Source organism: Streptomyces sp. ISL-43, assembly GCF_018614195.1.
Classification (GTDB): domain Bacteria; phylum Actinomycetota; class Actinomycetes; order Streptomycetales; family Streptomycetaceae; genus Streptomyces.
In genome coordinates, this window is sequence record NZ_JAGGOT010000071.1 from 1 (window position 1) to 57671 (window position 57671).

The following is a 57671-nucleotide window of genomic DNA, read 5'->3' on the forward strand; positions in this document are numbered from 1 at the left end:
CTAACGCGGCGCAGCACTAGCACGGCGACTTCGTCTGGGGCGGCCTGCACATCGCCACGACGCTGCACCAGCAGATGCCGTGGCACTACACGGCCGACGACTACCGTGCGGCGGTAGCCGCTGCCAGTCCTGCTCCCCCACCTCTGACCGGGATGGCGGCCCTGCGGGGAGCATGACCTCTGACCTGGCCAGTTGTCAGGTGGCCCTTACATGGACACCTTCTCGATGACGCACCACGTGGAGTGCGTCGCGGTCCTGGAGCCGGTGCCGCGACGGCGCCTGATCCGGTGTTCGCGGGTCTGTGTCCCGGTTCCGGGACGCGGACCCGAAGGCGGTCCTTCGCCGTTCCGGCGAGGTGTCAGCATCCCGGCAGCGTGCGGTAGTTGCTCGCGTAGGCTTGTCCTCTTTACGCGGGAGGGGCATTGAGCACTGTCGTCTTTGTGCACGGGGTGGGCAAGCAGTATCTGAGCGAGGACTCGCTCGCACGGGACGTCGTGCCCGAACTGCTCGGTGGTGTGCGGCTCGCGGGCGGTCCGGTCCCGGCGGCCGACGACGTCGGTGTGGCGTTCTACGGCGACCTGTTCCGGCCCTCCGGCGCGCGGTCCGGGCAGGACCCGCCGTACGACGCGGGCGACGTCGAGACGGAGGAGGAGTTCCGGCTCCTCATGGCCTGGTGGGCCGAAGCGGCCCGGACCGACCCGGGGGTGCCGGATCCGGCGGAGGCGGGGACCCGCGGTGCGGGAGGCTGGATGGTCTCGCAGGCGCTGCGGGTGAACGCGGTGCGGGCGGCGCTCGACGCGCTCACCGGCGCGGTGTTCCTGCGGGGAGTCCTCGACCGGGCGCTGATCGGGAGCCTCAAGCAGATGGCCGCGTACTTCTCGGACGACGACGTCCGGCGCGAGGCCCGGGCCAGAGTGGCGGCGCGGATCACACCCGAGACGCGGGTCGTCGTCGCCCACTCCCTCGGCTCGGTCGTCGCCTACGAGACGCTCTGCGACGAGGCGCACCACGGCGATTGGGATGTGCGCGCACTGGTCACTCTCGGCTCCCCGCTGGGCATGCGCGCGCTGGTCCTCGACCGCCTCGAGCCCGCTCCGAGCGAGGGGCGCGCGGTGTGGCCGAAGCCGCTGCGGGGCTGGACCAACATCGCGGACTCCACGGACATCGTGTCCGTCGTACGGGAGCTGCGCCCCGCGTACGGCGCGGGCGTGGTCGACGAGGCCGTTCACAACGGCAGCCACATGCACGACGCGACGCGCTATCTGACGGCCGTCGAGACGGGCCGGGCCATCGCGGCGGGGCTCGCGAGGGAGCCCCGGGCGGACTGATGCGCTATCTCATCGCGGCCGGCACGCGTCACTACCGGGAGGATCCCGAACTGCCCTTGGTGCCCGGTGACGTCGAGGACGTGGTCGAGCTCTTCCGGTCGATGGGGTACGAGAGGGTGCTGGCCTCCGTGTCGGAGGATCCCGACTCCGCCGACTTCGAGGACGCGCTGTCCGACTGGTGCGGCGCCCCGGGTCTCGCCGCCGACGACGTGGTCGTCGTGTACTACGCCGGGCACGGGAACCGGGCACCGTCGGGGCACTATCGGCTCGCCTGCGCGGACACCACGTACCAACGCCCGCGATCCTGGCTGTCCCTGCCCAGCCTGGCCGAGGTGCTCGCCACCTCCCCCGTGCGGAACGTGCTGTTCGTCGTGGACGCCTGTCACGCGGCGGCCGCCGGCGCCGAGATCGGCGCCGTGACCGACACCATCGTGGCCGGCCGGGGACGTGGTGAAGCGCTCGGCTCGGGCACCTGGCTGCTCGCCTCCGCCCGCCATCGGGACGCCGCGGTCGACGGGGCCTTCGTCGCCGAACTCGAGAAGGCATGCGGGCAAGGTGAGGGCCCGTCGCAGCGCTACTTGGCGCCCGGGACCATCGCGGACCGTGTCAACCGGTCGTTCACGGCATCCGGGCTGCGACAGCGGGCAGCGTGCTCCTCCGTGGACCAGTCGGAACCGCCGCCTTTCTTCCCGAACCCCTTGTTCGACCCCGGAGCCGAGGTCACCGCCGTCGGGCGTGTCTGCGGCGACGCCTCTGACCTCTCCTCCCATTTCGAGCCGCGGGGGCGCGGGGTGGAGCAGGTGTACGACCCCGGCTCGTACTTCACGGGCCGGGAGCGGGCCCTTCGCGAGGCGCGTGCGCATCTCGCGGGAGAGGGCGACGCGGGTGTCCTCGTCGTCACCGCGGACCCTGGTTCGGGGAAGTCCGCCGTACTGGGCCGCTTGGTCCTGGACGGCTGCACCGACGCGTCCGTCAACGCCCACCACCAGACCCTGGACGCACTGGTGGCGCGGCTCGCGGCCGCGGCGGACGTACGGGCCGCGGGTCCAGCTGCCTTGTTCGCGGCCCTGGCCGACCGCCGGACGCCGTTCCGCGTCGTCGTCGACTCGCTCGACGAGGCCGGCCCGGGCGGTGACAAGGCGGAGGCACGCCGCATCGCCTGGGAACTGCTGCGCCCGCTCGCCGGAATCGCCTGCGTCCGGCTCGTGGTCGGCTCGCGGCGCGAGCTGCTGCCCCACACCGGGGACCGGGTTCCGGTCATCGACCTCGACGACAGCACGTACGCCGACGACACGGACACGGCCGAGTACGTCGCCCGGATCATCTGCGACACGGGCGCGCCGTACCGGGACCAACCCGACATCGGACGCCAGGTCGCGGAAGAGGTGGCCCGGCGGGCCGGACGCTGCTTCCTCGTCGCCCGCATGACCGCGAGCGCGCTGCTGCGCGGCCGGCCCGTCGACACCACCGTGCCGGGCTGGGCGGAGCAGCTCCCCTCCGACGTGGGCGGGGCCTTCGAGACGTATCTCCAGAGGCTGCCGGCGGAGCGTTACGGCTCGACGATGGCGCTGCTCACGGCTCTCGCCTTCGGGGAAGGCAACGGTCTGCCGCGCAAGATCTGGGTGCGGGTGGCGGCGCGGCTGTCCGGCCTTCCGCTCACGGAGGCGCACGTGGACGTGCTGCTGGACGAGGACGGCTCGTACCTGGCGCACGCCTCGGTGGACGGGACCCGGTATTTCCGGCTGTACCACCAGGAACTGACGGACCACATGAAGGGCCGGGTGCTCAAGCACCGAGATCTCGGGGACGTCCAGGAGTGCTTCGTCGAAACCCTGCTGGGCCTGGTCCCCGACCGGGACTGGCCTCGGGCCCACCCTTATGTGCGGGCCCACCTGGCGACCCACGCGGCGGGTTCGGGAGCCCTGGACGATCTGATCGAGGACGCGTCGTTCGTCGTCAGCGCGGAGCGCTCGACGCTGGTGCCGGCGGTGCGGCACGCGCAGCGGACCCCGCTGCTGTCGATGGCGGTCGAACGCTACGGCTACCTCCTCGCGGACAGGGATCCCGAGACCGCCGACCCGGCCGGCCTGCTGGCGTTCGTGGCCGGGACGTACGGGCAGCACGGGCTGGCTCGCCAGGCCGAGGGGCTTTCGACGTCGTTGGAGCACGTTCGTGTCGAGCCTCGCGGGATCACCCCGCATCGGGTGGTCGGGCGCCACGAGGGCGGTGCGTACGCCATCAGGTCGGTCAACCCGAACTGGAAGATCGAGGATCTCGTCCTCCGGAAGGGCGGCCGGGTGGTGTTGGCGGCTCCTCCGCATTCACCCCACGTGCATGTCTGGCTGCTCGACGATCCGTCCCAGTCGACGATCCTTCCGCACCCGGAGGACGTGGTCGGACTGGCCGTGCTCACCGACCGGGTAGGGCGTTCGGAGGTGGTCACCCTCGATGCCGTGGGCACGCTGCGGATGTGGGACGTGGAGCACCAAACGCTTTCCCGGACGCTCTCGGACACCGGGTACGACCAGCTCTTCGACGCCGGGTTCCTCACCGACGGGACCGCTGTCGTCGTCTGCGGGAACGCCGATAGCGTGGTGGCTTTCTCGATCCTCGCGTCGGAGCCGCTCGTCGAAGTGGACTGCCCTACTCCCCGGAACCGCAGTTGGAACGACGAGTTCAGGGCGTCTGCCTGTCTCGGCCAGGACACGGAGGGACACGTCGGTCTGCTCACCTGTGACGGCCTACGAGGCCGGGTCGTTCTGCATCCGCTCGAAGGGGACCGGAGAACGACGGTGTTGCTGGAGGGCCTGAAGAGCCCGGTGTTGGTGGATCACATCCGGGGGCCGAGCGGAACCCTTGCCGCCGTAGCGGTGGCCCGGGTCGAGATGCACCTCGTCGACCTGGGTTCGAGGAAGATCAAAACCATGCCTTTCGGCGGCTTCTCATGGCAGGAGAGCGGCTTCGCGTACGGCAGCGGCGAGGATCCCGTGTTCGTGGCACAGGACCACGAGAGGTTGCTGACCACGCGCCTCAATAGTCCTCCCGGCTGGATCGCGGTGAAGGACAAGGACGTCTCGCACGCGATGCTCATGGCCCCGGTGCTGCACGATGGGCGGCTCTACGCGCTGGTAGACGGGTTCGGCGTCCACCTGTCCGTGGTCGACTGCGCCACCGGTGACTCGATCGGCCTACCCCTCCTCGGGCACGAAGGCGCTGTTTGCGGCTTGCGTCTCATCGCCGCGGGGGGAGCTGTTGGTCCCGACATCCTGGCCATCGGCAACGACGGCACCGCCAGGCTCTGGTCGTGGGGAGTGCATGAGGCAAGGACCGCGGGGGCGCGACCCGTATCCACTGAAGGGAGGTTCTCCGCGCCCGAGATCGAGGGTCTGCTCTCCTGGACCCGGGATCCAGCCGCGGTCGTAGGCGTATCCGGTCGGCGTTTCAGGCGGGTCGAGTCGGCTTTGCGTACCGATCCGGCGAACGGCGACCACCGCTCGTACGCCCGGAGCGTGGCTCTCGGGAACTGCCCGCGGGAGGAGGACTGCGTCGAGGATCCGGACGGTACGCTCCACACCCTCTCCTGGAAGTACACGGGGCACGTGAAACTGGAGAGGACATCGGGCCTCAGCGGATGGCCGGATTCCTCGCCGGTGTCCCACTGCGTCTGGCATCGCGTTCGACCTGGTGACGTCGTCGAGAACGTCTCTTTCGACTGGCTGCACGGCCACCGGGAAGGGGTCAGAGGGCAACTCCTCCCGTCGACGCGCATGCAGCCCCGGACCCGCTTCGTCGGGTTCGACGTGGTCCGCGCCCGCGTCCGTCTCTTGGATGGTCCCGAAGAGAAACCGGATTGGGTGGACCTCCCGTGGACGCCCGACCCGGGGAACGACTACGTGTGCTCGACCGCGTTCACCATGACCTCGGGGGACGCGGTGCTGATGACGGGGTCCAGGACGATGCGGGAATGGGAGTCCAGCGTGGGCGGGCGCTCTGCCCGTCGTCCTGACTCCGGTGGAGTCGCGGGTACGCACGCCCGGCAGGCGGAAAGTCCGACGGCCGGCCGTATGTGGAATATCGCCACGGGAGCTCCGTACCAGAGCGAAATCGAGCTCGCTCACGACGTGCATCTCCTGCTGCCCGACCACGGTGCGGCCGGGACCCGCTGGGTCGCACAACACGGCCGGGACGGCGCGACGTCGGTTGTCGACCTCAAGACGAACCGTCGTCATGCGGTCAACCCGCCGCGCGGCACAACGACCGAATCCGGTGGGGGACACCGGACCCCGGGATTCCGGACCCTGACCTCCGGGCATTCCTACTTCCTTCGCTGGGCGGACATGTCGACTGGCGGACCGGTCCTGCTCTACCTCGACCAGACCTTGTCGAACGATGCGGACCCAGCCCCCGTTGCCGTCTGGGACCCCGCGACCCCCGATGAACCCCGGAGCCTTCCCGTCCCGGCGTCTCGTCTGCTGTGGACCGGGTCGGCCCCGAGTGGCGAGGCCCTCGTCGCGGTCAGTGACGGGCGGGGCGTGACACTGTGCCATCTGCCGAGCTGCGAGAAGGTGTGGTCCGCGCCCGTGCCCGCTCTGGTGACCTCGCTCCGGGCGCTCCCCGGGAACCCGTTCCTCGACCTCGCCGTCGGGACCCAGCAGGGAGTCGTGTTCCTGCGTCCCCGGCTCTCCGCCGGCTGGCGCGAGCGCCTCGGCGTGCTCAGGAGCCGACCGGGAGGCCCGTCGGTTCCTTGATGCGCTTCATGATGATCTGGGAGTTGACCTCCGTGACGCCCGAGAGGGCCGTGAGCTTTTCGATCCAGAGGCGTTCGTAGGCGCGCAGGTCTGCGACCGCGATGCGCAGGAGGCAGCCGGGGCTGCCGAAGAGGCGGTAGGCCTCGATGATGTCGGGAATGTCCTGGAGGGCCGCTTCGAAGGCTTCGACGGCCTCACGGTCGCGGCGGACCTCCACGGAGACCAGGACCTCGAAGCCGCGGCCCACCGCCTCGGGGGAGATCACCGCGCGGTAGCCCTGGATGATCCCGTCCTCTTCGAGCTGGCGGACCCGGCGCATGCAGGGGGAGGGGGTCAGGCCCACGCGCTGGGCCAGCTCCTGGTTGCTGAGCCGGCCGTCGGCCTGGAGCTCGCGCAAGATTTCTCGATCGATCGCGTCCATGGCGCAATTATCCTCTATGAGTGGTGGGGGTGTGGGGTGAATTCGCAATCGCGTTGCGCGTAGGTCGGCCTACTATTGCCGTTTGTAGAAAATATGTGCGGAGTGTGTGAAAGGGAGGGCGGCAGTCATGGGACGCATCGTCGTCATCAGCACCGGCGGGACCATAGCCAGTCGCTGGCAGGGTTCCGGTTTCGCGGCCGACGCCGACGGGGCCGAGGTCATGGCGACCGCGCCGCTGCCCGAAGGCGTCACCGTCGAGGTTGTCGATCTTTTTAGTGTGAACAGTCCTCGGTTGACCACCGCCCACCAGCTGACTTTGCTGCGGACCGTGCACGAGGTGCTCGCCGACCCCGGGGTGGAAGGTGTCGTCGTCACGCACGGCACCGACACGCTGGAGGAGTCGGCGTTCTTCGTCGACCTGCACCACCACGACGAGCGGTCGGTCGTCTTCACCGGTTCGCAGCGGCCCATGGGGGCGGCGGACGGGGACGGTCCCGGCAATCTCTACGATGCCCTGCTGACCGCGGCGACCACGCGCGGGCTCGGTGTCCTGATCGCCTTCGCGGGGCGTGTGCACGCGGCGCGCGGGACGGTCAAGGCGCAGGCGGTGGCGTTGGACGCCTTCGCCGACCCGTCGAAGGAGCTGTTGGGGAAGGTCGGTTTCGGGAAGGTCACCGTGCTGCGCACGCCGGTGCGTCCGGAGCCGCTGCCGCTGCCCGCGATGCCGGAGGTTCCGCCGCGGGTGGACGTCGTGATGCACCACGCCAGCGGGGACCCGGTGCTGCTGAACGCCGCCGTGGCGGCGGGCGCGCGGGGCATCGTGCTGGTCGGCACGGGCGCGGGGAACGCGACGCCGGAGATCGTGGACGCGGTGAAGGCCGCGATCGCGGAGGGCGTGCTGGTGGCGCTGACCACGCGGGTTGCCGCCGGGCCGGTGACGGAGATCTACACGCACGGCGGGGCGGTGGACCTGGTCGCGGCCGGGGCGGTGCCGACGGGGACGCTGCGTGCGCCTCAGGCGAGGATCGCGGTGCTCGCGGCGCTGCTGGCCGCGGGGGACGGGGTGGACCGCGCGCGGGTGCTGCGGCAGGCGTTGGCCGCGGGTGGGCCGGTGTTGGTCGCCGCCTGACCCTTGGCGGGTGGCCGCTGCGCGGGCTTGCTCCCCGCCCCGCCCTTCCTCCGTTCCCCGGGGCTGCGCCCCGGACCCGCCTCGGGGCTCCGCCCCCGGCCCCGCGCCTCAAACGCCGGCGGGGCTGGAGAGGCCGGGGCTGGATTGGCGGGTCAGGATTGGCGGGTCAGGAGTCCGTGAAAGCCGTCAGGAGGCGGTGTGCCGCGAGGGTGGGGGTGAGGGTGCCCGCTCGGACGGCTGATTCCAGGGTGGGGGCCAGGTCTCGTACGGCGGGGCTGGAGCGCAGGCGCTCCAGGAGTTCGTCGCGGACCATCGACCAGGTCCACTCCACCTGTTGGGCCGCGCGCTTGGTCTTCAGGCGGCCGTCCACGTCCAACAGCTTGCGGTGCTGTTCCAGGCGGTTCCACACCTCGTCCAGGGCCGTCGACTCCCGGGCGCTGCACGTCAGGACCGGCGGGGTCCACGCGGCGTCGGCCGGGTGCATCAGGCGCAGGGCGCCGGACAGTTCGCGCGCCGCCGACTTCGCGTCGCGCTCGTGCGGGCCGTCCGCCTTGTTCACCGCCAGGACGTCGGCCAGTTCCAGGACGCCCTTCTTGATGCCCTGGAGCTGGTCGCCGGTGCGGGCGAGGGAGAGGAGCAGGAAGGAGTCGACCATGCCGGCGACCGTGGTCTCCGACTGGCCCACGCCGACCGTTTCGACGAGGACCACGTCGTAGCCGGCCGCCTCCATCACGATCATCGACTCGCGGGTGGCCTTCGCGACCCCGCCCAGCGTGCCCGCCGAGGGCGAGGGGCGGACGAAGGCCGCCGGGTCGACGGCGAGGCGCTCCATCCGGGTCTTGTCGCCCAGGATGGAGCCGCCCGTGCGGGTGGACGAGGGGTCGACCGCGAGGACCGCCACCCGGTGGCCGAGCCCCGTCAGCATCGTGCCGAACGCGTCGATGAACGTGGACTTGCCCACGCCCGGCACGCCGCTGATGCCGATCCGGCGCGCCCGCCCCGAGTGGGGGAGGAGCTCCGTCAACAGGCTCTGGGCCAGGGCCCGGTGCGCGGGCAGGGTGGACTCGACGAGGGTGATCGCGCGCGCGATGAACGCGCGCTTCCCGTCGAGTACGCCCTTCGTGTAAACGGAAACGTCGATCTTCGGCACCCGCGGCCGCCTACAGCTCGTGGCCCAGGTTCGCGGCCAGCCGCGTCACCAGGTCGTGCGCCGCGTCCGGGATGACCGTGCCGGGCGGGAACACCGCCGTCGCCCCCATCTCCAGGAGCGTGGGAACGTCCGCCGGCGGGATGACCCCGCCCACGACGATCATGATGTCCTCGCGGCCCTCCGCCGCCAGCTGCTCGCGCAGCGCCGGTACGAGGGTCAGGTGGCCGGCGGCGAGGGATGAGACGCCTACGACGTGCACGTCGGCCTCGACGGCCTGGCGGGCCACCTCCGCCGGGGTCTGGAACAGCGGGCCGACGTCCACGTCGAAGCCCAGGTCGGCGAAGGCGGTCGCGATCACCTTCTGGCCTCGGTCGTGCCCGTCCTGGCCCATCTTGCAGACCAGGATGCGCGGACGGCGGCCCTCCGCCTCCTCGAACCGGTCGAGGAGCGCGCGGGTGCGCTCCAGGGACGGGGACTCGCCTGCCTCGGTTCGGTACACACCCGAGATCGTACGGATCTGGCTCGCGTGCCGCCCGTACACCTTCTCGAGGGCGTCCGAGATCTCACCGACCGTCGCCTTCGCGCGCGCCGCGTCCACCGCGAGCGCCAGGAGGTTGCCGTCGCCGCGCTCCGCCGCGTTCGTCAGCGCCCGCAGGGTGTCCTGGGTGACCGCCTCGTCGCGCTCCTCGCGCAGCCGCCGCAGCTTGGCGATCTGCTGGGTGCGCACCGAGGAGTTGTCGACCTTGAGGACGTCGATCTGCTCGTCGGTGGCCACCCGGTACTTGTTGACGCCGATCACCGGCTGGCAGCCCGAGTCGATACGGGCCTGCGTGCGCGCGGCGGCCTCCTCCACCCGGAGCTTGGGGATGCCCGCGTCGATGGCCTGTGCCATGCCGCCGGCCGCCTCGACCTCCTGGATGTGCTGCCAGGCCCGGCGCGCCAGGTCGTACGTCAGCTTCTCGACGTAGGCGCTGCCGCCCCAGGGGTCGATGGAGCGGCAGGTCCCCGACTCCTGCTGGAGCAGCAGCTGGGTGTTGCGGGCGATGCGCGCGGAGAAGTCCGTCGGCAGCGCGAGCGCCTCGTCGAGGGCGTTGGTGTGCAGCGACTGGGTGTGGCCCTGGGTGGCCGCCATCGCCTCGATGCAGGTGCGCGTCACGTTGTTGAAGACGTCCTGGGCGGTCAGCGACCAGCCCGAGGTCTGCGAATGGGTGCGCAGGGAGAGGGACTTGGCGTTCTGCGGGTCGAACTGCTTGACCAGGCGCGCCCACAGCAGACGGGCCGCGCGCAGCTTCGCGACCTCCATGAAGAAGTTCATGCCGATCGCCCAGAAGAACGACAGGCGCGGCGCGAACGCGTCCACGTTCAGCCCGACGGCCTGGCCGGCCCGTAGGTACTCCACGCCGTCGGCGAGGGTGTACGCGAGCTCCAGGTCGGCCGTGGCCCCGGCCTCCTGGATGTGGTAGCCGGAGATCGAGATGGAGTTGTACCGGGGCATCTTCTGCGAGGTGAAGGAGAAGATGTCCGAGATGATCCGCATCGAGGGCTTCGGCGGATAGATGTAGGTGTTGCGGACCATGAACTCTTTGAGGATGTCGTTCTGGATGGTCCCGGCGAGCTTGTCGGGGGAGACGCCCTGCTCCTCCGCCGCCACGATGTAGAGGGCGAGGACCGGCAGCACCGCGCCGTTCATCGTCATCGACACCGACATCTTGTCCAGCGGGATCCCGTCGAACAGCTGGCGCATGTCGTAGATCGAGTCGATCGCCACGCCCGCCATGCCGACGTCGCCCGTCACGCGCGGGTGGTCGCTGTCGTAGCCGCGGTGCGTCGGCAGGTCGAAGGCCACCGACAGCCCCTTCTGGCCGGACGCGAGGTTGCGCCGGTAGAAGGCGTTGGACTCCTCGGCCGTGGAGAAGCCCGCGTACTGCCGGATCGTCCAGGGCTGGTTGACGTACATCGTCGGGTACGGGCCGCGCAGGTACGGGGCCACGCCCGGGTACGTCTGCAGGAAGTCCAGGCCCTCCAGGTCCCGGCCCGTGTACAGCGGCTGGACGCCGATGCCCTCGGGCGTCTCCCACAGCAGTTCGGCGGCGCCGGAGCCGGTGGACTCCTTGAGCGCCGTGCGCCACTGGTCCTCGGACGCCGCGCCACCCCCGGCCGCGCCGTTCAGCGCGAGTTCGGAGAAATCGGGGATCCCGGTGCTGCTCAAGACGGCACTCCCATCCGGTCGAGTACGGAGGACAGCACGGCGACCGCGTCGCAGCCGGCGAAGACGTACTCGTCCACGGCCGCCGCGGCGGTGCCGGGCTTGCCCGCGAGGAACACGGTCGTCGCGCCCGCCGCGCGCAGGGCCGCGGCCACGGCCTCGGCCTGCTCCTCGTACAGCGCGTCGCTGGAGCACAGCACGGCCATGCCGTCCGCGCCGCTCGCCGTGTACGCCGCCGCCGCCGTTTGCGGGGTCACCGACACCGGGTCGTGCACCGGGGTGACACCGCCCGCCTGGAACAGGTTGGAGGCGAAGGTGGCGCGGCCGGTGTGCGCGGCCGCCGGGCCCAGGGCCGCCAGGAAGATGGTGGGCCGGGCGCCCGTCGCCGCCAGGTGCGCGTCGCTGCGGGCGCGCAGGGCCTCGTACGCCTCGTCGCGCCGGACGCGGGGCAGTCCGCCGGTGAGCGGGGCCGGCGCGGGTTCGCGTACGACCGGCTTCTCGGAGAGCAGCGGGAACTCGCTGACCCCGGTGATCGGTTCGCGGCGCTTGGCCAGCTTCTTGGACCGCTCCGCCCAGGTGGCGGCGAGGCGGTCGGCGACCAGGCCGGAGCGCAGGGCGGCGGCCTGGCCGCCCGCCTTCTCGACGGTCTGGAAGAACTCCCAGGCGGCGTGCGCGATCTCGTCCGTGAGCTGCTCGACGTAGTACGAGCCGCCGGCCGGGTCGATCACGCGGGCCAGGTGGGACTCCTCCAGCAGGATGGTGGAGGTGTTGCGGGCGACGCGGCGCGCGAAGGCGTCGGGCAGGCCCAGCTCCTGGTCGAACGGGAGCACGCTGACCGCGTCCGCGCCGCCCACGCCCGCCGCCATGCAGGCGACGGTGGTGCGCAGCATATTCACCCACGGGTCGCGGCGGGTCATCATCACCGGCGAGGTGACGGCGTGCTGGCGCTGGGCGCCGGCCGCGGGGGTCCCGCAGGCCTCGGCGATCCGGGCCCACAGGCGCCGGGCGGCGCGCAGCTTGGCGATGGTGAGGAACTGGTCGGCGGTCGCGGCGTAGCGGAACTCCAGCTGCCCGAAGGCCGCCTCCGTGGTGAGGCCGGCCTCCGTCAGGGCGCGGAGGTACGCGACACCGGTGGCCAGGGAGAGCCCCAGCTCCTCGGCGGTGCTGCCACCCGCCTCGTGGTAGGGCAGGGCGTCGACGGTCAGGGCGCGTACGTGGGGCCAGGCGGCCGTCTCCCGGGCGAGGGCGGCGGCCTCGGCGAGGTCCAGGGCCTCTCCCGTACGGGCCTCGTGGCCCAGCGGGTCGGCGCCGAGCGAGGCGTGGGCGGCCTCGGGGGCCACCGCGCGCTCGGTGTACAGCGCGAGCAACGCCCGGGCGGCGTCGTTGAATTGGGCCCCGGGTTCGAGGGAGACGGGCGCGAGGTCGAGGTAGACCCCCTCCAGCGCGCGGGCCAGGCCCTCGGCCGGGATGCCGTTGTCGCCGACGGCCAGCCACAGCGAGGTGGTGCCGTTCTCCAGGTCGGCCAGAGCCGCCTCGTTCACCCGCACGGGGTCGGTGCCGGCGATCCGCTGGCGGACGTCCCAGCCCGAGGCGGCGTTGCCCTCGGCCCGTCCGCCCCGCACGAAGGGTGCGAATCCGGGGAAACCGGTGTCGGGCGCGGTTTCGGGCGCGGTGTACAGCGGGCGGGTGGTGAGCCCGTCCTCTAGCTTCGTGGACAACGCGTCTTCCGCTGCCTCGCCGGAAACTTCCTTGCCCGACTTGCGCAGCACGCCTTCTACCAGGCGCTGCCACTGCTCATGCGTCGCGTCAGGGAACTCGGCGGCCAAGGAGAGCCCGTCATCAGGCAGGACCGTCATGGCTCGAATGTTAGGGGGGTCCTCTGGGAGCGCCTATAACCACCGGATGTGATCTCCCCCTCTCATGTGAGACGGGAGGGGTCACGAAAGAGCGGGGTTGCGGGGGCTACCGGGAGTACGGGGGGCCCGCGTGCGGGGGGTGGTCCGCTGTCCTGCGGGGCCGGTCCCCTACCCACGCCACGGGTTTCGGCCGCGGGCTGGATGGCTCCGTGGGAGGAAGACGCAGGTCAGTGCGGGTGTGGGCAGGATCGTTCGGGTGGCCGGACGGGGCATGGAGCGGGGTTGACCGGGGGTGGGGGCGCTGGCAGTCTCCGGGACATGTCCGCGAACGAGCTCCTCGCCCCGCGGCTCCACACCCCCGGCTCCTGTACCGCGCCGGGCGAGTGTCAGGGCCGCTGTCCGGCCCGCCGCCGCGCCTGAGAGGCGCCGCCCGCCCCGACCGGGGTTCCGTCGGCCTTTGATCTCCCGTTCGCCCTCCCCTTGGTCTCCCGAGTGCACTCGTGCACGAGCGCACGAGGTGACGGCTGCCCGGTTCGCGCGCCGTGCGGGAGTGCCCCGGGCCGGTCGCGGTCCCTCGTGAGCGGGCCGCGACCTCCTCTTCGCCGGCCTGTGGCCCCCCTCTTTCCGGCTTCGCCGCCTCGCGCCCGTACCTCCGTTCTCCGTGCTGCCTTTCTTCGCCACCTCCATTTCCTCCGCCGCGGAAATACACAAGGAGCCACCATGACCACCGCCACCCGCACCACCGCCACCCGCACCACCGCCACCCGCACCACCGCCACCCGTACCGACATCACCGTCACCAAGATCGGCGGCCGGATAGGCGCCGAGATCGCCGGAGTCCGTCTCGGCGGTGAGCTCGGGGGCGAGGCCGTCGCCGGGATCAGGGCCGCGCTGCTCGCCCACAAGGTCGTCTTCCTCCGCGGGCAGGACCACCTCGACGAAGCCGGCCACGAGGCCTTCGCCCAGCTCCTCGGCGCGCCCGTCGCGCACCCCACCGTCCCGTCCGCCGACGGGCGTTACGCGCTCGGCATCGACTCCCGCCACGGAGCCCGCGCCAACCAGTGGCACACGGACGTCACCTTCGTCCCCGCCTACCCCGCCTACCCCGCCTTCTCCGTCCTGCGCGCCGTCACCATCCCGCCGTACGGGGGCGACACCCTGTGGGCCAACACGGCCGCCGCGTACGCCGCCCTCCCCGAGCCGCTGCGCGCCCTGGCCGACAGCCTGCGCGCCGTGCACTCCAACGAGTACGACTACGCGGCGCTGAAGCCCGACGCGCTGCCCGAGGCGCTCGCCCAGTACCGCGAGGTGTTCACCTCCACCACGTTCCTCACCGAGCACCCGGTGGTCCGCGTCCACCCCGAGACCGGCGGACGCACCCTGCTGCTCGGCAACTTCGTCCAGCGGATCAGCGGCCTCGCCGGTCGGGACTCGCGCCTGCTCCAGGACCTCTTCCAGGCCCACATCGAGAGCCCCGAGAACACCGTCCGCTGGCAGTGGCAGGCCGGTGACGTCGCGATCTGGGACAACCGCGCCACCCAGCACTACGGCGTCGACGACTCCGACGACCACGAGCGCACGCTGCGCCGCGTGACGGTCGACGGGGACGTCCCGCTACGACCGCGCCCGCGAGTTCCTCGACGTCGCCGCCAAGCTCTGGGACAGCTGGGAGGACGACGCGGTCGTCCTCGACAAGGAGCGCGGCATCTACGCCGACACCGACAAGCTCCACCCCGCCGCCCACCGGGGCGAGTACTTCGGCGTGGCCGGCCCGCTCAACGTCCCCCGTTCCCCGCAGGGGCACCCGCTCCTGGTCCAGGCCGGCTCCTCCGAGGACGGCAAGGAGTTCGCCGCCCAGTACGCCGAGGCCGTCTTCACCGCCCAGCCGACCCTGGCCGACGGCCAGACCTTCTACAAGGACCTCACGTCGCGGCTCGCCAAGTACGGCCGCGCCGAGGGTGACCTCCTCGTCCTGCCGGGCATCGCACCCGTCATCGGCTCCACCGAGGCCGAGGCCAAGGCCCTGGAACAGGAGCTCACCGACCTGCAGGTTCCGGAGTACGGGCTCGCCCAGCTCTCCGGGATGCTCGGCACCGACCTCACCGGGCTGCCGCTCGACGGCCCGCTGCCCGAGCTCCCCGAGGAGCGGGACATCAACGGCAACAAGAGCCGTTTCACGCTCGTCGCCGAGCTCGCCCGCCGCGACGGCCTCACCCTGCGCGAGCTGATAGCCCGCCTCGGCGCCGGCCGGGGCCACCGCGTCTTCGCCGGGACGCCCGAGCAGATCGCCGACCAGCTGGAGGAGTGGTTCACCCGGGGCGCCGCCGACGGCTTCAACATCATGGCGCCCGTCCTGCCCACCGGCCTCACCGACTTCGTCGACCAGGTCGTGCCGATCCTCCAGCGCCGCGGCCTCTTCCGCACCGAGTACGCCGGCCGGACCTTGCGCGAGAACCACGGGCTGGCGCGCCCCGCCAACCGCTACGCCGGGGCCACCGCGTGAGCGATCACGTCACCGACGTGCTCGTCGGCGGCGGCGGGCCGGCCGCGTCACCCCTTCCCGGCCGGCCCTCGCCTGCCGCCGTCCTCAGACCGTCAGGACGATCTTGCCGCGGGTGCGGCCGGCGGCGCTGAGCTCCCAGGCCTTCGCCGCCTCGGCGAGCGGCAGCGCGTGCTCCACGTTGACCGTGAGCGCGCCCTCGTCCGCGAGCTTGGCGAGGAAGGTCAGGTCGGCGGTGTCCGGGCGGACCCACAGCTGGTGCGCGCCCTGGGCGGCCGCCGTGTAGTCGGCGATGGAGACCACCCGGTGCCGCTCCTTGACCAGCGACTGGAGGGTGGCGATGACGTCGTCCCCGAAGAAGTCGAGGGCCGCGTGCACGCCTTCGGGGGCCAGCGCGCGGACCCGGTCGGCGAGGCCCTCGCCGTACAGGACCGGCTCGGCGCCCAGCGAGCGCAGGTAGTCGTGGTTGTGCTCGCCCGCCGTGCCGATGACGCGCAGGCCGAGCGCGACGGCGATCTGCACGCCGAAGGAGCCGGTGCCGCCGGCAGCGGAGTGGATGAGCACGGTCTCGCCGGCCACCAGGCCCGCGCGGGTGAGCGACTGGTAGGCGGTGAGCCCGGCCAGCGGGATGCCCGCGGCCTGCTCGAAGGTCAGCTCGCGCGGCTTGCGGGCGAGGGTGCGGACGGGGGCGGCGACCAGCTCGGCGTAAGTGCCGAGCTCCACCCACTCCTTGCGGACGTAGCCGTACACCTCGTCGCCGACGGCGTAGTCGAAGGTGTCCGGGCCGACCGCCTCGACGACGCCGGCCACGTCCCAGCCGGGTATGACCGGGTAGCGGACTTCGAGGACCGAGTCGAGGTAACCGGCGGCGAGCTTCCAGTCCACCGGGTTCACGCCGGCCGCCTTGACGCGGACGAGGACGTCGCCCGGGCCGACCTTGGGCTCCGGGGCGTCAACGAGCCCCAGGGTGTCGGAGGTTCCGTATGCGGTGTACGTGATTGCCTTCATGATCGTCCCCAACGGGCGGCCCAAGGGGGGTATTCCGGGCCGGGACGACCTTTCTTCCGGAATCTCCCGTTCCTGGAAGGGGTGCCGGGGCGGGCTCAGGCGGGGAGGGTGTTGCGGTGCGAGCGGCGGCGGGCCGCGCTGAACAGGGCCTGGATCTGCGCCCCGGACTGCTCCACGTCGTCGAGCGGGGAGGGGAAGGCGATCCGTACGTCGCGGTGGCCGCGTCGTTCCTCCAGCCGCAGGGTGATCCCGTACCGGTCCATGGCGACCGGCAGGGCGCGCAGGAGGGCGGACTGCTCGGACTGCTCGGCCGGCCTCGGCCGGACCAGGCGCAGGAGGAGGGTGACCAGTTCGGCGTGGTCGTCGAGGAGGTGGGTGAGCATGCCGGCCTCGTACGGGGCCAGGGGGTCGGGGCGGGCCGCGTCCAGCTCGTCGAGACCGACGTACGAGCGGGTGCCGTCGGAGGTTTCGAGGACGGCCTGTCCGAACTCGACGCAGGTGGAGTCAGCGCCCTCGTCGGAGTAAGGGGTGAGGAGGCGTCCGGTCAGGGTGACGCGGGCGCGCACGCGGTCCCGTACGGGCGTGGGGGCGACGTCGGTGAACTCCAGGCGGATCGCGGGCCGGTGCTCGCCGTGGCCGCCTAGTTCGGCGGGGTGCAGGTGGAGCCGGCCGAGCGGGTCGGTGCCGTCGAGGTGGCGGACCTCCGTGCGCAGCCCGTCGGTGACGACGGTCATGGAATGGGCGGCGGCCAGGATGGACCGGACCCGCTCGGCGTCGGTGGGCATGGGCAGGTGCATGTGTGTCTCCGTCGTCCCGAGTGCGAGTGCGAGTGCGAGTGGCGATGCGGTGCGTACTTAGGTATGCCTAACCTAACTTATTTGGAGGGTGGTGGGTAGCCGACCCGGGCGTGCCGGACAGCTCGTGTCGGTGTTGGGCTGAACGGGTGAAACACGAGAGGATGGGGGGATGCACATGAAGCGCAGGGCCGGGGCGGCCCGGTGAGCAGGTACGACGTCACCGACGAGCAGTGGGAGGGGCTCGCGCAGGTGGTCCCCCTGCGCAGTCGCAACGAGTGGCCCTCCCGGGTGGACCACCGCACGATCCCCACGGCGCCGGGGGCGTCCGCGGCGGAGCAGCGGCGCTTCGTGGTGATCCGCGTCCAGGTCTTCGCGGACGCGCGGGAGGTGGCGGAGTACCTGATCGCGCAGATCCCGGTGCTCCTGGACCTCACGGGCGCGGACGGCGAAGTGGCCAAGCGGATCCTGGACTTCAGCAGCGGTGTGGTCTTCGGGCTGGGCAGCGGGATGCACCGGGTCGACCGGAACGTCTTCCTGCTGGCGCCCGTGGGCACCGAGGTGGAGGGGATCGCGGCCGCGGCCGTCCCCCGATCGTAGGAAGGTCTCGCGGGCGGAACGGTTCGCCGGACCCCAGGGGGGTCCGCCGGGCCGTACCGTCCCGCGCATGACCCCGCCTGCCTCGGCCCCGACCGCCGCTTCCGCCGCACCTGTTGCGCCCGCCGCTTCCGCCGCATCGGTGGCGCCCGCTGTATCGGTTGTGCCCCCGGTATCCGCCGCGCCCGGCGCGCACCTCGTGGCCGCCGCGCGCGCCGCGCGGGGCTTGACCCCGGCGGCCGCCGGGCCTGCCGCCGGGGGGCCGTATCTGCGGCCCGTCGTCACCGAGTTGCGGCTCTCCGCCTACGGGGCGCACCGCGGGGCCCGGTTCGCGCTGGGGCCGGTCACGCTCTTCGCCGGGCCGAGCGGGAGCGGCAAGTCGCAGGTGCTGGAGGCGTACGGGGCGCTGGCCGCGCTGGGCGGCGGGGCGACGCTCGATGAGGTGTTTCCCGAGCCGCGGGCCCGGATCCCCGACCGCGCCGTGCCCGACGCCGAGCGGCGGCGGGGGTTCCGGATCGGCTGCACGGTCGACGGCCCCGCCGGGCCGGTGCGGCTCGACCTCGCCGTCCAGGCGGAGCCCACCCTGAGGATCGTCGGGGAACGGCTCTCGGCGGACGGCCAGATCCTGCTCGGCACCGCCCTGCGCGACCCCGGGCGACGGTCCGTCCAGGCGGCCTGGCTGACCGGCGGGGCCATCGGGGTCACCAGGGCCCCGCTCCCCGACGACCGGCTCGGCACGGCTCTGCTCCCGCTGCGGGTGGCCGGCGCCACGGACGGGCAGCGCCGGGTGCTGGCCGCAGCCGAGCAGGTGGTCGTCGCGCTGCGCTCGGTGTTCCCCTGCGATCCGCGCCCGGAGCGGATGCGGGAGCCGGTGGCGCCGGGGGAGGGGCGGCTGCTGGGCGACTGCGCCAACCTGGCCGACGTACTGCGCCGGACCCGGCTGGAGTGCGGCACCCGCTACGGGCTGCTGACGGAGGCCGCCCGCACCGGGTGCGCGGGGTGGGTGGCCGGGCTGGACGTACGGGCCCCTGAGGACGGCCCGGTCACCGGCCTGCTGGACCGCGGCTCCGCCCGGCCCGCGACCGAGCTGGCCCGGCTCGGCGCGGGCGAACTGCGCTTCCTGGCCCTCGCGCTGGTGCTGCTGACCGGGCCGGGGGTGCTGGCCATGGACCCGGCCGCCGAACTGCTGTCCGCCCGGCAGGCGCTGGCCGTGGTCGCCGACGGTTTCGACCGGGACCTGGACCGGCGGCAGACCGCCGAGCTGCTGCGGCTGGCCGTACTGGCGTGCGGGCGCGGGCAGGTCCGGCTGACGGCCGCGGCGGGCGAGGCGTGCGCGGAGGCCGCCCGGGGGGTCGAGGGCGTCTCGGTGGTAGACCTGGGCGCATGAACGAGGAACGTGACATTTCCGTCGGGCGCGCCGGGGAGCAGCGGGCGGAGCGGCCCGAGGAGCGGATCGACCGGCTGCAGCGGCGGCTCGCCGACTTCGCGGCGGCGCGCGGGTGGGAGCCTTACCACACGCCCAAGAACCTTGCGGTGGCGCTGAGCGTGGAGGCGGCCGAACTGGTCGAGATCTTCCAGTGGCTGACGCCGGAACAGTCGGCGAGGGTCATGGAGAAGCCCGAGAGCGCACACAGAGTGGCCGATGAGGTGGCCGATGTGCTGGCCTATCTGCTGCAGTTCTGTGAGGTTCTCGGGGTCGATGTGCTGGATGCGCTCGCCGCGAAGATCGAGCGGAACGAGCTGCGGTTCCCGGTCCCGGGCGCTCCGGGGACCGACCGTCACTCTTCGGAGTGATGGCGTTATCCACAACCATGTTTGTGTCCACAATTTCCGAATACCCCTGGCTTTACCGGCCCGTTGCCCTCACTCTGGGTAGTGGTAGAACGGCAAGATGTCGTGCGGACGGGGGACGGCATATGGACGCGGTACGGCTCATCGCAGCCGGCCGGCACGCGCTGGCACAGAGCGGGGCTGCGTGGGACATCGTGGGCGAGGCCTGGCAGGCGCAGGCCCTCGCGCAGGGCATAGGGAGCTGGCTGGCGGTCACCGGGCCGCCGGAGCTGAGATCGGAGGCGCGGGGGCTGGGTGAAGCGGGGGGCAGAGGCTGCGGGGTGCTCGACCGGGCTGCTTTGCGCGGAGAGGGCTACGCGCCCGATCTCCCGCCGCGAGCGGCGCAGTTGACCGGGGTGGTGGATGTCCGGCAGGCGCTGCTCGGACTGCAGGCGCTCCTGGGCGAAGTGGGCATAGCGCTGGTCGGGGTCGCCTGCGGTACGGACGACGAGGGTCTGTACTGGCAGTGCATAGAGTCGATAGACGCGGCCGACGAGTCGAGCGACCGGGTGCGGGCGATCCTGCGCCGGCTTGCCGTGCGCGAGCGGGGGTCCGCGTCCGGCGTGGCCTGAGGCTCCCGGGACCGCTCACGGGTTCAGGCGGGAGCTGCCCCGGAGTTGGGGTGGGGCCCCGCCGCGCGCGGCGGGACCCGTGCGGTCAGTGCGACCGGTAGGACGGGCGGTGTTCGCTCTCCGGGCTGCGTCCGCCCTGGGGCAGCGGCGTGCCGGGGCTGCGGTCCGTGGAGGACTGGAGGTCGGCGTCGAGCTGCGAGAGGTCGGCGTTCAGCGCCGCCATCAGCTCTTCCATCTGCTGCAGCAGGCCCTTCGGCGCGTCGCCCTGGGCGGGTACCGCCGACTCCTGGCGTGCGTTGTCGTGTGCTGCCTGCCCGGTCTGGCAGTCCTGGCGGCGGGTCTCCGGCGCGGACTCCTGGGACATGGCGGCCTCCTCGGCCCTGGCCCTTCCGTGGCGGAAGGGGGCGGTGGACGCACCGGCGAAGGCCGCCGGCGCGCGGGCCGGGCGGTCCGGCTCCGTCCGAGCCAACGATCCCCATCCGGGCTGGTCACTGGCGGGTGCGGCCGTGGGCCGCCCGGTGGACTCAGATTCACCCGGCCGGGGTCGACGGGGCAGGATGGAGGCATGGATCTCCGTATCTTCACAGAGCCCCAGCAGGGCGCGAGCTACGACACCCTCCTGAGCGTCGCCAAGGCCACGGAGGGCCTGGGCTTCGATGCTTTCTTCCGCTCCGACCACTATCTGCGCATGGGCTCGGCCGACGGACTGCCCGGTCCCACCGACGCCTGGATCACGCTGGCCGGCCTGGCCCGCGAGACCAAGCGCATCCGGCTGGGCACGCTGATGACGGCCGGTACCTTCCGGCTGCCCGGGGTCCTCGCCATACAGGTCGCGCAGGTCGACCAGATGTCCGGCGGCCGGATCGAACTGGGCCTGGGAGCGGGCTGGTTCGAGGAGGAGCACAAGGCGTACGGGATCCCCTTCCCGGCGGAGCGCCTGGCCCGGCTGGAGGAGCAGCTGGCGATCGTCACCGGCCTGTGGGCCACCGCGCCCGGCGCCACCTTCGACTACCAGGGCGCCCACTACCAGGTGGAGAACTCCCCGGCGCTGCCGAAGCCGGCCCAGGCCAAGATCCCCGTCCTGATCGGCGGCCACGGCGCGAAGCGCACCCCGCGCCTCGCCGCGCAGTACGCCGACGAGTTCAACATGCCGTTCGCCTCGATCGCGGACAGCGAGCGCCAGTTCGGCCGGGTCCGCGCGGCCGCGGAGGAAGCCGGGCGCAAGGCCGACGACCTCGTCTACTCCAACGCCCTCGTCGTGTGCGTGGGCAAGGACGACGCCGAGGTGGCCCGGCGGGCCGCCGCCATCGGCCGGGACGTGGACGAGCTCAAGGCCAACGGCCTGGCGGGTTCCCCGGCCGAGGTGGTGGAGCGGATCGGCGCCTACGAGGCGGTCGGCTCCTCCCGGCTCTACCTCCAGCTGCTCGACCTCGCCGACCTGGACCACCTGGAGCTGATCTCGGCCCGGGTCCTGTCCCAGCTCGGCTGAGACGGGAGCGGCAGCCGTGCCCCGCGCGTCCGGCCCGCTCGCCGAGGCCCTGACCGGCCCCGGCCCCGGCGGCAAGGCCGTGCTCCTGGACGGCGGACTGAGCAACCAGCTCGCCGACCAGGGCTGCGACCTGTCCGGCGGCCTCTGGACGGGCCGGGTCCTCGCCGAGCGGCCGGACCAGGTGGCGGCCGCGCACGCCGCCTACGCGCGGGCCGGCGCGCAAGTGCTGATCACCGCGAGCTACCAGGTGGGCTACGCCGCCTTCGCCCGCCACGGCTACGGCCGGGAGCGCACGACGGCGCTGCTGCGCCGCAGCGTGCGGCTCGCCGCCCGGGCGGCCCGGGCGGCGGACCACGACGTGTGGGTCGCCGCGTCCGTGGGCCCGTACGGGGCGGTGCTGGCGGACGGCTCCGAGTACCGGGGCCGGTACGGGCTGAGCGTGCGGGAGCTGGCGGCCTTCCACCGCCCCCGCCTCGAGGCGCTGCTGACCGAGGGGCCGGACGTACTGGCCCTGGAGACGGTCCCGGACGCCGTCGAGGCGCAGGCCCTGCTCGCGGTCCTCGCGGAGACGGGCGCCCGTGCGTGGCTGAGCTACACGGTGGCGGACGGGCGTACCCGGGCCGGCGGGCCGCTGTCGGAGGCCTTCGCCCTGGCCGCCGAGTCCCCGCATGTCATCGCGGTCGGCGTCAACTGCTGCGACCCCGCGGAGGTGCTGCCCGCCCTCGAAGCCGCGGCGGCCGTCACCGGGAAGCCGCTGGTGGCCTACCCCAACGACGGCTCGGTCTGGGAGCCCGCCACCGGGACCTGGCGGTCCCCGGCCACCACGGTCCCCTGGCCCACGGCCGACTGGCGGCGGGCCGGGGCCCGCCTCGTCGGAGGCTGCTGCCGGATCGGCCCGGACCGCATCGCGGCCCTCGCCGCGGCCGGCGCGACGCCCCGGCAGGATCCGCAAGCGACGGCTTAGACGGCCTGCGGGACAGCGCTCAGGTCTCCCGGTCCGCACGGTGGCGGAAGCGGTCGGCCGCGCGGCGGCCGCGGGCTTCGACGGGGAGCATTCCGGTGGCGGCGGCCAGGCCGTAGGGCGGCATGTCGGCGTAGATCGACTCGTACGATCCCTCGGGCGCGATGTACGACTCGTGCCAGAGGCCCACGTGCCCGCGCACCTTGCCCGCGCGCTCCTTGCGGTTGATGATCGCCCAGACCCGGTGGTGGAACATGTCCGGGGCCGCCGCGTACGCGTAGAGCTTCTCCTTGGACTCCCAGTACTGGACCACATAGTAGGTGCGCGGCGAACCGGTCAGCAGGACGTGGCCGAGCAGTCCCCGGCTCTTGTCCCGGGCCAGTTCGCGGAGCATGCGGGGCATGGCGAACAGGACCGGCACCCAGTGGTGCACGGCCCAGAAGTGGTTGATGCGCATTCCGATCAGCAGGACGACGACGTCGCCCTCGGCTGCCGCGGTGGTGTGGCCCCGTACCGGCTTCGCGGACACTCTGCCTCCCGTTCGCCTGGTTGGATAGCGGCACTGTCCGTGCACGATTGGATAGTGGCACTCCCCAATGAAAGGTTCAAGAGATGCGACTGGCGGAGTTGAGCGAACGCAGTGGCGTCTCGACCGCGACGATCAAGTACTACCTGCGTGAAGGGCTGTTGGCGCCGGGCCACCGGATCAGCGCGACGACCGCCGAGTACGACGAGAGCCACCTGCGGCGGCTGCGGCTGGTGCGGGCGCTGATCCAGGTCGGCGGGATCCCGGTGGCCAAGGCCCGGGAAGTGCTCGCGCACGTCGACGACGAGTCCCTGGGCCGGACGATGCGAATGGGCGCCGCGCTGTGGGCACTGCCGCAGGGGCCCGAGCCGGACGAGGAGGACGAGGCCGTGATCACCGCGCGGCGCGAGGTGGACCGGCTGCTGGAGACGCTGGGCTGGTCGTCGGCCCGGGAGCTGAGCGACCTGTCGCCGGTCCACCGGTCGCTGGTGGTGGCCGTGGCCACGCTCCTGCGCCTCGGCTATCCGTGGGACGCCGAGCTGATGGCTCCGTACGCCGAGCTCATGCACCGGGCGGCCGTACGCGACATGGACTTCGTGGAGACCTACCCCTCCGAGTCGGAGAAGGTGGAGACCGCGGTGGCGGCGGTCATCCTCATCCAGCCTGTGCTGAAGGCACTGCACCGGCTGGCGCAGGAGGAGGAGTCGGCCCGGCGCTACGGGATCTGACACGGCCCGAGCGTTTCGGCGGCCGCGGGCGGCCGCCGAAAGAGCCCGTGCGGCACCGGCCATGCGGCACCGAGCAGGTGGCGGCCGGTCAGGCGGCGTACGACATCGAGGCGTCGAGGTCGATCCCCAGGATGCCGGCGGCGAGGTCGACCGCCTCGGCGAAGGAGTGCGCGACCGGGGTGCCCGCGCCGGCGAGGGTGTCGGCGAGCTGGGCGCCGCTGGACAGCAGGACCGCGGGGATGCCGGCGGCGGCCGCGGCGCGGGCGTCGTCCTGGGTGTCGCCTATCGCGACGATGCGCGAGGGATGCAGGGGAAGGCGCTTCACGTGCCTGCGCATGCTCTCCGCCTTGCTGCCGCCGGTGGGGCCGCGGCGGCCGTCGACGAGCGTGAAGCGGCCGGCCAGGCCCAGCCGCGCGACTTCGTCGCGCAGGTCGTCGTGGCTGTGGAGCGACAGCAGGGACTGGGTGTGGCCCGCGGCGGACCAGGTGCGCAGGGCGTCGAAGGCGCCCGGCATCAGGCGCGAGTCGGTCTTCGCGTAATCCGGGTAGCGCTGCTGGAACACGCCGTCCGCCGTCTGGCATTCGGCGGCGGTGAGGGGCCGGCCGAGCAGTCGGGCGTAGAAGTCGGGGACGGGGACGCAGAAGGCGCGGCGGTACCTCGCCATGCCGATCGGGGCGACCCCGAGGGCGACCAGGGAGTCGTTGACGGCGCGGAGGCGGGCCGCGTTGTCGTCGAGCAGCGTGCCGTTGAAGTCGAAGACTATGTGTCCCGCCGCACCTTGCGATGTGCTCATCTCGGGTCGAGTTCCTTTCGGGTTTTCGTCTGTGACGGTGTTGCCCCAGCCGCCTTTCGGACGCGGCGGCGAGGGAGTACAGGAGGGGGACGCAGGGGAGGCAGACGGCTGCCATCCCGAGGAACGCGACGGCCGGAGACATCGCGTACAAAGGGCCTGCCAGCGCGGTGACGCAGGCGCCTCCGAGGCTCATGGCCACGGCGGCGTGGATCCCGTGTGCGGAGGCCCATTCGCCCTGCGGAACGAAGGACCGGACGCTCTTCACGAACGAGAAGTGCGTGACGGCGAAAGAGCCGGCGTGCAGGATCTGCAGGAGGACCGTGACCGCCAGGGGCGGGTCGGCCGCGGATATGGACCACCGGACGACCGATGCGGCCACGGCGATGCCGAAGAGCACGGGGACGGAAAGCTTTTCGAGCCTCTGTGAGAGGTATTTGAAAAGCAGGAGTTCGGCGACGGTGGCCGAGGCGAGGAGCAGGCTCACGCCGACCCCGGAGAGGCCCGTCACCGGAACCTCTCCGCGCCGAAGGAGTAGTAGACGGCGTGTGCCCCCTGGAGCAGGAACGACAGGGCCAGGCTCAGGACGAAGACCCGATTGCGCAGGAGGGTCCGCCAGGAGCGCTTCGCCGGAATGCCGAGAGACGCCGTTCCCACGTCGGGATTCCGGGTTCCCGTGACGGCCATGACGGCGCAGGCGCAGATGTAGACCACCACGACGATTCCGGCGCCGTACCGGCTCGTGGCCACGCCCGTGACCGCCAGTCCGGCGATGAATCCCGCCGAACCCCAGTACCGGACGTTTCCGTAGCTGATCAGCCCGTTCGAACTTCCGAAAGTGGCGACCGTGTCGTTCAGCGGCATCAGCAGGGGAAAGAAGACGCCGATGAGTATGGAGGCCAGGAGGATCGAGGAGAGGGTGGGCGGAACCAGATAGAGGAGGCTCAGGGCCGCGGAGAACCACGGCAGGACCCGGGCGAGTCCCACGAGGGGGAACATCCGGCAGAGGGCCGGGAACAGGACGGAGACGGAGGCGGCGCGGGCCAGCAGGCCCACCGACATGGACAGGCTCACCTCGATGGTGCGCCCGTGCAGCTCGATGTCCTTGCTCGCGTGCCGGGTGACGTACTGGACGGGCCCCTCCAGGCGCATGCCTCCTCGACGACCTCGGCGATCCGCTCCGGGTCGCGCCGGACCTCGTCGAGGACGTCGGGGTGGGAGAAGAGGAGGTGCAGGCAGTTGCTCAGGAGGAACTGCGGAACCTTGTGCCCGCCGAAGATCAGGCGGATGACCTGCGCGATGATCTCGCGATCGTCCAGTTCCGCGCCTTCCTCGGTGACTTGGGGGGCCAGCCGGGATATCAGGTCGTTCTGCGGATTCGCGCGGCGCTCCCCGATGATCCCGGCGAGGTAGTCGAACATCTCCCTCATGCTTCCGCGCGTCTGCTCGCTGATCGCCGCGTCGGGAACCGGTGAGACGACGAAGTCCTGCATGAAGGCGGAGATGTCGTCGGACCAGCCGATGAAGGCGCCGATCTTGTCTTCGGGGATTCCCAGCATGCGGCACAGCACCAGGGCCGGAATCGGGTGGGCGATGTCCTCGACGAAATCGAAGGCGGTCTTCGCGCCGTCCGCGACGAGGCGCTCGATCTCGGCCGAGACGATCCTGCGGATCTCCGGGCGTACGGCCTCGATCTCGCTGACCCAGAAGGCTCGGTTGATCTGGCCGCGCAACCGGGTGTGGTGCGGACGGTCGTTGTAGATCATCCAGGTGGAGGCGTATTTCGAAGGCTCGAAGGCGATCAAGGTTTTGCAGCCCCTAAGGAACCCGCCGTCGCACTAGGGGGGTTCGCGACCGCCGCGCCGGCCGTGCTCGGCGGCCGGCGGTCGGCGCCGCCGGAAAATGGGGCGCGGACAGCACCCGTGGCCAGGAACAATCGCCCGTGTGTTCCTGACGATCTCCACCACCGGCTCCCCTGAACGACCCGCCACCGACCTGGGCTTCCTGCTGCACAAGCACCCCGGCAAGGCGCAGTCGTTCTCCACCTCCCACGGCACCGCCCACGTCTTCTACCCCGAAGCCACGGCCGAGCGGTGCACGGCGGGCCTGCTCCTGGAGGTGGATCCCGTCGCGCTCGTGCGGCGCGGCCAGGGCAAGGGCCGGGGCGGGACGCCCGACGCCGCGCTCGCGCAGTACGTCAACGACCGCCCGTACGCCGCCTCCTCGCTGCTGGCCGTCGCGCTGAGCGGCGTGTTCCGCAGCGCGCTGGCGGGCCAGTGCACCGCCCGGCCGGAGCTGACGGACGAGGTACGCCCGCTGCGCATCGAGATCCCGGCGCTGCCCGCCCGGGGCGGGGCGGACCTCGTGCACCGGCTGTTCGGCCCGCTCGGCTGGGAGTCGGTCACGGCCACGCCGGTCCCGCTCGACGAGACGTTCCCCGGGTGGGGCGACTCCCGGTACGTGCGCCTGGTCCTGGAAGGTGAGCTGCGCCTGTCCGACGCGCTGCGCGGGCTGTACGTCCTGCTGCCCGTCCTCGACGACGCCAAGCACTACTGGATCGCCTCCGACGAGGTGGACAAGCTGCTGCGCGCCGGCGAGGGCTGGCTCGCCGAGCACCCCGAGAGCGGCCTGATCACCTCCCGCTACCTGGCCCGGCACAAGCGGCTGACCCAGAACGCCCTGGAGCGCCTGGAACTGGTCCGCCTGGCCGAGGCCGACGGCAGCGAGGTCGAGGAGATCGACAACGCCGTCGACGAGTCCCGCGACACCGAGGAGAAGCCGGTGCCGCTCGCGGCGCGCCGCCGAGAGGCGATCCTCGCCGCGCTGCGCGACGCCGGGGCCGCCCGCGTCCTCGACCTCGGCTGCGGCCAGGGCCAGCTGGTGCAGGCGCTCCTGGCGGATCCGGCGTACACCGAGATCGTCGGCGTGGACGTGTCCGTCCGGGCGCTGAACGTCGCCGCCAAGCGGCTGCGGCTGGAGCGGATGGGGGAGCGGCAGAGTTCCCGCGTCCGCCTCACGCAGGGCTCGCTCGCCTACACCGACAAGCGGCTCGTGGGCTACGACGCGGCCGTGCTCAGCGAGGTCATCGAGCACCTGGACCCGGAGCGGCTGCCCGCCCTGGAGTACGCGGTGTTCGGCTCGGCCCGTCCCCGTACCGTCCTCGTGACCACGCCGAACGTCGAGTACAACGTCCGCTGGGAGACCCTGCCCGCCGGGCACGTCCGGCACGGCGACCACCGCTTCGAGTGGACCCGCGCGGAGTTCCGGGCCTGGGCCGGCCAGGTCGCCTCCCGGCACGGCTACACCGTCGCGTACGTGCCCGTCGGGGACGACGACCCCGAGGTGGGGCCGCCGACCCAGATGGCCGTCTTCACCCAGGCAACCGGTACCCAGGCAACCGGCACCCGGACCACTGACACCCTGGCAACCGGCACCCGCACCACCGACACCCCGAAGGAGGGCGAGGCAGCATGACCAGCACCACCGACACCGCCGTCGATACCGACCGGGGGCGCGTACTTCCCGTCACCGACCTGTCCCTCGTCGTCCTCATCGGGGCCACCGGCTCGGGCAAGTCCACCTTCGCCCGCACCCACTTCAAGCCCACCGAGGTCATCTCCTCGGACTACTGCCGCGGCCTGGTCGCCGACGACGAGAACGACCAGAGCGCAAGCAAGGACGCCTTCGAGGTCCTGCACTACATCGCGGGCAAGCGCCTCGCCGCCGGGCGCCTCACCGTGGTCGACGCCACCAGCGTCCAGGCCGAGTCCCGCCGGCAGCTGGTCCAGCTCGCCCGCGAGTGCGACGTCCTGCCCATCGCGATCGTCCTCGACATGCCCGAGGAGGTCTGCGCGGAGCGCAACGCGGCCCGCCCGGAGCGGGCCAAGCTGCCCCGCGCCGTCATCCAGCGCCACCGCCGGGACCTGCGCCGCTCGCTGCGCGGTCTGGAGCGCGAGGGCTTCCGCAAGGTGCACGTACTGCGGACGCCGGAGGAGGTCGAGTCGGCAGAGGTGGTGCTGGAGAAGCGCTTCAACGACCTCACCCACCTCACCGGCCCCTTCGACATCATCGGTGACATCCACGGCTGTGCCTCCGAATTGGAGACCCTGCTCGCCAAGCTCGGCTACGAGGACGGCGCCCACCCCGAGGGCCGCACCGCGGTCTTCGTCGGCGACCTCGTCGACCGCGGCCCGGACAGTCCCGGCGTACTGCGCCGCGTGATGGGGATGGTCGGCTCCGGCAACGCCCTGTGCGTGCCCGGGAACCACGAGAACAAGCTCGCCCGTTACCTCAAGGGATCCAAGGTCCAGCAGACCCACGGCCTCGCCGAGACCATCGAGCAGCTCGCCAAGGAGCCGGAGGAGTTCGTCGAGGAGGTCCACGCCTTCATCAAGGGCCTGGTCAGCCACTACGTCCTCGACGGCGGGAAGCTCGTGGTCTGCCACGCCGGGCTGCCCGAGAAGTACCACGGCCGCACGTCCGGCCGGGTGCGCTCGCACGCCCTGTACGGGGAGACCACGGGCGAGACCGACGAGTTCGGCCTGCCCGTGCGCTACCCGTGGGCCGAGGACTACCGGGGCAAGGCCGTCGTGGTCTACGGCCACACCCCGGTCCCGAACACCGCCTGGATCAACAACACCATCTGCCTCGACACCGGAGCCGTCTTCGGCGGCAGGATGACCGCGCTGCGCTGGCCCGAGCGCGAACTGGTCGACGTGCCGGCCGAGAAGGTCTGGTACGAGCCCGTCAAGCCGCTCGCCACCGAGGCGCCGGGCGGGCACGACGGCCGCCCGCTCGACCTGGCCGACGTCAACGGCCGCCGGGTCGTCGAGACCCGCCACCTGGGCAACGTGAACGTCCGCGAGGAGAACGCGGCCGCCGCCCTGGAGGTCATGAGCCGCTTCGCCGTGGACCCGCGCCTGGTGCCGTACCTCCCGCCGACCATGGCGCCCACGGCGACTTCACAGATCGACGGCTACTTGGAGCACCCGGCCGAGGCCTTCGCGCAGTACCGCAAGGACGGCATCGCCCAGGTCGTCTGCGAGGAGAAGCACATGGGCTCCCGCGCCACCGTGCTGATCTGCAAGGACGCCGACGCGGCCCGCGAGCGCTTCGGAGTGGACGGGCCCACGGGATCGGTCTACACCCGCACCGGACGGCCCTTCTTCAAGGAGTCCGAGGTCACCGAGGAGGTCCTCACCCGGCTGCGCGCGGCGATCACCGACGCCGGGCTGTGGGAGGAGCTGGACACCGACTGGCTGCTCGTCGACGGCGAACTGCTGCCCTGGTCGCTGAAGTCCGGCGGACTGCTGCGCAGCCAGTACGCCGCCGTGGGCGCGGCCTCCGCCGCCGTCTTCCCGGACGCCCTGGCCGCCCTGGAGGCGGCCGGCGCCCGGGGCATCGACACCGCGGAGCTGCTGGAGCGCCAGCGCGGGCGGGCCGCCGACGCGGTGAAGTTCACCGAGGCCTATCGGCGCTACTGCTGGACCACCGACGGGCTGGACGGCGTACGGTTCGCCCCGTTCCAGCTGCTGGCGGTGGCCGGGCGGTCGCTGGCGGCCGTACCCCACGACGAGCAGCTGTTCTGGCTGGACCGGCTCGTCGCCGCCGATGAGGCGTCCGGCACCGGACTGCTGCGCCGCACCGGCCGGATCCTGGTGGACACGGCCGACGAGGCCTCGGTACGGGCGGGCACCGACTGGTGGCTGGAACTGACGGCCTCCGGCGGCGAGGGCATGGTCGTCAAGCCGCTCCAGGCGTACGCCAAGGACGGCAAGGGCCGCCTGGTCCAGCCGGGCGTCAAGGTGCGCGGCCGCGAGTACCTGCGGATCATCTACGGTCCGGAGTACACCCGGCCGGACCACCTGGAGCGGCTGCGCGGGCGCCACCTCGGGCACAAGCGCTCGCTCGCCCTGCGCGAGTACGCGCTCGGGCTGGAGGCCCTGGACCGGCTGGCGGCGCAGGAGCCGCTGTGGCGGGTCCACGAGGCGGTCTTCGCGGTCCTCGCGCTGGAGTCGGAGCCGGTGGACCCGCGGCTCTGACGGCGTCAAGGAAGGGCCCCCGTACGGCCGCTCATTAGGTCGTATGAGGGAACTTTCGCGGAGAACTCCGGGAAACCCCCGGGCGGGATCGTTCATCCAGGGCAGCGGAATGTCCGCGACCCTGGAAGGACGGAACGTCACCTATGAAGATGACCGCGCGCGGAAGCATTGCGGCACTCATGACCTGTATGGCAGCGGCCGGCGCGGCCACCCCGGCCGTGGCCGACGCGGTGCCGGTGGGTGTCCCGCTGGACGCCGTGGAGACCTCACTGGGCGTGGCCGCCCCGCGCCTGGCCACGGCGGTCCCGCTGCCGGTCGTCGGCGCGCCCGAGGCGCCCCGGTTCCACACCGGGGACATGCTGCCCACCCCCCTGCTCCCCGTGATCCCCGTCAAGACCGAGCTCGGCGACACCCTCCTCACCTCGCCGGTGCCGAACCTGCTGGGCCGGCCGGAGACGGACGGCGAAGGCTCCGTGTCGTCGCCGGCCACCACTCTGATCGCCGACGGTCCCGGCGCGATCGTCGGCTCCCCGCTGACGATGCCCGACGCCTCCAACTTCGGGCTGCCGAACCTGACCACCCCGAAGCTGGGCCTCACCGCCCCGGCGCTCGTCGGCGCCCCATCGGCGCTTCTCGGCCTCGGCACCCCCCGCTGAGCCGACGCCACGTCAAAAAGCCGCCCGGTCTGCGAACGTGTACGGCATGGGATTCCATGTCGATTCCGAGACCGGGCGGCTTCGCCGCGTCATCCTCCACCGGCCCGACCTGGAGCTGAAGCGGCTCACACCGAGCAACAAGGACGCGTTGCTCTTCGACGACGTGCTGTGGGTGCGCCGGGCGCGCCAGGAGCACGACGGCTTCGCCGACGTACTGCGCGACCGGGGCGTCGCGGTCCACCTCTTCGGGGACCTGCTGCGCGAGGCCCTGGACATCCCGGAGGCGAGACGCCTCGTACTGGACCGGGTCTTCGACGAGAAGGAGTACGGTCCGCTCGCCACCGACCACCTGCGGTCGGCCTTCGAGGGACTGGACTCGACCGTCCTGGCCGAGGCGCTGGTCGGCGGGATGACCAAGCGGGAGTTCCTGGAGCGGCACGCCGAGCCGGTGTCGGTCCGCTTCCACGCCTTGGACCTGGACGGCTTCCTGCTGGGGCCGCTGCCCAACCACCTCTTCACCCGCGACACCTCCGCCTGGATCTACGACGGGGTGTCCATCAACGCGATGCGCTGGCCGGCCCGGCAGCGCGAGACCGTGCACTTCGAGGCCATCTACAAGCACCACCCGCTCTTCACCGCCTCCGGCGCCTTCCACTTCTGGTCGCAGGGGCAGGCCGACTACCCCTCCACCATCGAGGGCGGTGACGTCCTGGTCATCGGCAACGGCGCCGTGCTGATCGGGATGAGCGAGCGGACCACCCCGCAGGCGGTGGAGATGCTGGCGCGCGGGCTGTTCGCCGCCGGGTCGGCGACCACGATCGTGGCGCTCGACATGCCCAAGCGGCGGGCGTTCATGCACTTGGACACCGTGATGACGATGGTCGACGGAGATACGTTCACTCAGTACGGGGGCCTGGGCATGCTGCGCTCCTACACGATCGAGCCGGGCGACGGGCTGAGCGAGCTGAAGGTGACCGACCACGCGCCGGAGCACATGCACCGGGCGATCGCGGCGGCGCTCGGCCTGGATTCGATCCGGGTGCTGACCGCGACGCAGGACGTGCACTCGGCGGAGCGCGAGCAGTGGGACGACGGCTGCAACGTGCTGGCGGTGGAGCCGGGTGTGGTCGTCGCCTACGAGCGCAACGTCACGACCAACACCCATCTGCGCAAGGAGGGCATCGAGGTGATCGAGATCCCGGGCAGCGAGCTGGGGCGGGGGCGCGGCGGGCCGCGCTGTATGAGCTGTCCGGTGGAGCGGGACGGGGCCTAGGAGATCGCTGAAAATCTTTCAGGTTCTGGCCTCACGCCGGCTGGCGTGGGGCCAGACTGCTGTGTGTGCAGGGGGAATGGGATGGGGAGCTGGTCGGGCCGGATGTGTGGGAGACCTGCCGGGAGTTGATCCCGGCGGGGAGCGTGTTCGCGTTCCTGGCCGAGCACCGGGAGGTGCTGTTCCCGGGCTCGATGTTCGCGGACATGTACCCGTCGGCGAACGGGCGCCCGAGCTTGCCGCCGCAGGTCCTGGCCGCGGCGGTGGTCCTGCAGAGCCTGCACGGCCTGTCGGACTTCGACACGGTCCAGGAACTGCGCTGCGACCTGCGCTGGAAGGCCGCCTGCGGCCTGGGCTTGTATGACACCGCGTTCGACCCGTCGCTGTTGACGTACTTCCGGCGCCGTCTTCAGCGCTCCAGTGATCCGAACCGGCTGTTCACCAAGGTCAAGGAGGTCGTGGCGGCCACCGGCGTGCTCAAGGGCAAGCGCCGGCGGGCGCTGGACTCCACCGTGCTGGACGACGCGGTGGCCACCCAGGACACCGTCACCCAGCTCGTCGCCGCGATCCGCCGGGTGATCCGCGATGTCCCCGGCGCCGAGCGCATCGCGACGGCGTGGTGCACCGCCCACGACTACACCGACCCGGGCAAGCCCCGTATCGCCTGGAACGACGAGGCCGCCCGCGCCGCGCTGGTCGACGCCCTGGTCACCGACGCTCTCAACCTGCTCGGCCGTCTGCCCGAGCGGCAGCTGGACGAGAAGGCCGCCGACGCGGTCGGCCTGCTGGCCCTGGTCGCCGGGCAGGACGTCGAGGTCGCCGACGGCTCCGACGGCCGTGACGGGCGCTGGCGCATCGCCCGGGGCACCGTCTACGACCGGGTGGTGTCCACCGTGGATCCCGAGGCCCGGCACATCCACAAGAACCGCACCCGCCACCAGGAGGGCTTCCGCGCCCACGGCGCCTTCGAACCCGAGACCGGCCTGCTCACCGAGGTCGAACTCACCGTCGGAAGCGGCCCCGAGAACCACGAGGCCGCCATCGCCCAGACCCTCCTCGCCGACGAGGCCGAGGACCTGACCGTCCTCGGCGACACCGCCTACGGCACCGGCGACCTGCGCAAAGCCCTCGAAGCCGACGGCCACACCCTCGTCATCAAGCCGCCACCACTACGGCCCGCCGTCCCCGGCGGCTTCACCGCCGACGACTTCCACGTCAACACCACCGCGGGCACCGTCACCTGCCCAGCCGGCCACACCGTCCCGCTCGGCCGCCCCGACCCCAACGGCGCCCGCACCGCCCAGTTCAAGAAACGCTGCGACACCTGCCCGCTGCGCGAGATGTGCACCCGCTCCAAGACAGGCCGGGCCTTCCAGGTCCACGCCCACTACGACCGCCTCAAAGCCGCCCGCCAAGGCGCCGCCGACCCCGACTGGCAGGCCGAATACCGGCGCTGGCGACCACCAGTCGAACGCGCCATGGCCTGGCTCGTCGCCAGAGGCAACCGCCGAGTCCCCTACCGGGGCGTCCTGAAGAACAACACCTGGCTCCACAACCGCGCCGCCGCCCTCAACCCCGCCGACTGATCAACCTCGGCCTCACCCGCACGAACAGGACCTGGGCCATCGCCCCCGCCACATAACGACGGAGGGGCATCACGCCCGCACGACGACACCCCTCCACCAGCAAGATCTTCAGGAGACTTCTAGACGGCCCGGCACCGGCTGAGGCCGCTCGACGCGGGCGGGGCGGGGTGCGGGGAGCGCTGGGGAGCCACGGGGGTCTGTATATCAATGCAGAGCGTCGTATAGACTTCCAGCGTTCCTGTCACCGTGACTTTGGAGTCCCCATGGGCACCGACCTCGTCGGCCGCAGTTTCCTCAAGGAGCTCGACTTCTCGGCCGCCGAGTTCCGCGGCCTGGTCGAGCTCGCCGCCGAACTCAAGGCGGCCAAGAAGGCCGGGACCGAGCGGCGCCGCCTGCAGGGCAAGAACATCGCCCTGATCTTCGAGAAGACCTCCACGCGCACCCGCTGCGCCTTCGAGGTCGCCGCCGCCGACCAGGGCGCCCACACCACCTACCTCGACCCCTCCGGCTCCCAGATGGGCCACAAGGAATCGGTCGAGGACACCGCGCGGGTGCTGGGCCGGATGTTCGACGGCATCGAGTACCGGGGCGACGCGCAGGACACCGTCGAGCAGCTCGCCGCCCACGCCGGCGTACCCGTGTTCAACGGTCTCACCGACGACTGGCACCCCACCCAGATGCTGGCCGACGTCCTCACGATGACCGAGCACTGCGCCAAGCCGCTGGAGCGGATCGCCTTCGCCTACCTCGGCGACGCCCGCTTCAACATGGGCAACTCCTACCTGGTGACCGGCGCGCTGCTGGGCATGGACGTACGGATCGTCGCGCCCCGGCGGTACTGGCCGGCCGAGTCGGTGGTCGCCGCGGCGCGCGAGCTGGCGGCCACGAGCGGCGCCAGGATCACCCTCACCGAGGACCTCGGGGAAGGTGTCGGGCAGGCCGCCTTCGTGCTGACGGACATCTGGGTGTCCATGGGCGAGCCCAAGGAGGTCTGGGACGAGCGGATCGAGGCGCTGTCCCCGTACGCCGTCACCATGGACGTGCTGCGCGCCACCGGGAACCCGGACGTGAAGTTCATGCACTGCCTGCCGGCCTTCCACGACCTCGGCACCAAGGTGGCGCGGGAGATCCACGAGCGGCACGGGCTGGACTCGCTGGAGGTGACGGACGAGGTGTTCGAGTCCGCGCACTCGGTCGTCTTCGACGAGGCGGAGAACCGGCTGCACACCATCAAGGCGGTCCTCGTCGCGACCCTCGCCGAGCCCGGCGCATAGTCATGCGCCCGCTTGGGGCCGCGAGGTCTAGGACGGCCTAGAGCGGGCGCCGCCGGGACGGCAGGGTGAACCAGACCGCCTTGCCGTGCGGGGTGCTGCGGTGGCCGCAGGCGGAGCTGAGGGTCCGGATCAGCAGCAGGCCGCGGCCGTGCTCCTGCCAGGGGTCGGGGTGCGCGTCGTCCGCGCGCGGGGCGGTGAGGTCGCCGGGGGCTCGGGGGTCCCCGTCGTGGACCTCGACCTGGCACCCGTTCGCGAGCAGCTCCACGACCAGTTCGATCGGGGCGGCGGACGGGGTGTGCTCGACGGCGTTGGCGACCAGCTCGGCGGTGAGCAGCTCGGCGGTGTCGCTGTCGGCGGGGGCGTCGATGTCGGCGAGGGCCGTGCGGACCAGGGCACGGGCGATCGGTACGGCTGCCGTCGTGTGCGGCAGGCTGATCCGCCAGGCGGAGGCGTCGGGCAAGGCGGGACCATCCGTTCCGTGGGTCGCGGGCAGGGGGCGTACATGCGTGTCTTCGGGATGCCGCGGGGGAAATCCTGATTTCAACGATACGAAGTGGAAATGTCATGCCGTAGGGCACCCCGACGTGAGCGCAAGGGACGTCGGGCACTCCGGTTCGGGACCTTCGGTGCGTGAGGCCTGCGCGAGGCGGTCCGGTCCACGACGGGAGCTCCGATGTATCGCGTTTCTGTGACGGCAGTCACGGGGCGGTGATACCTTCGGGAGGGTGAGTCCCTTCCTTGGTTCCACACCAGCGACCGAACGCTGGCGCCACCTGCGGGTGGACCGGCGGGACGGCGTCGCCACCGTCACCCTCGACCGCCCCGAGAAGCTGAACGCGCTCACCTTCGGCGCCTACGCCGACCTGCGCGACCTGCTCGCCGAACTGTCCAGGGAGCGTTCCGTACGTGCCCTCGTGCTCGGCGGCGAGGGACGCGGCTTCTGCTCCGGAGGCGACGTCGACGAGATCATCGGCGCCACCCTCGCGATGGACACCGCCCAGCTCCTCGACTTCAACCGGATGACCGGCCAGGTCGTGCGCGCCCTGCGCGAATGCCCCTTCCCGGTGATCGCCGCCGTCCACGGCGTCGCCGCCGGCGCCGGGGCCGTCATCGCGCTCGCCGCCGACTTCCGCATCGCCGACCCCACCGCCCGCTTCGCCTTCCTCTTCACCCGCGTCGGCCTCTCCGGCGGCGACATGGGCGCCGCGTACCTGCTGCCCCGGGTCGTCGGGCTCGGCCACGCCACCCGGCTGCTCATGCTGGGAGAACAGGTCAGGGCGCCCGAGGCCGAGCGGATCGGGCTGCTGAGCGAGGTGACCGAGGAGGGCAAGGCCTCCGCGCGGGCCGCCGAACTCGCCGCGCACCTCGCCGCCGGCCCCGCCCTCGCCTACGCGCAGACCAAGGCACTGCTGACCGCCGAGCTGGACATGCCGCTCGCCGCCTCCGTGGAGCTGGACGCGAACACCCAGGCGCTGCTGATGAACGGGGAGGACTACCGGGAGTTCCACGCGGCCTTCACCGGGAAGCGGCCGCCCCAGTGGAAGGGCAGGTAGCGCGATGCCGGACGCCGAGGCACTGCGGGTCGCCGTCGCGGGCGGGGGACCGGGCGGACTCTACGCCGCCGCGCTGCTGGCCCGGCAGGGGCACGCGGTGGAGGTCTGGGAGCGCAACGCCCCCGACGACACCTTCGGCTTCGGCGTGGTGCTCTCCGACGAGACCCTCGGCGGCATCGAAGCGGCCGACGCCGTCGTCTACGCCGCCCTGTGCGCGGAGTTCACGCGCTGGGACGACGTCGACATCGTGCACCGGGGCCGGCTGCTGACCTCCGGGGGCCACGGCTTCGCCGCGCTGGGGCGCCGCCGCCTCCTGGAGATCCTGCACGAGCGGTGCGCGGGCCTCGGGGTCCGGCTGCGCTTCCGTGCCGAAGCACCCGACCCGCGGGAGCTCGCGGCCTCGTACGACCTGGTGGTCGCGGCGGACGGGGTGCACAGCCCGATCCGGGAGGGCGGGGCCGCGCACTACCGGCCGACGCTCACGGCGGGGCGGTGCCGGTACATCTGGCTGGCCGCCGACTTCGCGCTCACGGCCTTCCGCTTCGAGATCGCCGAGACCGAGCACGGGGTGATGCAGCTGCACGCCTACCCGTACGCGGCGGACGCCTCCACCGTGATCGTCGAGATGCGCGAGGAGGTCTGGCGGCAGGCCGGCTTCGACCTGTGCGACGAGGAGGAATCGGCGGCGCGCTGCGCCAAGATCTTCAGCGAGGCCCTGCGGGGGCGGCCGCTGCGCGGCAACCGCTCGGCGTGGACCCGCTTCCGCACGGTGGTCAACGAGCGCTGGTCCCACGGCAACGTGGTGCTGATCGGCGACGCGGCGCACACCGCGCACTTCTCGATCGGCTCCGGTACCAAACTGGCCGTGGAGGACGCGCTCGCGCTGGCGCGGGCGCTGGAGGCCCAGCCGGACGTCCCCGCCGCGCTGGCCGCCTACGAGGCCGAGCGACGCCCGGCGGTGGCCTCCACCCAGCGGGCGGCGGCCGCCAGCATGCGGTGGTTCGAGGAGATCGCCGGATACGTGGACCAGCCCGCCCGGCAGTTCGCCTTCAACCTCCTCACGCGCAGCAGGCGGGTCACCCACGGCAACCTGCGGCTGCGCGACCCGCGCTTCACGCGTGCGGTGGAACGCGAGTTCGGCTGCCCCGACGAGGGCCCGGACCGGGCGGGAACGCCACCGATGTTCACGCCGTTCACCCTGCGGGGGCTGACCCTGCGCAACCGGGTCGTGGTGTCCCCGATGGACATGTACTCGGCCGCCGCGGGCGACGGTGTGCCGGGCGACTTCCACCTGGTCCACCTCGGCGCGCGGGCGCTCGGCGGGGCCGCGCTGGTGATGACGGAGATGGTCTGCGTCAGCCCCGAGGGCCGGATCACGCCCGGCTGCACGGGCCTGTACACCTCGCAGCAGGCGGCCGCCTGGGCGCGGATCGCCGACTTCGTGCACACCTCCGCGCCCGGAGTCGCCTTCGGCGTCCAGCTCGGCCACTCCGGCCGCAAGGGCTCGACCCGGGTGATGTGGGAGGGCATGGACACCCCGCTGCCGGAGGGCAACTGGCCGCTGGTGGCCGCCTCCGCGCTGCCCTACCGGCCCGGGGTCTCGGCGGTACCGCGCGCCCTGACCGCCGCCGATCTCGCCGCCGTCCGCTCCGACTTCGCGGCCGCCGCCGTCCGGGCCGCCGCGGCCGGCTTCGACCTGCTGGAACTGCACTGCGCGCACGGCTACCTGCTCTCCGGGTTCCTCTCCCCGCTGACCAACCACCGCACCGACGCCTACGGCGGCCCGCTGGAGAACCGGCTCCGCTTCCCGCTGGAGGTCTTCGACGCGGTCCGTGCCGTCTGGCCCGACGACCGGCCGATGACGGTCCGCCTCTCGGCCACCGACTGGGCGCCCGGCGGCACCTCGCCCGAGGACGCCGTGGCCATCGCCGGGGCCTTCGCGGCCCACGGCGCGGACGCCGTCGACGTCTCGACGGGCCAGGTGGTGGCGGACGAGGCCCCCGAGTACGGGCGCTCGTACCAGACCCCCTACGCCGACCGGATCCGGGCCGCCCTCGGCGTCCCCGTCATCGCGGTCGGGGCGATCTCCTCCTGGGACGACGTCAACTCCCTGCTCCTCGCCGGCCGCGCCGATCTCTGCGCGCTGGGCCGCCCGCACCTCTACGACCCGCACTGGACCCTGCACGCGGCCGCCGAGCAGTCCTACACGGGCCCGGCCGCGCCCTGGCCCGCCCCTTACCTGGCCGGCAGCCGCAAACCGCCGACCGGGCGGGACTAGTCCCGCGGGCGGGGCCGCTCACGTCGCGGTCAGCCCTACCTCCACGCGGTCCTCGACCGGGGTGTAGCCCAAGCGCTGGTAGACGCCGTTGCTCGTGGGGTTGGCCAGGTCCGTGAAGAGGAGCACCTCGTGCGCGCCGGCCGCGTACGCCGCCTCGCTCGCGGCGTACGTGACCCCGGCGGCGTAGCCGCGGCCGCGCAGCTCGGGCGGGGTGTAGACCGGGCCGACGCGGGTCACCGCGCCGACCGGGCGGAAGAAGCCGGCCAGCGAGACCGGGGCCCCGGCGTCCTCCCAGAGCAGCATTCCGCCGTAGGAGAGCCGGTCGCGCAGGGCGGCCTCGGAGGCGGTTCCGCCCTCGCCGGACTCCTGCTTGAAGGCGGTGACCCAGTCCAGCAGCAGCGGGAGGTCCTCCGGGGTGGCGAGCCGGGCCCGCCCGGCCGGGGCGGGATCCGGGGCGATGAGCCCGGCGAGCCGGTAGAGGCGGTTCTCCTCGGCGATCTCGGTGGGCTTGCCCCAGGCGGCGGCCAGTGCCCGCGCGTCCTCGCGGCGGGCGGTGAGCGCGTCGACCCCGGCCAGCAGCGGCTCGGCGGTGAGCGCGATCCCCAGCTCGCGGACCGCCTCGGCGGGCAGCGCGCCGATCATCAGCGGGTACGGCGGGGTGCACAGCAGGGCGCCGGCGACGGCCGCGTCCTCGCCGGTCCACCAGCCGAAGAGGGGGTCGGCGGAGCCGAAGGCGCCTGGGCCTCGCCGCTCCAGGGCGTCGATCACGGTCAGCAGGGAGGTGTTGGCGACGGGGTCTGCGGCGACGGCCGGACGCGCCACGGCCAGATAGGCCGCCAGGTCCGAAGTGAAGGTCCAAGGCATGGCTCATGGTGACCCGTGCCCGGTCCGCCGCGCAGCCGGTTTTCCGCTCGGCCGGCCTACGGTTCCACGAACCCGGCGCCGATGTCCCGCAGCCGGTCGTGGAGTTCGGCGAAGACCGCCGCCGAGCGGTCGCCCGGCCAGTCCGCCGGGAGCAGGTCCCGGGGCAGGCCCGGGTCGGCGTACGGGAGGCGGCGCCAGCTGTCCAGGGCGAGGAGGTAGCCGCGGTAGGCGGCCTCCGGGTCCGGGGCCGGGCCCGCGTGCAGGGCCCGCAGGGCCGGTTCGTGGAGGTCGAGGAACTCCTCGTGCTGCTTGGCCAGCGCCGCCAGGTCCCACCAGCGGGCCACCGACTCCGCCGTCGGAGCGAAGCCGAGGTGGACGCCCCGGAAGAGCTCCACGTACGGCGTCAGGCGCAGCCGGTCCAGGGTGCGCAGGGTCTCCCCGTGCAGGTGGGCGGGGGCGATCCACACGCCGGGCGAGACCGAGCCGAAGCCGAGCCGGGCCAGCCGGGAGCGCAGCAGGTGCCGTTTGGCGCGCTCCTGCTCCGGGACGGAGAAGACCGCGAGCAGCCACTCCTCGGACCGGCGCGGAGCCCCGTAGATCCGCCGGTCGCCGTCCTCCAGCAGTTCGTGGGCCTCCTCGGAGAGCTCGTACGCCGCCGAGCCGTCCCCGGCCCGCGCGGGCAGCAGGAAGCCGCGCCGCTTCAGCCGGGACACCGACGAGCGGGCGGACGGAGCGTCCACACCGGCCGCGCCCAGCAGGCGCACCAGCGCGGACACCGGGACCGGGCCCCGGAAGGCCCGCCCGTAGGCTCCGTAGAACGTGACGATCAGGGATCGCGGGGGATGTTGCTCGACCACGGGTTCACTCTAGGACGTGCCCGGCTGGTCGGGCCGGGTGGACTGGTCCATCCTCGCGCAGCCGGAAGCGTTGCAGTTTGCCCGTCGCCGTCCGCGGCAGGGCCGGCAGGAAGACGAAGGTGCGCGGGCATTTGTGCGGAGCCAGCTCGCCGCGCATGAAGGTGCGCAGGGCGTCCTCGGTGAGGACGGCGCCCTCCCGGGGGACGGTGTACGCGACCACGATCTGCCCGCGCCGCTCGTCCGGGCGGCCGACCACCGCCGCCTCCAGTACGTCGGGGTGGCGCAGCAGGGCCTCCTCCACCTCCGGGCCCGCGATGTTGTACCCCGCCGAGATGATCATGTCATCGGCCCGGGCCACGTAGCGGAAGTAGCCCTCCGGATCGCGGATGTAGGTGTCACCCGTGACGTTCCAGCCGTTCCGTACGTACTCGCCCTGCCGCGGGTCCGCCAGATAGCGGCAGCCCACCGGCCCCCGGACGGCCAGCAGCCCCGGCTCGTCGTCCGGGACCGGCCGGCCCGCCTCGTCCACCACCCTGGCCTGCCAGCCCGGCACCACCCGGCCCGTCGTGCCGGGGCGGATGTCCTCGTCGGCCGCCGAGATGAAGATGTGCAGCAGCTCGGTCGCGCCGATCCCGTTGATGATCCGCAGACCCGTCCGCTCGTACCAGGCCTGCCAGGTGGCGGCCGGCAGGTTCTCGCCCGCCGAGACGCAGCGGCGCAGCGCGCTCAGGTCGTAGGCGCCCGTGTCGTACGGGCCCAGCGTGTCCAGCATCGACCGGTAGGCGGTCGGCGCCGTGAACAGCACCGACACCCGGTGCTCGGCGAGCGCGGGCAGCAGCCGGCGCGGGGAGCCGTCCTCCAGCAGCAGGGCCGAGGCGCCGGCCCGCAGCGGGAAGACCACCAGCCCGCCGAGGCCGAAGGTGAAGCCGAGCGGCGGGCTCCCCGCGAAGACGTCGTCGGGGCGGGGGCGCAACACCTGGCGGGAGAAGGTGTCGGCGACCGCGAGCAGATCGCGGTGGAAGTGCATGCAGCCCTTGGGGCGCCCGGTGGTGCCCGAGGTGAAGGCGATCAGCGCGACGTCGTCGGCGGAGGTCTCCACCGCCGCGAAGGGCTCCTCGTGGCGCTCGGAGGCGGCCAGCCGCAGCAGGTCGTCCGGGGCCCCGCCGCCGTACGCGGTGATCCGCAGGCCCGGCACCTGGGCCTTGACCAGGTCGTCCACCGCGCCCGCATGGCACAGGGCGTGGCTCACCCGGGCCATCGCGCACACCGTGGACAGCTCCTGCGCGCGCTGCTGGGCCAGCACGGTCACGGCCACCGCCCCCGCCTTCATCACCGCCAGCCAGCAGGCGGCGAGCCAGGGGCTGGTGGGGCCGCGCAGGAGCACGCGGTTGCCGGGGACGACGCCGAGGTCGGTGGTGAGGACGTGCGCGAGCCGGTCGACGCGGGCGCGCAGCTCTCCGTACGACCACACCGTGCCGTCCGCACCGCGGAAGGCGGGCCGGTCGGGGCCGAGCCGCGCGATGGTGGCGTCGAGCAACTCCACGCCGCAGTTGAGCCGGTCGGGATAGGCCAGCTCGGGGAGTTCGAAGAGGAGCTGCGGCCAGGCCTGCGCGGGCGGCAGATGGTCGCGGGCAAAGGTGTCACGGTGAGCGGAAGGCATGAGCTCCAAGGCGGGTTCGCCCCCTTGCAACGGTCCGGACCCCGGGGTCGGGGCCGGACCCTCCGTATGGACCTTGAGGAACCGGTGGGACCTGATGCGCCTGTCTCTGGTGGGCCGGTGGAACCTGTGGCACTGAATGTGTGGAGCCTGCCGTGCGGTCGCAGCACGAGCGTATCGTCATGGTGACGGCAGTCAACAGGACGCGATAGAGGCTGGGGCATACGGATGACCGGATTCGCGGGATCCGCAGGATTCGCGCTCGGGGCGGACCAGGAGGAGTGGTGCGCGCGCCTGCGCGCACTGGCGGCGGAGCGGCTGCGGCCGCTCGCCGAGAAGGGGGAGCCGGGCCGGGTCAACCGGCCGCTGCTCGCGGCACTGGGTGAAGCGGGTCTGCTGGAGCGGCTGTTCACCTCGGGCGCGCTGGAGCTGTGCCTGCTGCGCGAATCCCTGGCCTACGGCTGCACCGAGGCCGAGACGGCGCTCGCCCTCCAGGGGCTGGGCGCCTACCCGGTCCTTCGCGCGGGCAGCGAAGGTCAGCGCGAGCGCTGGCTGCCGGGGGTGCGCGCCGGCCGCACGGTGGCGGCTTTCGCGCTGAGCGAGCCCGGGGCCGGCTCGGACGCGGCGGCGCTGGAACTCGAAGCCGTACGGGAGGTACGCGACGGGGTGGCGGGCTGGCGGCTCAGCGGGCGCAAATGCTGGATCTCCAACGCGCCCGAGGCCGACTTCTACACCGTCTTCGCCCGCACCGGCGAGGGTCCGGGGGCCAAGGGGATCACCGCCTTCCTGGTCCCGGCGGACCGGCCGGGGCTCTCCGGCGAGGCCCTCGACATGCTCTCCCCGCACCCCATCGGTGAGCTGCTCTTCGACGGGGTCCCGGTCGGCCCGGGCGACCTGCTCGGCGAGCCGGGGCGCGGCTTCCGGGTGGCCATGGACACCCTGAACCTCTTCCGGCCCAGCGTGGGTGCCTTCGCCGTCGGGATGGCCAGGGCCGCCCTGGACGCCACGGTGGCGCACACGGCGGCCCGTACGGCCTTCGGCGGGGTACTGGGAGACCTCCAGGCCGTGGCGCACCGGGTGGCCGAGATGGCGACGCGGACCGAGGCCGCCCGGCTCCTGGTCTACGCGGCGGCCGGGGCCTACGACGCCGACGCCGGCTCGCCGGAGGTGCCGCGGCGGGCGGCCATGGCGAAACTGCTGGCCACGGAGACGGCCCAGTACGTGGTCGACCACGCCGTGCAGCTGCACGGGGCGGTCGCGCTGCGCCGGGGCCACCTGCTGGAACACCTCTACCGGGAGGTGCGGGCCCCGCGGATCTACGAGGGGGCGAGCGAGGTGCAGCGCACGATCATCGCGAAGGAGCTCTACCGGGACCTCGCCCGGGCGGCGGCGGTGGAGGCATGAGCCTGGAGCGGATCAATCCGCGGGAGCTGTCCCCGGCGACGGGCTTCTCGCACGCCGTCGTCGCGAGCGGCGGCCGGCTGGTGTTCCTGGCAGGCCAGACGGCGCTCGACGGCGCGGGCAAGGTGGTGGGGGAGACGCTGCCGGAGCAGTTCGAGCGGGCGCTGGCCAATCTGCTGGCGGCGCTGGCGGGGGCGGGCGGCTCGCCGGCCGATCTGGCGCGGGTCACCGTGTACGCGGCGGACGTGGCGGCCTACCGGGCGTGCGCGTCCGAACTCGGCGGGATCTGGCGCCGGTTGGCGGGGCGCGACTATCCGGCGATGGCCGTGGTGGGGGTGGTCCGGCTGTGGGACGAGGCGGCGATGGTGGAGATCGACGGCCTCGCGGTGCTTCCGTAGCCCTTACGCAGCCCTTCCGTAGCCCTGCAGTAGGTCTTTCCGCAGGTCAGGATGGGTGCCTTTGACAGCGGGCGGGGGAGGGGGGAGGGTTGAAATGCCCCTTAATGGGGCGAATTCGACCTTATTTTCGGAGGTGCATGACCATGCGCCGTGGGTTCGTTGCGGCAACCGTGGCAGGGGCCGCCGGCATCACACTCGCCCTGATGCCCCTCAGTAACGCCTTCGCATCGGGACTGCCGCAGACGTATCAGTGTTCCGACTGGCGGGGGGACAACTGGTGGCGCCACTGCTGCGACCCCTCGCGCTGGAACGACGACCGTCCCAGCTGGTGCTGGGACAACAGCAACTGGAACAACCACCGTTGGGACAACGACCACTGGAACCACGACTGGAACAACAGCGACTGGAGCAACGACAACTGGAACAACGGGCGGCACGACGGCGACCGGCACGACAGCTGGAACAACGACTGGCGCGACGGCCGCTGGAACGACGACCACCACGACTGGAGCAACTGGAACGACTGACTGACCTCCTGCCGGGGACGGTTGGGGAGCGGCGCCGCGACGGCCATCGCGCGGAACGGCTGCGTCACCCTGCGTGTACCGGGCACAATTCGGCTGGTTCCGCAGGCAGCAGCTTCCGCACGACCGTCACTTCTTGGAGCAGCCGGTGTCGTCTGAAGAGCTCCCCTTAACTATCACGCCCCAGCAGGCGACCTACGGTGTGATCCTCACCGTTCGACTGTCGACGGGCCCCGCCCGCCTCAGGATCCCGCCGTCCAAGGACGGCGACCTCGTACGGGCCCGCGTGGGCGACCGCGAGGTGTTGGTCCGGATCCGGGTGGGCCCGGCCGCGGGCGCCGCCCCGGCCGGGCCCACCGCGGGTCCGGGTCCGGCTCCGACTCAATCCGCCCCGGCGGTCAGTCCCTGGGTGGGCACCCCGAACGCCCAGGCATCCCCGGCACCCCCGGCCGCACCGCGCGCCTCGGGTGCGCGGGGATGTCTGGTCGCGGCCGGTGTCCTCGCCGCCGTGGCCGTCGTCGCGCTCGTGCTGAGCCGGGGCGACGGCGGTGGCGACGGCGAGGACACGGCGGCGCCGCCCCCCGCCCCCTCGCTCAGCGCCTGGTCGCCGACCCCCACCCCGCCCGCGGCGGGGGCTCCGGAACCGGCGGACACGGCCCCGGCCGTCGTGCCCGAGCCGGTCCTCCCGTCCACCGAGGCCCCGGCGCCCACCCCGTTCGACCGGGGCACCTGCCTGAACGGGGAGCTGCCGGACTCGACGACCGCGCAGCGCGTCACCGGCGTTGAGGAGGTCTCCTGCTCGGCGTCCGACGCGCACTACCGGGTCATCGAGAGCATCCCGATGACCTCGGACCTGGACCGCTGCAACGACAACCCCAAGACCCAGTACGCGTTCTCCTACCGCTACACCCGCAACGGGGTCCCGATCAACCAGTACGTGTACTGCCTGGTCGGGATCGGCTCGTACGCGCGCTGAGCGGCGGTGTGGCCCGGCGGCTGAAGCGGAGCCAGTGGACACTGGCCCCCGCGGACAGCACGCGCGGCCGGGGTCCGGCGAAGGCGGCTTCGACCAGTTCCCGGCCGACAAGATCCGAAAGGGATGGCCTAGCCCTCCAGCAGGTTCCCCATCCACTCCTCGATCCCCGCGACCGTCCGCGGCAGGGCGCCCGACATCAGCCGGGCGCCCTCGGCCGTGATCACCAGGTCGTCCTCGATGCGGACGCCGATGCCGCGCAGCTCCGGCGGCAGGGTCTCGTCGTCGGGCTGGAGGTAGAGCCCGGGCTCGACGGTGAGGACCTGGCCCTCCTCCAGGATCCCGTCGAGGTAGGCGTCCGCCCGCGCCTGCGCGCAGTCGTGCACGTCCAGGCCCAGCATGTGCCCGCTGCTGCACAGGGTGTACCGCCGGTGCAGGTCGCCCTCCGCGTGCTTGAGCACGCCCCACTCCGCGAGCCCCTCGGCGATCACCCGCATCCCGGCCCGGTGGAAGTCGCGGAAGCTCGCGCCCGGCCGCAGCGCCGCCATGCCCGCGTCCTGCGCGGCCAGAACCAGCTCGTACACCTGCCGCTGGACGGGGGAGAAGCGCCCCGACAGCGGGAGGGTGCGGGTGATGTCGGCGGTGTAGAGGCTGTCGGTCTCCACGCCCGCGTCCAGCAGGAGCAGTTCGTCGCCGCGGAGCCGGCCGTCGTTGCGGATCCAGTGCAGGACGCACGCGTGCGCGCCCGACGCCGCGATCGTCTCGTACCCGGTGCCGTTGCCCTCCGCGCGGGCGCGGCGGTTGAAGACCCCTTCGATCCAGCGCTCCCCGCGGGGGTGGGCCAGCGCGCGCGGGAGGTCCCGTACGACGTCCTCGAAACCGGCGGTGGTGTGGTCGACGGCCAGTTGCAGCTGTTCCACCTCCCACGCGTCCTTGACCAGGCGCAGCTCGGAGAGCACGATGCCGAGCTCGGCGTCCGTGGAGGCGTGGCGCCCCGACGGGGAGCCGAGCGTGTCCAGGTGCGCGCAGCGGATGCCGGAGAGGCGCTCGGCCTCCGCCAGGTCGGGGCGGCGGCCGACCCAGAACTCCCCGTAGCGGCGGTCCCGGTAGAACTCCTCGGTGCCGTCCGAGCGTGAGGAGCGGGGGCGCAGGTAGAGGACGGCCTCGTGGGCGTGCGGGCCGGCGGGCTCCAGGACCAGGACGTGGCCCACCTGGTCCTCGCCGGTGAGCCCGGTCAGCCAGGCGTAGGCGGTGTCCGGCCGGAAACGGTAGTCGCAGTCGTGGGTGCGGGCGCGCAGCTCCCCGGCCGGGATGATCAGGCGCTCTCCGGGGAAGCGGGCGGAGAGGCGGGCGCGGCGGGCGGGGGTGAGCGCGTACGCGGGGATGCGGTCCGACTCCGGGAGCGGTGAGGCGACCCAGTCGGACGCCATGAATCGGGACAACTCCGGTGATACCGGCAGGTCATGGCTGCCGATGTTGAGCCCGGCGGTGGGGCGGGAGTGGGGGTCGGTCACGGGAGCTCCCTCAAGAAGATGCAACTGGTGGGCGCACAGGTCTTGTCAGTGCAATTTCACATTACTATGTTACAGCTCACACCGCGGTTCGTTAATCCCCGTCAAACGCCGCGTGAAGCAGGGCGATTCACACACCACTGCCCCCACCTCCCCTCCCAACAGGAGTTCTTGGTGTCCCAGCACAGAGTTGTGCGTACGTCTCTCCTCTCCGCCGCCGTCGCGGTCACCCTCCTCGCCACCGCGGGCCAGGCCGTGACCCAGGCCGCGGAGACCGGTGCCGGCGCGAAGGTCCCGGGCGTCACCGCGCCCGACACCTTCGCCGCGGGCGCCCAGGGCACCAACCCCTTCGACGAGGTCGACCACATCGCGGACGCGCCGAAGACGGACCCGGCCCCCGCTCCGGCCCCCGGCGGCGAGGCCGTCGCCGACGGCAAGGTTCCCGGCGCCGTCACCAAGCCCGCCGCAGCGAGCACCGCGAAGAGCGGCAAGCTCGCCGCCTCCGCCCAGGGCGTCGCCGCGGGCGTCCCCTGCACCCTTGACGGGATCACGAACCTCTCTCCCGAGCAGTTCGCCGACTTCCTCGCCGACCCGGCCGTCACCGCCGGCTCGGGCGGCTGCCTCTCGGGCCTCATCTGGACCTGGGACGCCCGCCTGGCCCCCGTCATGTCCGATGCCCACGTCCAGGCCGTCTCCCTTCGGATATCCGGCCTGGCCGCCGCCCACGACGGCCGCAACTCCTCCCACCTGGAGGAGATGTTCACCTACCTGCACGCCGTGGCCTTCCACGACCACTCGCGCACCGAGATCGACGTCACCGACGCCCCGACCGTGAACGCGATGCGCCAGGCCATCGCCGACTTCGCCGGCGCGGCCCGCACCTTCGACGTCACCGCCTCCAACGCCCGCACCCTGCGCGAGGCCCTCTACGCGGGCAGCGCCCCGGGCCTGCGCCAGCACCAGCTCGGCCTGATCAAGAACGTCCTGGCCACCATGGACCCCGCGCACCCCGCGACGAACCTGGACACCGCCTGGGCGGGCGCGGCGCTCGCCGCCCTCTCCGTCAACTACCTCGGCGTGTACAACCAGGACGCCGCCTTCCAGGCGGCGGCGGCCGGCGACGCCTCGTACCGCGCCGTCTTCAAGAACTTCGCCACGTACGCCCACCTCAAGGGCACCGCCAACGCCTGGGTGGCGCGCGACGCCCTCGCCGAGTACGGCCGCTTCGGCCAGATCGCGAGCCTGAGGGACGGGGTCGTCGCCGACCTCGGCGCACTGCTGGGCCCGGTCAAGTCCGCCTTCGGCGAGGGCAGCCAGCAGTGGGCGAAGGCAGTCTCCTGGCTCACCTACTACGGGGCGTGCAAGCAGTACGGGGTGTGCAAGGAGGACATCGAGCAGCAGCTCTTCCCGAACACCTTCACCTACGACAACGGCGCCATCAAGGTCCGCACCGGCCTCGACCGGGCCACCGTCGACCAGCTCTACTACGCGAGCAAGCAGGTCAAGACGCAGTTCCACCGCGTCCTGGGCACCGACCAGCCGCTCGCCGGAGACGTCAACGCCACGCTGAACATCGTGCTCTACGCCTCGCGCGCCGACTACGAGAACTACCACCCGGTCCTGACGGGCTACGGCACCAACAACGGCGGCATCTACATCGAGAACGGCGCCACCTTCTACACCTATCAGCGCCGCGTCCCGCAGGACTCCCAGCTCACCCTCGAAGAGCTCTTCCGCCACGAGTACACGCACTACCTCAACGGCCGCTTCGCCGTCCCCGGTTCCTTCGGCCAGGGCCCCTGGTACGCGAACGACCGCACGACCGCCATGGACGAGGGCACCGCCGAGTTCTTCGACGGCGCGACCCGCGACAACGGCATCGCCGTACGCAAGTCCCTGGTCAAGAGCATCATCAACGACACGGCCGGCGGCGGCCCGCGCATGTCGGTGGACCAGCTGCTGCACGCCACCTACGACGGCGACGGCTTCCGCTTCTACAGCTACGCGGGCACCTTCTTCGAGTTCATGTGGACCGAGCATCCCTCGCTGCTCAAGGAGATGTACGGCCACCTGCGCGCCGACGACCCGGCGGGCTTCGACGCCTGGCGGACCCGGATGGGCCAGGACTCCTACCTCCAGCGCGACTACGACCGCTTCCTCGACGCCCAGATCGCCAAGGTCGACCAGCTGTTCGTGCCGAACACCTCCTTCACCCCGAACGCCCAGCTGCGCGACGCGGCGCTCGCGGACGTGAAGGCGTCCTTCGAGACGGCCACGTACAGCAACCCGGACTGCGTGGAGAACGGCGACCCCGGCAAGCGCCGGTTCACCTGTACCGGCAAGATCACCGCGAACCTGAAGAAGTGGCGCAACGAAGACCAGAACTTCAAGGACATGTCCGAGACGGTCGACTACTTCCTCCTCGACCGGGCGGGCGCGGCCTCGAACAACCTGGCCGACATGAACTGCTCCTTCGGTCCGATGGAGATCTGGACCAACCACGTCGCGGGTACGTCGAGTTACACCTGCGAGGGTCCGCTGCGCAGCTGACCGGCCGCGGGCCGGTCCCGTCCCCCGGGGCCGGCCCCCTTTCCCGGCACCTCCCTGTCCCCTCTCTAAAGAATGTGACATATTACTGCCGTGCCCAAGAGAACCCCCCTGGATGTCGTGATCATCGGCGCGGGCGTCGTCGGAGCCGCGTGCGCGTACTACGCGGCGCGCGCCGGGCTCAGTGTGGCCGTCGTCGACCGGGGCCCGGTCGCGGGCGGCACGACCGGCGCCGGCGAAGGCAACCTGCTCGTCTCCGACAAGGAGGCGGGCCCGGAGCTGGACCTCGCCCTGCTGTCGGCGCGCCTGTGGCGCGAGCTCGCACCCGAGCTCCCCGAGGAGATCGAGTACGAGGCCAAGGGCGGCCTGGTCGTCGCGGCCGACGAGACCACGGTCAAGGGGCTACGGGGCTTCGCGCGGGGCCAGCGCGCCGCCGGGGTCGACGCGGTGGAGGTCGGGCCGGACGAACTGCGCGAACTGGAGCCCCATCTGGCCCCGGGCCTGGCGGGTGGCTTCCACTACCCGCAGGACGCGCAGGTCCAGCCGGCCCAGGCGGCGGCGCGGCTGCTGGCGGCCTCGGGTGCGCTGGTGTACCTCGGCGAGGAGGTGACGGGCCTGCTGCTCGGCCCCTCCGGGTCGGTGCGGGGCGTCCGCACGGCCCGCCGGGACCTGTCGGCCCCGGCGGTGGTCAACGCGGCCGGGACCTGGGGCGGCGCGGTGGCCGCGCTGGCGGGGGCCTCGCTGCCGGTGCTGCCGCGGCGGGGGTTCGTCCTGGTCACGGAGCCGCTGCCGAGGGTGGTGCGGCACAAGGTCTACGCGGCGGACTACATCGCCGACGTGGCGAGCGGCTCGGCCGCGCTGCAGTCCTCGGCGGTGGTCGAGGGCACCCCGGCGGGCCCGGTGCTGATCGGGGCGACCCGGGAGCGGGTGGGCTTCGACCGGTCGCTGTCGACGGAGGCGCTGCGGCGGCTCGCGGCGCAGGCGGCCGCGCTGTTCCCGGTGCTGTCGTCCGTCAAGGTGCTCCGGACCTACCACGGCTTCCGCCCGTACCTGCCGGACCACCTCCCGGCGATCGGCCCGGACCCCCGGGCGCCGGGGCTGCTGCACGCCTGCGGGCACGAGGGGGCGGGCATCGGACTGGCCCCGGCGACGGGTGCCTTGATCGCGGCGGCCCTGACCGGCACCGGGCCGCCCCTGGATCCGGCGCCCTTCGACCCGGCCCGCTTCGGATCAAGTCCCGCCGGCGTGTGAGGCGGTCTTCCAGCCCGTCCGCCGTTTGAGGACCGGGGTCCGGGCGGAGCCCGGGGGGCGGTGGAAGGGCGGGTAGGGGACAGGCCCCGCAGGGCGTCGGCACGCGAAACGTACCGGCCACAGAAACGAGGAGAACGGACAGCGATGAGCGAAGCGACGAGGGGCCGGCGAAGGTCGCCCCGCGACGTGGTCGGCGGGGCCCCGGTGGAGACCTGGGGTCTGACCTTCGACGGCCGAAAGCTGTCCGCGCAGGCCGGACAGAGCGTCGCCGCCGTCCTGTGGTCCGCCGGCATCCTCGCCTGGCGGACCACCCGGGAGACCGGCGCCCCGCGCGGCGCGTTCTGCGGGATCGGGAGCTGCTACGACTGCCTCGTCACCGTCAACGGCCGCCCGAACCAGCGCGCCTGCCTCGTGCCCGCCCGACCCGGGGACCGCGTCACCACCCAGGAAGGAACGGGCCATGGCGACCTCGCCGTCTGACCGCGACCCCTCCGGCCCCGCCGGGTCCGACCGCGAGCCCTCCGGCCCCGCCGGGTCCGACCGCGAGCCGTGCGATCTCGCCGTCGTCGGCGCCGGGCCCGCCGGTCTCGCCGCCGCCGTCACGGCCGCCGGGCTCGGGCTGCGCGTCGCCCTCCTCGACGCGGGGGATCGGCCCGGCGGGCAGTACTACCGCCACCCCGCGCCCGGACTGGGCGCGGCCCGCCCCGAAGCCCTGCACCACGGCTGGGACGCCTTCGCCTCGCGCGAAGCCGCCCTGCGCGCCCACGAGGCGGCCGGGCGGATCACCTACCTCCCCTTCCACCACGTCTGGACCGTCGTCCCCGACGGGGCGGCGGACCCCGCGGCCCCCGAGTGGATCCTGCACGCCGTCGCCGGACCCGAGGAGGGCCACGCGAGTCTCCGGGCCCGCGCCGTCCTGCTCGCCACCGGCGCCTACGAGCGCCAGCTGCCCTTCCCCGGCTGGACCCTGCCCGGCGTCGTCGGGGCCGGCGGGGCCCAGGCCATGCTGAAGAGCGGGCTGGTGCTCCCGGGCAAGCGCGTCGTCGTCGCCGGGAGCGGCCCCCTGCTGCTCGCCGTGGCCGGCTCGCTCGCCGCCGCCGGGGCCCGCGTGCCCGCCGTGGTCGAAGCCGCCGCCTACACCGGTTACGCCGCCCACACTCCCGTCCTGCTCCGCAACCCCGCCAAGCTCGCCGAGGCCGCCACCTACGGCAGCGCCCTGCTCCGCCACGGCATCCGCTTCCTGACCCGGCACGCCGTCACCGAGGCCCACGGCTCCGACCGCGTCGAGGCCGTCACCGTGGCCCGCCTCGACCGCGACTGGCGCCCGGTCACCGGCACCGCCCGCCGGATCCCCTGTGACGCCGTCGCCGTCGGCCACGGGCTCGTGCCCCAGCTGGAGCTGGCGACGGGACTGGGCTGCGCCACCGCCTCGGGCCCCGACGGGGCCGTCGCCCTGGAGCTCGATCCCGACGGGCGGACCTCCGTCCCCGGAATCTGGTCCGCCGGGGAGACCGGCGGCATCGGCGGCGCCCAGCTGGCCCTGGCCGAAGGGGAGATCGCGGCCCACGCCGTCGCCGGCCGGCCCGTCCCGCCCCGGCTCGCCCGGACCCGTACGAGGCTGCGCGCCTTCGGCGCCGCGATGGGCGCCGCCCACCGCCCGGGCCCCGGCTGGACCGGCTGGCTGCGCGAGGACACCGACGTGTGCCGCTGCGAGGAGGTACCGGCCGGCCGGATCCGGGAAGCCGTCGAAGACCTGGGAGCGCGGGACGCCCGTACGGTCAAGCTGCTCACCCGGGCGGGCATGGGCTGGTGCCAGGGCCGGATGTGCGGTCCGGCCGTCGCGGCCCTGACCGGACAGGACCCCGCGCCCGACCGCAGGCCGCTGTCCTGCCCGGTCCCGCTGGGCCATCTCGCGGAACTTCCCCCCGCGAACCACTGATCAGAGGTGCCGCGAGTCTTGTGGCCGCCTCGTACCCACTAGTAAAATGTCACACATCACTCTAGGGAGCTCACTCATGACTCACGCGCACACCCCCGCGCCCGCCGGTACGGACACCCGCACCCGCCCCTGGCACGGCATCATGGTCGCCACCGCGCTACCCCTGCGGGAAGACCTGAGCGTCGACCACGACGCCTACGCCGAGCACGTGGCCTGGCTGATCGCGAACGGCTGCGACGGAGTCGTCCCCAACGGCTCCCTCGGCGAGTACCAGACCCTCACCGACGAGGAGCGCGCCCGCGTCGTCCGTACGGCCGTCGAGGCCGCCGGCGACGGCGCCCGCGTCATGCCCGGCGTCGCCGCCTACGGCAGCGCCGAATCCCGCCGCTGGGCCGACCAGGCCGCCGAGGCCGGCGCCGGATCCGTCCTGCTGCTGCCCCCCAACGCCTTCCGGGCCGACGAGGACACCGTGCGCGCCCACTACGCCGAGGTCGCCCGCGCCGGGCTGCCCGTCGTCGCGTACAACAACCCCATCGACACCAAGGTGGACCTCGTCCCGTCCCTGCTCGCCCGGCTGCACCAGGACGGCTCCATCGTCGCCGTCAAGGAGTTCAGCGGGGACGTGCGGCGCGCCTACGAGATCGCCGAACTCGCCCCGGGTCTGGACCTGCTGATCGGTGCCGACGACGTCCTGCTCGAACTGGCCCTGGCCGGCGCCGTCGGCTGGATCGCCGGCTACCCCAACGCCCTCCCGCAGTCCTGCGCCACCCTCTACCGGGCCGCCGTCGCCGGAGACCTCGACACCGCCCTGCCGCTCTACAAGGCCCTCCACTCGCTGCTGCGCTGGGACTCCAAGACCGAGTTCGTGCAGGCCATCAAGCTCTCCATGGACCTGGCCGGCCGCCCCGGCGGCGCCACCCGCCCGCCCCGCTTCCCGCTGACCGGCGAGGTAGAGGCCGCCGTCCGCGCCGCCACCGAGAAGGCCCTCGCCGAGGGCCTCAACTAACCACGGCGAAAAGCCAGTCAGGGGTCTCCATGCGCACACGCCACATCTACCACGCGGTGGACTCGCACACCGAGGGCATGCCCACCCGGGTGATCACCGGGGGAGTCGGGGTGATCCCCGGCGCCACCATGGCCGACAAGCGGCTCCACTTCATCGAGCACCTGGACCACATCCGGACCCTGCTCATGTACGAGCCGCGCGGCCACTCCGCGATGAGCGGCGCGATCCTGCAGCCCCCGACCCGTCCCGACGCCGATTTCGGCGTCCTCTACATCGAGGTGTCGGGCCTGCTCCCCATGTGCGGGCACGGCACCATCGGGGTAGCCACCGTCCTGGTCGAGACCGGCATGGTGCCCGTCGTCGAGCCGGTCACCACCGTCCGGCTCGACACCCCCGCCGGGCTGGTGAGCGTGGACGTCCGCGTCGAGGACGGGGCGGCCACCGCCGTCACCTTCACCAACGTCCCCTCCTTCAGCGTCGGACTCGACCTCAAGGCCGAAGTCCCCGGATACGGCACGGTCACCTACGACCTCGCCTACGGTGGGAACTTCTACGCCTTCGTCGAACTCGACGCGCTCGGCCTGCCCTTCGACCGGGAGCACGGCGACGAGCTGCTCGCCGCCGGGCTGGCCGTCATGGACGCGGTCAACGCCGGCGACAGCCGGCCCGTCCACCCCGAGAACCCCTCCATCGCCGGGGTCAAGCACGTCTACCTCGCGGCCCCCGGCTCCGACGCCCGCCGCTCCCGGCACGCGATGGCCATCCACCCCGGCTGGTTCGACCGCTCGCCCTGCGGTACGGGGACCAGCGCGCGCATGGCGCAACTGCACGCGCGGGGGCAGCTGGCGCTGGACACGGACTTCACCAACGAGTCCTTCATCGGCACCGAGTTCACCGGCCGCCTCATCGGGGAGACCACCGTGGGCGGGTTCCCGGCCGTCGTGCCCACCATCACCGGGCGCGCCTGGATCACCGGCACCGCCCAGTACTTCCTCGACCCGTCCGACCCCTTCCCGGGAGGATTCCTTCTGTGACCACTGTTCGGACGGAGGACTACCACGCCGCCGGGGAGCCGTTCCGCATCGTCGACACCCGCGCGGGGGGCGTGGCGCCCGTGCCCGGCGACACGGTCGCCGAGCGGTGCGCCACCGCCATCGGACCGGGCGGATCCGGCACGGCGCCGAGGCGGGGCGCCCTGGACGACGTACGACGGCTCCTCGTGCAGGAGCCGCGCGGGCACGCGGGGATGTACGGGGGCTTCGTGGTGCCGCCCGACGACGACGGGGCCCACTTCGGGGTGCTGTTCTGGCACAAGGACGGCTACTCCACCGCCTGCGGCCACGGCACCATGGCGCTCGGCGCCTGGGCCGTGGACACCGGCCGGGTCGCCGCCCCCGACGACGGGGAGGTCCAGGTACGGATCGACGTGCCCTCGGGGCGGGTCTGCGCGACCGTGCACCGTGCGGCCGGCCGCACCACCGGGGTCACCTTCCGCAACGTCCCGGCGCGCACCAGCGCCCGCAAGGTGCCCGTCGCCACCACCCTGGGCATGGCCGAGGTCGACATCGCGCACGCCGGGGCCTGTTACGCCTCCGTCGCGGCGCGGGACCTCGGCCTGGAGGTGACCCCGGCCGAGCTGCCCTCGCTCGTGCGGGCCGGGCAGGAGATCCGGTCGGCGCTCGCCACCCACCCCGGGACCTGGCACCCGGGCGGGCCGCTGCTCTCCGGGGTCTACGGGGTGATCCTGTACGAGGAACTGCCCGACACCCCCTTCGGGCCGCACCAGCGCAACGTCACGGTCTTCGCCGACGGGCAGATCGACCGCTCGCCCTGTGGCTCCGGCACCTCGACGCGGCTCGCGCTGCTGGCCGAGGACGGGCGGCTGGGGGAGGGCGAAGACCTGCTGCACGAGTCTGTCGTGGGCACGGTCTTCACGGGCCACGTCGCCGCGCGCGTGGCGGACGGCCTGGTCACGGAGGTCACCGGCACGGCCTACCGCACGGGCGAACACCTGTTCACCGTCGACCCGTACGACCCGCTCGGCACCGGATTCCTGCTGTGATCCCCCAGCTGTCGGCCGCCGACATGGCCGGCCTGCTCACCCCGGCCGCCGCCGCGGACGCGCTGGCCGGCGTCCTGCTGGCCGGGCTGGACCCGGAGACCTGCCCGCCGCGCAGCGCCCTGCCCGTCCCGGGGGGCGGGGAACTGCTGCTGATGCCGGCAGCCACCGGGGCCTACGCGGGCGTGAAGATCGCCGGGGTGGCGCCGGGGAACCCGGCGCTCGGCCTGCCCCGGATCACCGGGTCCTACCTCCTCCTGGACGGGCCCACCCTGCGCCCGCTGGCCCTGCTCGACGGGGCGGCGCTGACCACCCTGCGCACCCCGGCGGTCTCGGCGCTCGCGCTGCGCCACCTGGTCCCGGCCGGGCGCCCGCCGCGGCTGCTGGTCTTCGGGTCGGGGCCGCAGGCGTACGGGCACCTCGAAGCGGTGCTGGCGATGCGGCAGCTCGCCGAGGTGGTGGTCGTGGCCCGCACGGGTAGTTCGAACAGCGCCGCCGGTGCGCGGAAGCTGGCGGCGCACGCGCGGGGGCTGGGGGTCGCGGCCCGGCCGGGCGTGGCGGCGGAGGTGGCCGACGCCGACCTGGTGATCTGCTGCACCACCTCCCGCGAACCGCTCTTCGACGGGCGCCTGATCGCACCGGGCGCGACCGTGGTCGCGGTCGGCTCGCACGAGCCTGACGCCCGCGAGGTCGACACGGCCCTGGTCCGGCGTGCGGCGGTGTACGTGGAATCGCGTGCGGCGGCACTGCGCGAGGCGGGGGACCTGCTGGTGCCGGAGGCGGAGGGGGCCATCGGCGCCGGTCATATCAGCGGCACCCTGGCCGACCTGGTCGCGGGCCGGATGCCGGCTGCGGGGGCGGCGAGTTGTCCACAGCTCTTCAAGAGTGTGGGCATGGCCTGGGAAGATCTGGCTGTGGCGGTCGCATTGTTCGAGGCCGCCGGGGAGAACAGCACAACGTGACATTGTACGCTGTTCCTCCGCACGCCGGTGGTGTGAGCGGTCTCGGAGGAAATGCAATGGGTGACCTGAAGCAGCACAGTCTCATCAAGGCTCAGGAACGGCTCCGCGACCAGGTCGGCCACGCCCTGCGGGCAGCCCTGATAGCGGGTGAGCTGCGCCCCGGGAGCGTCTACTCCGCCCCCGGCCTCGCGGCCGAGCTCGGCGTCTCGGCCACCCCGGTCCGCGAGGCCATGCTCGACCTGGCGCGCGAGGGCCTGGTCGAGCCCGTCCGCAACAAGGGCTTCCGGATCACCGAGGTCAGCGAGCGCGACCTGGACCAGTACACCGAACTGCGCACGATGATCGAGGTCCCGACCATCGGCCGGATCACCAAGATCGCGACCGCGGAGCAGCTGGAGGCACTGCGGCCCATCGCAGAGGAGATCGTCACC

General features: G+C 72.7%; 46 protein-coding genes and 5 pseudogenes (1 of these 51 running past the window's edge). 34 read left to right on the plus strand and 17 right to left on the minus strand.

What is annotated here, in order from left to right; translation table 11 throughout:
• Positions 1–32: 32 nt before the first annotated feature.
• The 3 genes and pseudogenes from J7F03_RS33890 to J7F03_RS33900 all read left to right on the plus strand — a co-directional run.
• Positions 33–176 (plus strand): annotated as a pseudogene (locus tag J7F03_RS33890) (hypothetical protein); the annotation flags it as partial.
• A 246-nt stretch (positions 177–422) separates the two neighbouring features.
• Positions 423–1328, plus strand: a complete 906-nt coding sequence (locus J7F03_RS33895; RefSeq protein WP_214956368.1) for a GPI inositol-deacylase — start codon at positions 423–425, stop codon at positions 1326–1328.
• Complete coding sequence (locus tag J7F03_RS33900; RefSeq protein WP_214956370.1) at positions 1328–6076, plus strand: caspase family protein; 4749 nt, start codon at positions 1328–1330, stop codon at positions 6074–6076. The genes J7F03_RS33895 and J7F03_RS33900 overlap by 1 nt, the downstream gene beginning before the upstream one ends.
• On the opposite strand, the gene J7F03_RS33905 is transcribed toward J7F03_RS33900, so the two are convergent.
• The gene (locus tag J7F03_RS33905; protein ID WP_214956372.1) at positions 6042–6497 is read right to left on the minus strand and encodes an Lrp/AsnC family transcriptional regulator; all 456 of its coding nucleotides are present in this window, start codon (positions 6495–6497) and stop codon (positions 6042–6044) included. The genes J7F03_RS33900 and J7F03_RS33905 overlap by 35 nt on opposite strands.
• Positions 6498–6624: 127 nt before the next feature.
• Here J7F03_RS33905 and J7F03_RS33910 point away from each other — a divergent pair, with 127 nt between their 5' ends.
• Positions 6625–7626, plus strand: a complete 1002-nt coding sequence (locus J7F03_RS33910; protein ID WP_214956374.1) for an asparaginase — start codon at positions 6625–6627, stop codon at positions 7624–7626.
• 166 nt (positions 7627–7792) lie between these two features.
• On the opposite strand, the gene meaB is transcribed toward J7F03_RS33910, so the two are convergent.
• From meaB to J7F03_RS33925, 3 genes are read right to left on the minus strand one after another with little or no spacing between them, the layout of a single operon-like run.
• Positions 7793–8776, minus strand: a complete 984-nt coding sequence (gene meaB / locus J7F03_RS33915; RefSeq protein WP_214956376.1) for a methylmalonyl Co-A mutase-associated GTPase MeaB — start codon at positions 8774–8776, stop codon at positions 7793–7795.
• 10 nt (positions 8777–8786) lie between these two features.
• Positions 8787–10985 carry a methylmalonyl-CoA mutase gene (gene scpA / locus J7F03_RS33920; protein ID WP_214956379.1) on the minus strand — a complete coding sequence of 733 codons (2199 nt, stop codon included), beginning with the start codon at positions 10983–10985 and terminating at the stop codon, positions 8787–8789.
• Entirely contained in the window at positions 10982–12838 is a 1857-nt protein-coding gene (locus tag J7F03_RS33925) for a methylmalonyl-CoA mutase family protein (protein WP_214956381.1), read from the minus strand. The genes scpA and J7F03_RS33925 overlap by 4 nt, the downstream gene beginning before the upstream one ends.
• Before the next feature lie 720 nt (positions 12839–13558).
• Here J7F03_RS33925 and J7F03_RS33930 point away from each other — a divergent pair.
• Both J7F03_RS33930 and J7F03_RS33935 read left to right on the plus strand, forming a co-directional pair.
• Positions 13559–14455, plus strand: a pseudogene (locus J7F03_RS33930) (TauD/TfdA dioxygenase family protein); the annotation flags it as partial.
• Positions 14451–15341 (plus strand): annotated as a pseudogene (locus J7F03_RS33935) (NtaA/DmoA family FMN-dependent monooxygenase); the annotation flags it as partial. The pseudogenes J7F03_RS33930 and J7F03_RS33935, both read left to right, overlap by 5 nt.
• 84 nt (positions 15342–15425) lie before the next feature.
• On the opposite strand, the gene J7F03_RS33940 reads toward J7F03_RS33935, so the two are convergent.
• Both J7F03_RS33940 and J7F03_RS33945 read right to left on the minus strand, forming a co-directional pair.
• Positions 15426–16346 carry an NADP-dependent oxidoreductase gene (locus J7F03_RS33940; RefSeq protein ID WP_214956383.1) on the minus strand — a complete coding sequence of 307 codons (921 nt, stop codon included), beginning with the start codon at positions 16344–16346 and terminating at the stop codon, positions 15426–15428.
• 95 nt (positions 16347–16441) lie between these two features.
• A complete protein-coding gene (locus J7F03_RS33945) occupies positions 16442–17143 on the minus strand; it encodes a DUF2470 domain-containing protein (RefSeq protein WP_214956385.1) in 702 nt (233 codons plus the stop codon).
• A 201-nt stretch (positions 17144–17344) separates the two neighbouring features.
• On the opposite strand from J7F03_RS33945, the gene J7F03_RS33950 reads away from it, so the two are divergent.
• The 4 genes from J7F03_RS33950 (at position 17345) to J7F03_RS33965 (ending at position 20139) form a co-directional block, all read left to right on the plus strand.
• Positions 17345–17740: a cell division protein SepF gene (locus J7F03_RS33950; protein ID WP_030154409.1), complete on the plus strand. Its 396-nt coding sequence runs from the start codon at positions 17345–17347 to the stop codon at positions 17738–17740.
• A gap of 160 nt (positions 17741–17900) precedes the next feature.
• A complete protein-coding gene (locus J7F03_RS33955; RefSeq protein ID WP_374104430.1) occupies positions 17901–19124 on the plus strand; it encodes an ATP-binding protein in 1224 nt (407 codons plus the stop codon).
• Entirely contained in the window at positions 19121–19531 is a 411-nt protein-coding gene (locus tag J7F03_RS33960) for a nucleotide pyrophosphohydrolase (protein ID WP_214956387.1), read from the plus strand. Before J7F03_RS33955 ends, J7F03_RS33960 begins: the two co-directional genes overlap by 4 nt.
• Before the next feature lie 122 nt (positions 19532–19653).
• Positions 19654–20139: a DUF6099 family protein gene (locus J7F03_RS33965; protein WP_214956389.1), complete on the plus strand. Its 486-nt coding sequence runs from the start codon at positions 19654–19656 to the stop codon at positions 20137–20139.
• A gap of 85 nt (positions 20140–20224) precedes the next feature.
• Here J7F03_RS33965 and J7F03_RS33970 read toward each other — a convergent pair whose 3' ends face one another.
• The gene (locus J7F03_RS33970) at positions 20225–20503 is read right to left on the minus strand and encodes a hypothetical protein (protein WP_214956636.1); all 279 of its coding nucleotides are present in this window, start codon (positions 20501–20503) and stop codon (positions 20225–20227) included.
• A gap of 201 nt (positions 20504–20704) precedes the next feature.
• Between J7F03_RS33970 and J7F03_RS33975 the strand changes: the two genes are divergently transcribed.
• Together J7F03_RS33975 and mmuM are read left to right on the plus strand one after the other, a co-directional pair.
• Positions 20705–21628, plus strand: coding sequence for an LLM class F420-dependent oxidoreductase (locus J7F03_RS33975; protein WP_214956392.1), 924 nt, complete (start codon positions 20705–20707; stop codon positions 21626–21628).
• A 16-nt stretch (positions 21629–21644) separates the two neighbouring features.
• Positions 21645–22592 (plus strand): homocysteine S-methyltransferase, encoded by a 948-nt coding sequence (mmuM, locus tag J7F03_RS33980; RefSeq protein WP_214956394.1) that lies wholly within the window; start codon positions 21645–21647, stop codon positions 22590–22592.
• Positions 22593–22611: 19 nt separating this feature from the next.
• Here the strand turns inward: mmuM and J7F03_RS33985 are convergent, their stop codons facing one another.
• The gene (locus J7F03_RS33985; RefSeq protein WP_214956396.1) at positions 22612–23118 is read right to left on the minus strand and encodes a DUF4188 domain-containing protein; all 507 of its coding nucleotides are present in this window, start codon (positions 23116–23118) and stop codon (positions 22612–22614) included.
• An 83-nt stretch (positions 23119–23201) separates the two neighbouring features.
• Here J7F03_RS33985 and J7F03_RS33990 point away from each other — a divergent pair, with 83 nt between their 5' ends.
• Positions 23202–23843: a MerR family transcriptional regulator gene (locus tag J7F03_RS33990; RefSeq protein ID WP_214956398.1), complete on the plus strand. Its 642-nt coding sequence runs from the start codon at positions 23202–23204 to the stop codon at positions 23841–23843.
• 88 nt (positions 23844–23931) lie between these two features.
• Here J7F03_RS33990 and J7F03_RS33995 read toward each other — a convergent pair whose 3' ends face one another.
• From J7F03_RS33995 to J7F03_RS34010, 4 genes and pseudogenes are all read right to left on the minus strand, one after another.
• Entirely contained in the window at positions 23932–24636 is a 705-nt protein-coding gene (locus J7F03_RS33995) for an HAD family hydrolase (protein WP_214956400.1), read from the minus strand.
• Between the two features lie 133 nt (positions 24637–24769).
• Positions 24770–25144: pseudogene (locus tag J7F03_RS42815) on the minus strand (MFS transporter); the annotation flags it as partial.
• Positions 25141–25785, minus strand: coding sequence for an MFS transporter (locus tag J7F03_RS34005; protein ID WP_214956402.1), 645 nt, complete (start codon positions 25783–25785; stop codon positions 25141–25143). The gene J7F03_RS34005 and the pseudogene J7F03_RS42815, both read right to left, overlap by 4 nt.
• Positions 25704–26438: a cytochrome P450 gene (locus J7F03_RS34010; protein ID WP_214956404.1), complete on the minus strand. Its 735-nt coding sequence runs from the start codon at positions 26436–26438 to the stop codon at positions 25704–25706. Before J7F03_RS34010 ends, J7F03_RS34005 begins: the two co-directional genes overlap by 82 nt.
• 139 nt (positions 26439–26577) lie before the next feature.
• Here J7F03_RS34010 and J7F03_RS34015 point away from each other — a divergent pair, with 139 nt between their 5' ends.
• From J7F03_RS34015 to argF, 6 genes and pseudogenes are all read left to right on the plus strand, one after another.
• Complete coding sequence (locus J7F03_RS34015; RefSeq protein ID WP_214956406.1) at positions 26578–28107, plus strand: 3' terminal RNA ribose 2'-O-methyltransferase Hen1; 1530 nt, start codon at positions 26578–26580, stop codon at positions 28105–28107.
• On the plus strand, positions 28104–30674 hold the full coding sequence (locus tag J7F03_RS34020) for a polynucleotide kinase-phosphatase (RefSeq protein ID WP_214956408.1): 2571 nt from the start codon (positions 28104–28106) through the stop codon (positions 30672–30674). The genes J7F03_RS34015 and J7F03_RS34020 overlap by 4 nt, the downstream gene beginning before the upstream one ends.
• A 179-nt stretch (positions 30675–30853) precedes the next feature.
• Positions 30854–31330, plus strand: coding sequence for a hypothetical protein (locus J7F03_RS34025; RefSeq protein ID WP_251072911.1), 477 nt, complete (start codon positions 30854–30856; stop codon positions 31328–31330).
• Positions 31331–31376: 46 nt separating this feature from the next.
• Positions 31377–32603 carry an arginine deiminase gene (locus tag J7F03_RS34030; protein WP_214956412.1) on the plus strand — a complete coding sequence of 409 codons (1227 nt, stop codon included), beginning with the start codon at positions 31377–31379 and terminating at the stop codon, positions 32601–32603.
• Positions 32604–32668: 65 nt separating this feature from the next.
• Positions 32669–34242, plus strand: a pseudogene (locus tag J7F03_RS34035) (IS1182 family transposase).
• A gap of 207 nt (positions 34243–34449) precedes the next feature.
• A complete protein-coding gene (gene argF, locus J7F03_RS34040) occupies positions 34450–35460 on the plus strand; it encodes an ornithine carbamoyltransferase (protein ID WP_214956414.1) in 1011 nt (336 codons plus the stop codon).
• 37 nt (positions 35461–35497) lie between these two features.
• Here the strand turns inward: argF and J7F03_RS34045 are convergent, their stop codons facing one another.
• Positions 35498–35920, minus strand: coding sequence for an ATP-binding protein (locus J7F03_RS34045; RefSeq protein ID WP_214956417.1), 423 nt, complete (start codon positions 35918–35920; stop codon positions 35498–35500).
• Between the two features lie 265 nt (positions 35921–36185).
• Between J7F03_RS34045 and J7F03_RS34050 the strand changes: the two genes are divergently transcribed.
• Positions 36186–37013 carry an enoyl-CoA hydratase family protein gene (locus J7F03_RS34050; protein ID WP_214956419.1) on the plus strand — a complete coding sequence of 276 codons (828 nt, stop codon included), beginning with the start codon at positions 36186–36188 and terminating at the stop codon, positions 37011–37013.
• A gap of 4 nt (positions 37014–37017) precedes the next feature.
• Positions 37018–39291, plus strand: coding sequence for a bifunctional salicylyl-CoA 5-hydroxylase/oxidoreductase (locus J7F03_RS34055; protein WP_214956421.1), 2274 nt, complete (start codon positions 37018–37020; stop codon positions 39289–39291).
• Positions 39292–39309: 18 nt separating this feature from the next.
• Here J7F03_RS34055 and J7F03_RS34060 read toward each other — a convergent pair whose 3' ends face one another.
• From J7F03_RS34060 to J7F03_RS34070, 3 genes are read right to left on the minus strand one after another with little or no spacing between them, the layout of a single operon-like run.
• A complete protein-coding gene (locus J7F03_RS34060; protein ID WP_214956423.1) occupies positions 39310–40155 on the minus strand; it encodes a GNAT family N-acetyltransferase in 846 nt (281 codons plus the stop codon).
• A 56-nt stretch (positions 40156–40211) separates the two neighbouring features.
• Complete coding sequence (locus J7F03_RS34065; protein ID WP_214956425.1) at positions 40212–41012, minus strand: PaaX family transcriptional regulator C-terminal domain-containing protein; 801 nt, start codon at positions 41010–41012, stop codon at positions 40212–40214.
• Positions 41013–41016: 4 nt separating this feature from the next.
• Positions 41017–42672 (minus strand): AMP-binding protein, encoded by a 1656-nt coding sequence (locus J7F03_RS34070; protein WP_214956427.1) that lies wholly within the window; start codon positions 42670–42672, stop codon positions 41017–41019.
• A gap of 225 nt (positions 42673–42897) precedes the next feature.
• On the opposite strand from J7F03_RS34070, the gene J7F03_RS34075 reads away from it, so the two are divergent.
• The 4 genes from J7F03_RS34075 (at position 42898) to J7F03_RS34090 (ending at position 45968) form a co-directional block, all read left to right on the plus strand.
• Positions 42898–44073, plus strand: coding sequence for an acyl-CoA dehydrogenase family protein (locus tag J7F03_RS34075; RefSeq protein WP_214956430.1), 1176 nt, complete (start codon positions 42898–42900; stop codon positions 44071–44073).
• Positions 44070–44468, plus strand: coding sequence for a RidA family protein (locus J7F03_RS34080; protein WP_214956432.1), 399 nt, complete (start codon positions 44070–44072; stop codon positions 44466–44468). The genes J7F03_RS34075 and J7F03_RS34080 overlap by 4 nt, the downstream gene beginning before the upstream one ends.
• 203 nt (positions 44469–44671) lie before the next feature.
• Complete coding sequence (locus J7F03_RS34085) at positions 44672–44995, plus strand: hypothetical protein (protein WP_214956434.1); 324 nt, start codon at positions 44672–44674, stop codon at positions 44993–44995.
• 145 nt (positions 44996–45140) lie between these two features.
• On the plus strand, positions 45141–45968 hold the full coding sequence (locus tag J7F03_RS34090; RefSeq protein ID WP_214956436.1) for a hypothetical protein: 828 nt from the start codon (positions 45141–45143) through the stop codon (positions 45966–45968).
• Between the two features lie 128 nt (positions 45969–46096).
• On the opposite strand, the gene J7F03_RS34095 is transcribed toward J7F03_RS34090, so the two are convergent.
• Positions 46097–47479: an aminopeptidase P family protein gene (locus J7F03_RS34095; protein WP_214956437.1), complete on the minus strand. Its 1383-nt coding sequence runs from the start codon at positions 47477–47479 to the stop codon at positions 46097–46099.
• A 171-nt stretch (positions 47480–47650) separates the two neighbouring features.
• Here J7F03_RS34095 and J7F03_RS34100 point away from each other — a divergent pair, with 171 nt between their 5' ends.
• The 9 genes from J7F03_RS34100 to J7F03_RS34140 form a co-directional block, all read left to right on the plus strand.
• A complete protein-coding gene (locus tag J7F03_RS34100; protein WP_214956438.1) occupies positions 47651–50026 on the plus strand; it encodes a collagenase in 2376 nt (791 codons plus the stop codon).
• Positions 50027–50116: 90 nt separating this feature from the next.
• Positions 50117–51274, plus strand: coding sequence for an FAD-binding oxidoreductase (locus tag J7F03_RS34105; protein ID WP_214956439.1), 1158 nt, complete (start codon positions 50117–50119; stop codon positions 51272–51274).
• 144 nt (positions 51275–51418) lie between these two features.
• Entirely contained in the window at positions 51419–51754 is a 336-nt protein-coding gene (locus J7F03_RS34110) for a (2Fe-2S)-binding protein (RefSeq protein WP_214956440.1), read from the plus strand.
• Positions 51735–53213 carry an NAD(P)/FAD-dependent oxidoreductase gene (locus J7F03_RS34115; RefSeq protein WP_214956441.1) on the plus strand — a complete coding sequence of 493 codons (1479 nt, stop codon included), beginning with the start codon at positions 51735–51737 and terminating at the stop codon, positions 53211–53213. The genes J7F03_RS34110 and J7F03_RS34115 overlap by 20 nt, the downstream gene beginning before the upstream one ends.
• A 76-nt stretch (positions 53214–53289) precedes the next feature.
• A complete protein-coding gene (locus J7F03_RS34120) occupies positions 53290–54219 on the plus strand; it encodes a dihydrodipicolinate synthase family protein (RefSeq protein ID WP_214956443.1) in 930 nt (309 codons plus the stop codon).
• A 29-nt stretch (positions 54220–54248) separates the two neighbouring features.
• Positions 54249–55253, plus strand: a complete 1005-nt coding sequence (locus J7F03_RS34125; RefSeq protein WP_214956444.1) for a proline racemase family protein — start codon at positions 54249–54251, stop codon at positions 55251–55253.
• A complete protein-coding gene (locus J7F03_RS34130; protein ID WP_308380085.1) occupies positions 55241–56281 on the plus strand; it encodes a proline racemase family protein in 1041 nt (346 codons plus the stop codon). Before J7F03_RS34125 ends, J7F03_RS34130 begins: the two co-directional genes overlap by 13 nt.
• 23 nt (positions 56282–56304) lie before the next feature.
• Positions 56305–57240, plus strand: coding sequence for an ornithine cyclodeaminase family protein (locus J7F03_RS34135; protein ID WP_214956609.1), 936 nt, complete (start codon positions 56305–56307; stop codon positions 57238–57240).
• A gap of 56 nt (positions 57241–57296) precedes the next feature.
• Positions 57297–57671, plus strand: partial view of a GntR family transcriptional regulator gene (locus J7F03_RS34140; protein ID WP_214956446.1) — the 5' portion only. It continues 336 nt past the right edge of the window; only the first 375 of its 711 coding nucleotides appear in the window; it begins with the start codon at positions 57297–57299; the stop codon falls past the right edge of the window.

Coding starts and splice junctions, on each gene's coding strand:
- J7F03_RS34075 (WP_214956430.1), top strand. CDS start 42,898: ATGACCGGATTCGCGGGATCCGCAGGATTCGCGCTCGGGGCGGACCAG.
- J7F03_RS33910 (WP_214956374.1), top strand. CDS start 6,625: ATGGGACGCATCGTCGTCATCAGCACCGGCGGGACCATAGCCAGTCGC.
- J7F03_RS33965 (WP_214956389.1), top strand. CDS start 19,654: ATGGACGCGGTACGGCTCATCGCAGCCGGCCGGCACGCGCTGGCACAG.
- J7F03_RS34080 (WP_214956432.1), top strand. CDS start 44,070: ATGAGCCTGGAGCGGATCAATCCGCGGGAGCTGTCCCCGGCGACGGGC.
- J7F03_RS33970 (WP_214956636.1), bottom strand. CDS start 20,503: ATGTCCCAGGAGTCCGCGCCGGAGACCCGCCGCCAGGACTGCCAGACC.
- J7F03_RS33975 (WP_214956392.1), top strand. CDS start 20,705: ATGGATCTCCGTATCTTCACAGAGCCCCAGCAGGGCGCGAGCTACGAC.
- J7F03_RS34020 (WP_214956408.1), top strand. CDS start 28,104: ATGACCAGCACCACCGACACCGCCGTCGATACCGACCGGGGGCGCGTA.
- J7F03_RS33905 (WP_214956372.1), bottom strand. CDS start 6,497: ATGGACGCGATCGATCGAGAAATCTTGCGCGAGCTCCAGGCCGACGGC.
- J7F03_RS34060 (WP_214956423.1), bottom strand. CDS start 40,155: ATGCCTTGGACCTTCACTTCGGACCTGGCGGCCTATCTGGCCGTGGCG.
- J7F03_RS34005 (WP_214956402.1), bottom strand. CDS start 25,785: ATGCGCCTGGAGGGGCCCGTCCAGTACGTCACCCGGCACGCGAGCAAG.
- J7F03_RS34085 (WP_214956434.1), top strand. CDS start 44,672: ATGCCCCTCAGTAACGCCTTCGCATCGGGACTGCCGCAGACGTATCAG.
- J7F03_RS33940 (WP_214956383.1), bottom strand. CDS start 16,346: ATGAAGGCAATCACGTACACCGCATACGGAACCTCCGACACCCTGGGG.
- J7F03_RS34055 (WP_214956421.1), top strand. CDS start 37,018: ATGCCGGACGCCGAGGCACTGCGGGTCGCCGTCGCGGGCGGGGGACCG.
- J7F03_RS33945 (WP_214956385.1), bottom strand. CDS start 17,143: ATGCACCTGCCCATGCCCACCGACGCCGAGCGGGTCCGGTCCATCCTG.
- J7F03_RS34115 (WP_214956441.1), top strand. CDS start 51,735: ATGGCGACCTCGCCGTCTGACCGCGACCCCTCCGGCCCCGCCGGGTCC.
- J7F03_RS33900 (WP_214956370.1), top strand. CDS start 1,328: ATGCGCTATCTCATCGCGGCCGGCACGCGTCACTACCGGGAGGATCCC.
- J7F03_RS34125 (WP_214956444.1), top strand. CDS start 54,249: ATGCGCACACGCCACATCTACCACGCGGTGGACTCGCACACCGAGGGC.
- J7F03_RS34025 (WP_251072911.1), top strand. CDS start 30,854: ATGACCTGTATGGCAGCGGCCGGCGCGGCCACCCCGGCCGTGGCCGAC.
- J7F03_RS33995 (WP_214956400.1), bottom strand. CDS start 24,636: ATGAGCACATCGCAAGGTGCGGCGGGACACATAGTCTTCGACTTCAAC.
- J7F03_RS34120 (WP_214956443.1), top strand. CDS start 53,290: ATGACTCACGCGCACACCCCCGCGCCCGCCGGTACGGACACCCGCACC.
- J7F03_RS34070 (WP_214956427.1), bottom strand. CDS start 42,672: ATGCCTTCCGCTCACCGTGACACCTTTGCCCGCGACCATCTGCCGCCC.
- J7F03_RS33990 (WP_214956398.1), top strand. CDS start 23,202: ATGCGACTGGCGGAGTTGAGCGAACGCAGTGGCGTCTCGACCGCGACG.
- J7F03_RS34110 (WP_214956440.1), top strand. CDS start 51,419: ATGAGCGAAGCGACGAGGGGCCGGCGAAGGTCGCCCCGCGACGTGGTC.
- J7F03_RS33960 (WP_214956387.1), top strand. CDS start 19,121: ATGAACGAGGAACGTGACATTTCCGTCGGGCGCGCCGGGGAGCAGCGG.
- argF (WP_214956414.1), top strand. CDS start 34,450: ATGGGCACCGACCTCGTCGGCCGCAGTTTCCTCAAGGAGCTCGACTTC.
- J7F03_RS33925 (WP_214956381.1), bottom strand. CDS start 12,838: ATGACGGTCCTGCCTGATGACGGGCTCTCCTTGGCCGCCGAGTTCCCT.
- J7F03_RS34030 (WP_214956412.1), top strand. CDS start 31,377: ATGGGATTCCATGTCGATTCCGAGACCGGGCGGCTTCGCCGCGTCATC.
- J7F03_RS34135 (WP_214956609.1), top strand. CDS start 56,305: ATGGCCGGCCTGCTCACCCCGGCCGCCGCCGCGGACGCGCTGGCCGGC.